This window comes from Vibrio sp. 10N.261.55.A7 (assembly GCF_002877365.1).
Lineage (GTDB): Bacteria > Pseudomonadota > Gammaproteobacteria > Enterobacterales > Vibrionaceae > Vibrio.
On record NZ_MCWZ01000293.1, the window covers coordinates 1 to 57,671 of the forward strand.

Genomic DNA, 57,671 nt, shown 5'->3' on the forward strand with positions numbered 1-57,671 from the left:
AAAGTCGCGATGAACCAATAAAAAGAGCCTAAGCTTCAAAGTTGCACTGATTAAGGATGACAGATGACAGATTGTCTGGCGCGTCCGGTAAAATTCCAGCGGCGATTCTCATGTGTCACCTGAGGCGGTGCGATTGGGTTGGTTCAAGATGGCGATATGATTCGATTAGATAGCCAGTCAGGCACCTTAGAAAACTTAAGCGATGCTAGCAAGCGTGAATTGTCTCATATAGACACTGAGATCTCACAGCAAACATGGGGGCGCGATATCTTTGAAGTTATGCGCGAAAACGTTTCTAGTGCTGAACACGGTGCTAGCTTCTTATTCTAGGTGCTCACCCTATAAGAAAATTTGAGCCTTTCACTCAGCTATTCGTCATGGGAGAGTACTTGATTGCAAATGCTTAAGTTAAACCGGTTTTACTCAGTTTTAATTTACTTTGCGCCAATATGTTACTTAGCGTCAATGTCTTACTTAGCGTCAATTTGCAAAATGTCAGCTTACACAGCTTCAATTTACTTATCTTCAACTTACTGAGCTTTAATTTAAAGAGTTCCATATCACATATCCTCATGTTGTGTAGTAACGCCATGGTGATAAAACGCGAATATCGACTGCTGTTAGCGAATTGCTTCCATGGCAAATCCCCTATAAAAGCACCACCTTATAAAACCAGTAAGCATGGCGCTTTTTCAAAGATGCGTAAAATACTGAACAGTAACTAGCTCCAAGTGTTTAATGCCGCTTCACGGTAATAAGGCACCAAAACAACATAGAGCCTGAATAGGAGCGCTGGGGTTAAGCAACAAACGAAAGCGACGACTAGGCTTTGGCTTGCGAGTAACCCAAAAGAGACCGCTGCTGCGGTACTGAGGATGATAAAGAATAACGCGGTACAAATTGAGAATGTTTGTCTGTCTGACAGCAAACCGCTAAGGAAATAGAATCGGAAAAATTTCATCATTTAAACGCTCCAACCACTGACTGAGTTCACCTTCATATTACCCCTAAAATTTGGATAAACGAACAAGACAGGCGGTACACTGCGAGAGCCACAGCAAAACGAAATATTTGATAATCACAAGCGAAAAACTGTGAGTCAATCCAGATTAACAAACAGCAAATAAGCGTACAGTTTATAATATTATTCAATAAGTTAATGGTCATACAATATATTAGACAGCATTGATAACACTGCCTTATTGCTGCCCAACGCATTCAAAGTAAAGCGCTAACTTATGCTTTCACCCGTAGAAATAGTGAACCCAAGATCAAACATCTTTTGTTCAGACGGTTTCCCCGCTAACGCGTCAATAAGCAGCTCTGCACTCTTTCTTCCAATCTCATATCTCGGAGAGTCCACACTGGTGAGTTTTGGCGTAATGGCTTGACCGATATCGAGTGCGTTATACCCCACTACGCTGAGCTGATTGGGTACATCGATTCCATGCGATTGCGCGTACATCATCGCCCCTATCGCAATATCATCGTTGGTACAAAATACACCATCTAAATTAGGCGTTTGAGTCAACGCTTGCGCAAGCAACTCTCCACCTAACGTGTAGTTAGAGTGCGCTTCCGTCAGAATGCAATTTGGCGTAAGACTGGCCTCTTTCATCGCTTGCTGATACCCATCCATACGCAGTTGAGTACGGCTATCCAGCCGAGCACCAAAATAGGCGATGTTGGTTTTCCCCGCATCGATCATCTGCTTAACCACAGTGTACGACGCTTTCTTATGATCCAACCCAACCACCATATCAATCGCGTTCTCAGGCAACTCCATGGTTTCGACCACAGGAACCCCCGCGGTTTTTATCATCTGCAAAGTACGTTTCGTATGCTGGGTTTCGGTGAATATCAATCCATCAACCTGATAAGAAAGCAGTGACGCGACCTTTCTCTCTTCTTCTTCAGGGCTATAACCAATATGAGCAATCAAGGTCTCGTACCCATTGGCTTTAGTGACAGCTTCTATTCCCTCAGCAAAGCTGGCAAATACTTGGTTAGACAAAGATGGCAGCAGTATACCGATCGCCTTACTGGAGGATTTAGACAACATAGCCGGTGCGCGGTTTTGGATATAACCCACCTCCTCAATCACTTTCGCGATCTTTTCACGGGTTTTCATCGCTACAGATTCTGGGTTTCTCATGTAGCGAGAAACGGTCATCTTTGTGATGCCGATTTTGTCAGCAATATCTTGAAGTGTTGGGCGGGAATTTTGATCTGTGCTCATAAGAAATGGTTTTTTAAAATGTTACTTGTAACATTATCATCAAATTATTCATCGGTCTATGACGAACCTTCAATGCTGCAAATGAATAAAAAGAAAGTATCCGCATTAAAATGAATGAGTTAGCGCTCTATTACTCATTTCAAGTGGCTTACCACTGGGCCTGACTAACTCCAAAACCCAATAAGCAAGTAGAGACTAAAAAAGAGCGACCTTAATCGCTCTTTTTCGCACAATGCTAATATTGGTGATATTCAAACATTGGCGATGACTAAGCTCTCACGAGTTATCCAATGGGCGAGACAAAGGTCTTCGGTTTCAATGCAACCAATGAACAACTTACTGATTGAAGAATGTTTTCCGCTGTATTGCCGATCAACACACCAGGAATGCCAGTTCGGGCAATGGTTCCCATAACTAAGACATCAATATCAAGATCGACCGCGCAGCGTGGAATCTCATCGTCCGCTCTGCCGTGCAGTTGATGGATAATGTTTTCGCCATCAATACCGGATTCTTGAACAAGCCACTTTAATGCACTGTTGTGTTTGACTCGCGCCTGCTCTCTGTTCTCATCCAGCTCATCACGCGGCATTTTTATCCAGCTTTGGTTGTCGAGATAGTGCTCAAGTTGATACTCCCAGCAAGACACAATATGCAATCGGCTATCACAACCATCAGCAATAGCACGAGCCGTTTGCAACAACTTAGTGGTTAACTGTTTCTGCTCTTCATCCGTCACATTGGCGTCAATCGCAACGGCTACCCTTCTTTTCGTCATTGGCTTATTCGTCGGGCGATTGAGCCAAACAGGAACAGGACATTGACGCAGCAAAGCCATATCAATCGCCTTGAAACCTTCACCGTGTTCTCCAATGGGTTCTGCATCTTTCATCACAAGATCAATCCCATGCTCTTGCACATGGCGAATAATTTTGACGGCGGGTTTATCACCACTCTTTAGGACAATTGGGAAGTCTTCGGAATAGTCGGGCAGTTGATGTTGTTCAATCGTCTCTAGCACATTCTGTTTTAGGGATTGTCTGAGGGACTGCTCATAAGTCTCGACATAATTCCCCATGTGATCGGGCAACGATGGACAAACAATTAAACCTCTCAGGCTTGCTTGATGATTGGCAGTTAAAAGAATGGATTGACCAAGAGAGTCTTGATCATCCGTTAAGCCTTGGCTTACGAACAGAACATCTTTGAATTGTTTCATACTGACCTCCAATATTCTTTTACTTCAACCCTTCGAGAGTCACCTGGTTGCATCCGCATCAATCTCGACTTGTTACGTGTATGTTGCTATAACCAGATTACAGGAACGCCTATAAATCTAACCTGATTTTGGTCAATTTCTGCTCCGTATCGCCTCGTTCTCGAACCGACTCGATTGAGCGATATGCGATATGCGATATTCGATATTCGATATTCGATATTCGATATTCGATATTCGATATTCGATATTCATAAGCTTTAAAACCAACAGCACTTCTAAACCAGCACAACTAAGATGAAGGAGCACCATGAGAGAATTTTCGATTAGCCGAATCAACACACCCTTAGGAATATTTCGTCTTAAAGGAAAGATTGAAGATGTCGCTTCTCAGGCAACACTCACCTTCACCCATGTCGACATCATGGGCACCGATGGCTGGGTTGCATTGGATACGCGAGCAAGCCAAACGTTAGAAGTCATCGAGAAAATAAGGCAGGACGTGATTAACCACCTATCATGACGTCACTCTCCCAAAACATGAAAACTTTCATAGCGAATAAAAGGCCTGCTAGCGCCAACTGGCGTTTATATTGGATCTTTTTTTAAATGCGCCAAACCGAGCTGATGTTTCTCTTTTAAGTACTTTTGAAGCACTAAAAAGGTTTCATCTCTCAGCCATCTATGGGCACTGTCTTTCTGATTTTTTGCGTGCCAAAGAAGATAGTAACTGTGGGCGGGCAGATTAAATGGTAAGGGCTTGATTTTGATTGGGTGATGATTCGCAAATTCTCCCGCAATATGCAAAGGTGCGGTTACCATTGCCTCCGTTTGGCAGGCCAACTCTATCGCTGAAGTAAAAGATGGCGTCTTTGCCAGCACAGATCGTTGTCTATTGTGGCTATCAAACTGCTCACCCACGTACTGTTTCATTTCACGGAGTCCATGCACCAGAATATGCCTTGCAGAAAAATACGCGTCTAAAGTGATGACACCTTGTGAGAGTGGGTGAGATTCCGAAACGATCACCACGTATTCGTCATCCATCAGTTTCTTGCCATAGATGTTTTCGGGAAAGTAATCTAACGTAGTGGCCACTAGCTCGGTCGTACTGTCAGCCAACGCCTGTATCGGCTGGTTTTGCCATAGCTGACCATTCAAAGAAGCGTTCGGGGCATGAGACAGTATGTCTTTACAGATTAAGGGAACAATGGACTCTGAAAGAAAGCCCGTGTACGCCAAGACAAATTCTCGAGAACAATTCTCAGGGAAGAAGGCCTCTTCGTCATAGAGATCATCTATCGTTTCAAGCAAGGTGGGAAGTTGTTCCAGCAACGCCTGCCCTTTGGCACTGACCACAAATTGCTTACCTTCGCGAATCAAAATAGGATCATTGAACGCCGTTCTAATTTGGCTCAGGGTACGGCTCATTGCCGATTGAGTAACATTCAATTGCTTCGCTGATTCAGTCAAACTGCCCGTTTTCAGTAGCGTGTAAAGAGGGCGAAGCAACTTATAATTGTTCATATCTCATCCTTGAGTCTTGGCTCACAGCTGTTTTAACATCCAAACATCACAACCGTTATGCTCTGTATCTTCAAACGGTTTTGGCAAATGTTCAAATCCAAGGTTTTCATACAATCTCACCGCGGAAACCATGTTGGACAAGGTATCGAGATAGCACTGAGTAAAGCCTTGTTCTTTTGCGAACGCCAGGCAATCGAGTGAGAGTCGCTTACCTAAACCAAGCCCTCGACTCTCTTCAAGCAAGAACAGCTTCTTGAGTTCGCACGTTTTACCATCATGGCCAAACGGGGCCAATCCACAGCCACCAACCACTTTACCATCCAATAGCGCAACCAAATATCGACTACGATTTTGCAGGGTGTAGAAGGTGCTCATACTGTCCACTTCGGCATCTGAAGGCCCAAACCCCTCACCCACAGCACCATATTCCATACCGACTGCCTTTATCACTCGGCTGAGATCTTCATTGTGTGCCTGCGATACTTCCACTATTTCAAGGTTCATCACCACTCTCCTAAAATTTAAATATCCTATTGCGGCCAAAAAGTTGCGGCCAAAAAGGCTTGCACCGCTTAATCGCGAGAAGTCATCCGTTCAAAGGAACGTGCCTTCATACATGCTTCAACCAAGCCAGCAATACAAGCCGCGCAAAGAGTAACAAGCAACGAGCACTTCAATCGACCAGCCTTGTTACTCACTTTACTTGCGAAAAACATACCTATTCATCAAGCACGTTCCACTATAAGGCGACAGTTGAATGATTAAAAATCACTTTAAATCACAGAATTCATGAAAATATATCATACATAAAATCTCCCCTCTGACCTCTTAAAACTCATCGATTCCCCTTTCTTTTTTTATCACCACTTTCATTGCCCAATGTTAATGGTCAACAAAAGCCAATGGTTCTCTTCAAATGAGAACCTCAGGCCACTCAATCAGACCATCAGTAAAGAACTGAAAAAAACCACGGCAAATCAAAGAAAAAATCGTGAATCAACTGGATCATATGCGTACATAGACTAATAATTAAGTTGCATATAAGAAGTGCTAATTTTATTGGGCCTTTACTCGCTGTAAAAAAACCAAGCCTATTTAAGCAAACAGGCCACCCCGGTATTACTGGATTCCCAATAAAAAGAGCACTTAAAGAAAATCATTCATGAAATGAATGCAAAACCACTGCTTCTGTCGGTGGTACTGACTATTTTTGATGATAAGGAAAGTTTGATGGCTAAGGATAATGGAATGTTGCCAGTGTACGGGCGTAAAGAGTTTAAACAAAGTGTCCCTAAATTGCGCATCCCAGAAGAACCAATGGCTCCAGAATCGGCATACAGGATGATTCAAGACTCTTTAAATCTTGATGGCAGTCCAGCGCTGAATCTCGCGACCTATGTCAACACCTGGATGGATGATTACGCTGAGCGACTCATCAACGAAAACCTCGATAAAAATTTCATTGATCATGAAGAATATCCCCAAAGCTCTTTGATTGAGAAGCGCCTCATCCGAATGATGGGCGATATGCTGGGTACCGAGTTTGATCCAGCCGATACCGACCCCGATACCAGCGAAGGCTTTTACGGCTCGGTCACTGTCGGATCTTCTGAAGCGATTATGTTAGCGCTGATCGCACACCGTAAGCATTGGCAAAATTGCAGCCGAAAAAACCCCAACCGTAATCCATTAGATCGACCGTTTTTGCTCATGAGTACCCACGTGCATGGTTGCTGGGACAAATACTGCCGCTATTACGATGTGGGGGCTTTATATGTCTCAATGAGTGACGATAAGTACACGTTGACGGGTGGCGATGTGACAGAGGTTCTTCATTGCAAAATTAAAGACAGCCCGTACCGAAATGAGATCATCAATCTTTGCGAGTACCCAGCGGATTACCTTCCAACTTTAGACGAGCGAACCGTAGGGGAACTGGTGATGACGGTAGGTTCCATTGCGGGAACCACCTTTACAGGGAATGGTGATGATACCGAAGGTATCGATAACGCAGTCGAAGCCTATTGCAAAGCCGTTCCTTACACAGATATCCCGATTCATGTTGACGGTGCCAGTGGTGGCTTCATGCTCCCTTTTACCAATCTACGCGCTGAAAATATGGGCCATAAAGCGGCCAAGTTTGACTTCAAACAGACTAAGCGGGTTCGTTCAATTAACGTCTCTAATCATAAGTTTGGAATGGTTTACCCAGGAATGGGAACGGTCGTATTTCGCGATAAAAATGTCGTCGACCCCGATCTGATTTACAACATTACCTATCTTGGTGGCAGCTTTGTCGACTATACCGTGAATTTCTCTCGCGGCTCTGGCGTCATTATCAGTCAGTACTACAACTTCCTCAGCTGGGGACGCCAAGGGTATCAAGCGGTATTGGATAACTGCATGGACAACACCGACCATCTTATCAACTGCATAACAGACAACCCAACACTCAACCAAATCTTCAGCCCAATCAGCGACAACATTCACTATCCCATTGTGGTGTTCAAACGCGTAGAACGCGAGGGAGGGTACGCTTGGAACATGCCCGACTTCGCCGACGAAATGCGTGAATATGGCTGGATTATCGCCTCTTATAAGCTGCCGACCACGGATCCAGAAAAGGCCGATGGTCCTTACGTATTCCGAATCGTAGTTCGACAGGTGATTACCTCGGAGCAAATTGAATCCATGGCCAATCACATGATTACGGTGGTTGAAGAGCTAGAAAAGCGCGATGAAACAACAGCACAGCCTTTACGTATTCAAAAGCGCAAACCCTATAGAGCATCAAGAATGTAAAGGAGTCAGTGAATGGGTATCAATATCGATCAATTAAACAGTCAAGGCAACATGTGCGAATTAGGTGAGACGATCAAGGATTGTCGCTACCCAATGGTCAAAATGTGTCTCACGGGTACCGATGCGCCCAAATCAGGAGAAGGGCTTCGAATTGCGGTCTATCAAGGAGAAGGGCTAGCCGGCGATCAGAAAGCCATCGACTATAACCTTAAATGCCTCAAAGAATGGGCCGAAAAAGCGGCCAGTTATCAGGCACAAATACTCGTGCTGCCAGAGCTGTTCCTCTGTGGCTACAATATCTTGCCCGATGACATTCCCCATGTCGTGCGCACTGAGGCAGAAGTACAAGAACTCGTTGGGCCCATTGCTCGAAAAAATGGACTCGCTATAGTCTGCCCTTATGCGGAAAAAGATCCGGTGACTGGTGAGCACTACGACACGATCCTAACGCTTGATAAGAGCGGCGAAATTCTTCGCAACTACCGTAAGTGCCACCTTTGGGGAGAAGGAGAGAAAACCAATTGGAAATACCCCTATGTCGATCACCCAGAAGAGGCATATCGCCCGTTTAAGGTCAATGGGATCAATGTCGGTCTTCTCAACTGTTATGAGGCAGAGTTCCCCGAGCTATATCGAATCTATGCACTTCAGGGCACCCAAGTGGTCATCGCTCCAACAGCTGCAGATGTTGGCACCGTCAACGCTGAGGGCGTCTTTTTTAGCTCTTGGACCTATCCCGATATTTCCAAAACGGCAATTCCCGGCAACGCCTACAGCAATAAGATGTTTGTCGTCTATTCCAACCACTCTATGCGTCAATTTCGCTCTGACGGCAGTCTCTCTGGCGTCTACTTAGGAAACAGTGCCATCGCTGATCCATATGGTGAATTGCTTGCGCACGCTAATAACATGCCGACCTTACTTATCGCAGATTGCGTGCCCAGCAATTACATGCCCACTCACCCTTATGGCGAGAGTGATTACATCAAAGATCGTCGCCCAGAGCTCTATGCAGCCCTAACCAGAATGGAAGCAAAACTGCCGGATGGGAGTACGTATCACTACCCTAAAAACCCGAATAAACGCTCATAATAATTCACTGCCAGATCAGTGAGATAACGACAGTCAATCGTTGGTACTAATGCTAGGAGAGAAAGATGTTGAATAACACATTATTGAAAAGCACGCTGTGTGCTTCCATTACTTTAAGTCTTTTCGCCGTACAGAACAGCTTTGCTGAGGAAGTGTCAGTGGGAAGCTACTATGGCAACTATGATGTCACACAAAAAAGTCCTGGCCAGCAGGCTCTGAGCTTGCGTGGCCCAATCATGGAAACTTGGACACTGCCTGCCGTTCCAGAGAAAAAGCTGCGTATAGGCATCAGTATCCCGCACGTTCAAGATTCTTATTGGCACGCTGTAAACTACGGGCTCACCAGTGAAGCAGAACGCCTCAATGTTGAGTTTGTGGTGAAAGAAGCAGGCGGCTATTCCTACCTTGATACCCAGCAGCAGCAACTGAACGAATTAGTTGAGCTTGGGGTTGATGGCATCATACTCGGCTCCATCAGCTACAGCGGAAATAATGAATTAGTTAAGCAGATCGATACTCAGGGCATTCCGATCATTGAAGTAATTAATGATATTGAAGCACAGAGTATCTCAGCAAAATCCATCGTGAGTTTCTATGACATGGGGTATTTGGCGGGGGAGTATGTCGCCAATGACGCTGAAAAGGCCGGAAAAAATAAGGTCAACGTTGTCTTTCTTCCTGGGCCAAAAAACTCTGGTTGGGCGGATGATTCCTTCACTGGTTTCCAATCGGCAACCGATTTCTTTCCCGGAGAGATGAGCGTCGTTGCCGTTGAGTGGGGGGACACTTCCGCAAAAGCCCAAGGCGATTTACTTGCTAGCGCGCTCAAGGCGCACCCAGATGTCGACTACGTGATTGGCAATGCCGTTGCTGCCGAGCTTGCTCCCGAGATTATCGCTCAATCAGGGCAGGATTCAAAAGTCATTGGAACCTATATTACTCCGGCACTGTACAAAGGCATTAACAACGGAACCATTGCCGCAGCGCCAGCCGATATGACTGTTGACCAAGCGCGAATCGCCATGGGGATGATGGTACGCCTGCTTAAAGACGAAAAACCAGGCACTGACTTCCCGTTCAGAGCCGGACCACTCATTCCGGTACTCAGCAAATCGAACATCACTGATTATTCTTACGAGAAGCTTTTTGGCCCGAAAGACTATTCAGTGCGCATGGACAATATGTAACGAAAAGAAGGCCCTTTGTTTGGGGGCCTTCTTTCATTCGCATAGAAAATCACAACGTTGCGTGTCGCGTCGCTTAATAATCTCAATGGCTTAAAGCGTCGCGATAACCGTTAGAAAAATGAAACTCTATGTGTGTTGCGAAGGACTTTTCATTTCAAGGAAATACGTATGTCAGTTAGAAAACTAATCATAAGCGGATTTGGATTATTGCTTGTCATAATCTCCGTTATTACGGTTAAGGGGTACTTATCCGTTGAGAATGCTTCTCTTGGGTTTGTTTCTTATCAAGAGCTTGCTGATGATGCCAATTATGCGTCCAATCTACGATCTCAGCTTCTAGAAGAGAGCTTGCTGGCGAACAAGTATATTATTTCTGGGAGCAAAGAAGCCTTGGCCGTGTATCAAGATGCGGCGAGTGTTCTTAAACAAAAACTGGACGAAACAAGTGGTGAGGTGAGCGATCCAGAACGAATCTCAATATTGACAGACGCAAGAGAGCTTCATGACAGATACATCGGCGCATTCTCTGAAATTGATGTACTTCAGAACACACGAGAATTAGAGGCAGCAACGCTCAATACACTGGGTAATGAGCTTCGCACTGCGTTAACTGGCCTTATTGATAACTCATTTAAAAGCAATAACATCTCAGCGATCTACTACGGTCAAAAAGCCCTTTCCCACGTTCAAGCCGGACGATTGGGTATCGTTAAATTCTTGAGCAATCGCGATAACGCCGCCGTAGAATCGACTCGCCAAGAATTTAAAGAGTTTGGAAAAGTCTTGCAGGTACTCGTGGGTTTGGTACGAGACCCTCAACAGCGGAAAGTTCTCGTTCAAGCTCGTAAGGCTGCGAGTCAATATGTGGCCATGACAGACCAACTCGTTAACACCGTTCTTCGCTGGGATGCGGCCATCAATGGCTCAGTGAGTGAACTAAGCCCACAACTGATGGCGAAAGCAGAAGCATTCAATAAATCCGTGCAAGATGAACAAGCAAGCCTTGGTCCTGCACTGGCTAAAGTGAATCAAGCCACCTCTTGGACCATTCTATCCGTGGGGACAATTGGCCTGATCATCGGGGTCATTGCCGCGGTGATCATCACAAGGGCAATCATTAAACCAATCAAGGCGGTCATTAAACAGTTGGCTGACATAGCAGAAGGCGAAGGAGATTTAACCACGCAATTGCCTGTACATGGCGAGGGTGAACTAGCAAAACTGGCCACTAACTTTAACTCTTTTGTCGGCAAGATTCGCAATACGGTTGAAGACTTAACGTCGGTCAATAAAGAGCTCGTGGGCTACTCAGAGAACATGGCGGCGATCAGCTTGCAAACGAGCCAAGGGGTCAACGGGCAACAGGAAAATACCGAACAGGTTGGTTTAGCCATTAATGAAATGAGCATCACGATTCAAGAAGTGGCTCAAAATGCGAATACCGCGTCAACGGCGACCATTCAGGCAGAGCAGCAGTCTAAGAGTAGTAAGGGAATCATTGGGCATACCATCAATCATATCAATACCTTGGCCGAGCAGATCAACAAATCAAGCCAAGCCGTACATAGCTTAGAAACAGAAACGGAAACCATCGTGTCTGTGCTTGATGTCATCAAAGGGATAGCGGAACAAACCAACCTTCTTGCTCTCAATGCCGCAATTGAGGCAGCACGAGCAGGTGAACAAGGGAGAGGTTTCGCGGTCGTCGCCGATGAGGTAAGGAGCTTAGCTTCTCGTACTCAAGAATCTGCGGGTGAAATCGATAGTATGATCGAAGGATTGCGTAAAGAAGTACGTAATACCGTTGAGATGATGAATATCGCTCAAGAGCATGCGACATCAGGCGTGGAACAAGCAGAAAAAGGCGGACAAGCGATTGAAGAAGTCGCGAGCTCCATATCCCAAATCACCGAGATGAATAATCTAATAGCATCTGCAACAGAGCAGCAAGGCGCAGCGGCGAATGAAATCAATACAAGTATTACCAGCATAAGTGGAATCGGCCAAGAAACCTCTCATGGCGCGAGTGAAACCGCCAGACTGTGTGAATCCACTCAGCAAAAAGCCGCCCACATCAATGAGATTTTAAAACAATTTAAGGTGGCTTAAACAACGCAACTTAAACATACAAGGCTACTTAACATACAAGGGAACTTAACATACAAGGGAACTTGAGCAAATAACGTAACTTAAGCAAACATCAGGCGACAAACACAAAAAAGCCGTGAAAGCAGTTAACCCACTCTTCACGGCTTTTCAATGCAAAGCGAACACTACTTCTGCAGTTGTTCTTTCGCCGCTTCCACTTTTGTGAAATCTAGACCCAGTTCTTCAACCGCTTCTTTAATCAAACCTGGATTTTGCATGACTTGTCCCATCAACGCTTGAAGCTTCTCTTGAGGCAAACCTAATTGGCTAATCGTCGCCATGGCTGCTAGAGGGTTTTGAGTCAGCACTTCAAAAATCTCGCTGATCTGTTGGTCGCTAATATTGTTCTCTTTTAACATCGCGATAATCGGGTTCATCACACTACCTTTAAACACTAAATGAAATGGATGCACAGTCTATCACTGGATTCAGAATGATTGAACTGGGAAGCGCAATCCACGGTATACCTCTTTGCATGAATACGTGGGGCTAGGCTTTTTGTTCTGCATCACTCTACTATCCGCTAGAGTTTGAATTCGATTTGCTGCGCCACTGAGGCTGACACTGGGCTTATACATTTCGCTCAAATGAACATCATTGAACACCTTCAAAAATAAGTTCTGTAACAAGATGCTAATGAGCGGCTACTTTGGTGGTCAGCATTTTCTGATTGAGGTTAAATATCGCCCTTACTCATCAGCAACGTAGGAAAAATCAAGTGAAATCAGTTTGGACGTGGAGTGGAAAATCACTCGGCTATATTGATGGAGAAGATCTCTGGACGAACAAAGGCAAACACATTGGTAAATTCTACGAAGGCGAGATTTACTGCTCAAAAGGCACTTACATTGGTGAAATCATGGACGGTGAACGATTGATCTATTGCCAAGAGAAAAAGCACCTGAAGAGTGCGCCATTTAGACCCTACAAAGATCAAGCCACAATCAAAGCCTGTAACGATTTCGCAGGCTACGCTATGTACACTGGGTATCAAGGCTTTCCAGATGTAGCTCAAAACTAAACATCAGAAATGGCGAAGTTTGCATCAATACCGCCTTCAAAATTAGGTGGTACGGTGGTCTCTGGCACAACTCATAAAAAAGGCGCGCACCAGTTAAGTGAACGCCCATTCTCTTTTTCTTCAATCAGACTAGATTACCAACGGTTACTCTTTTTGCCTGAAAAGCTACCCAACACTTCGTTGATCGCAGAATAAGCGATTTTTTCTTGGCTTTCGGTATCCAGCACGTAATCAAGATTCGCTTCTAAGAAACCATCTTTATATGTAAATGTGCGCCATTCGTCTTCAATCGCAGAAGTCACTGTGAATGCATTTCCAGTCTTTTTAGTTACCGTCGCAGAAGCTAAAACCTTACAGCGGAATGCTTCACCACTTCGCCCTTCATCGCACTCACTGATATCGTACGCATGGACTTCAATATCAAGACCAGCATTCGACATTTCCTGTGAAATAAGCTCAACCACTTCCGATTCATTTGGCCCATTGCTTCCGAACAACGTAAATCCTAGTGCAATGGCTAAAGCCGCGATGGCGACCACCAGCACAGGTTTACGCTTACGAGTCTCCAATGGCTGAACCTTCAGTTTCTGAGTCAGTTGTTCAACGTCGACATGACTGGCTTGTTTTTTTATTTCGTCACCGAAAGAGCGCATTTTTTCCTTATCTAGGTGAGCCATTGCGTTTTTAATCTCGATAGACTGATAACGACTTTTCAGCTCGCCAAACGAAGGCAAAGCCCCCACGCGAGGTTGATATTTGAAACCAATAAAAGCAACAATATTGAGCACTAGAGCTGGAGCTGTTAACCAGGCTAACCCTATGTAATCCAGCATATTTCTCTTAATCCCACTAAAGTAGCGGTAGCCAGACTGGTTTGTCAAAGCCGCGCAGTAACGTTCAAAGCTCCTGACGGCTGATTCAAGCCCCTTAAAGTCGAGTGCAACATCAACAAATGGCATCGCAATACAAGCCATCGTGCCAAATGCTAAGGCTATCCTCACGGTTTTCTTTGAACTTCCAATAAAAAACAGCATAGATGCTGGAGCCATTAGAGCGAAAATCAGCCAGCCAGAGTAGGCATTCGTTAAAGCAAAAGACACACCGTTATCTTCAACAATAGGCAACGTAAGCGCCCATGCAAAAAACAAAGGGAACAACGCATAAACGACGTTAACTCTAGTTATGAACCGCAAGCTATCTTGTTCAAGATCCAATCGATTTTCCATTACCGTTATCCAATATTTGTTGAGACATTAAGAACGAGAAAGCGAAAAGATTTTTTCTTGCGCTTCTTGCTTATTGTTTGGTGCGAAGCGAATTCTGGAATCTAGCTCCAACTTACCCTGTAGCCCGAACGCGCGCTTATCCCAAAGGTAAACACGATCGCTTTCTTTCGGTTGCTCTTCTGTGCTTGCTAACATGAACAAGATATCTTGCTGTTCAATCTCAGAAGGTAAATCAAACCCATCACTTCCCATTCGTACTTGATAACCAATCGAAGCAATATCCCTCATTGCTGCACGCAGATAGACATCATCATAATCATTGTCAAACTTGCTGAAGACGCGCATGTCTCGGTTGATTTTCATCTGAGGGACATCTTTGTTGTATTTCTTCGCTCGCTTGAATGGTGCTGATTCTAGGTTTACGGTTCGGTCTTGATTGAACATATTGTCGCCAAACTTTTCTAGGCGTCGGTTGAGAGAGCGCAATTCATATTCAAGCTCATTAAAACGTTTACCATGCTTATTTGCGCCTATGATTTTTTTATCTTTTAGGCTTTTTTCTGTCCTATATCGCTGATTTTCAACAAGCCCAAGTTTGACGTAGTTGTCGCGATTAGCATCTAAACCTTGTTTAGCAAGATCATGTATCTTTTGGCCATTTCCCTTGGAAAGAGACCCCATATTTGCTAGAGAATAGTGAAACTTGTGAACACAGATTTTTTCACCCGTAGATGCGGTGATCTGATGCCCTCTGAACGTCGGTTTGTCTTTACGATTTGGGGAACAAGTATCGCCTTCACGGTACTCTTCTTCATTGGAAAAGTGGATATGTGGCTTGTAGCCATCAACACTAACAGGCAGTTCATTATCGATAATATACTTCGCGATACTCTTGTTTGTTGTTTCTTTCACTTTTTCAATCGTCGCTAAAAGTTCTTCGTTTTGCTTGTTAAGGGCGATAATTTTATCGACATCTGGTTTTAAATAAGCATCAAACGCGTCTTTTTTGCTCGTTAATGCATCAATTTCTGCGAAAATCGGCTTGGCATCTACCAAGATTCGATCAACCGTTAAATCGGTGCGTTTTTTATCCACTTCTTGAAATTTTGTAATATCACCTTTGTAAGCCAACAACCTCATTCTGAGGCTATCAACGTCAATATCATCAATTTCATTCAGTTCAGTGATGTACTTATCGAGCTGAGCTAATGCGTCTGTTGATTGTGTGAATTCTACAGAAGACACCTCATTCATAATGTGACGAAATTTCATCGCTTTTTCACGACGAAACTCAGGATCTAAGTAAGTGCCTTTGACCGATTTAGAGTCAATCACTGTTGCTGTATAGTCAGAAAAATCTGGAGCATCTGTATGAGATGTGATCTCAATATCATAACCGCAACCAGAAAGGAGTAAAGAAAGTGCTACCGTGGGTAAAGAGTAATTTATTTTTTTCATAGCTAATTGTTTTCATTAAGAAAGACCCTGTCAAAAACAAGCCATTGAGAGCTGTATCCGCATAGTTTCTACCGAGATATATGCATAGATCTGGTTTGTGTGCTTGATTTTCTCAACGTGAACGTTGTTGTTTAAGAGTCAGAATTAATAGGGGTATCCCTATCTAGAAGAGAGCGGAATATAACGGCTTAGGTTTCAATCAAACAATCCGAAAAATTACTGCATTACCGTTTCTAGAAAATGATACGGCTATTTAGTAAACAAACAGTGCGGTTTCAGGCAGTAAATATACTTAAATGAACGTTGTTTTATTGTGTGATACAGGGTCTTCAATGTAGACTCCTTGCGTCTACCAATCACTGCACATCTAGCTGAGAATAAACCAGTCACCCATGAATACGTACCCGCATATCTTAAGTAAGCAAGTGACTAAGTTAGCAGAAAGCCCGCCAGACCAATTCTATGACACACTCACATTACTGGCACAAGATGTGTTAAGAGCGTACGACTTAGATAGGCTGAGTTTATTCCCCTACTCTTCCGTGCTACTTAGCCAAGGCGACTTTTTCTCAACGAGTTTAGATGGGTATCATGACTTCTCACACAGGAAGTATGAGGTTGATGATTACAAAAAATATACGCAGATTTTAGAGCATGTGGACAACTACCTTTACTTTACTCATTTCGACCTATTACAAAGTGACTACAAACCACTCGTAAAACTTCGAGAAGAAGGAATAAAATCTCACGGGATTATCCCACTTTGTGCTTCAGGACAAACCTGGGGAGCCATCACGGTTGGAAGCTTCAGCCGGTCGAATCTCAACTGGGAAAGCGCTTCTACTGTATCGGAGCTTAAGGCGATTGGAAGCCTGTGGCTATGTTTCTTGCAACAGTTTAGTGCAATGCAAGCGCATAACCAAAACGGTGGTACGTTCTTAATAAAAGAAAAAGAAAAGCTGCTGTCTTTATCCAAAAAACAACGCGAAGTTCTCACGCTTTTAGGCAAAGGGCTCACCGCTCAAGAGTGCGCAGAAAAAATGTTTATCAGTCGTCGAACGGTCGAATCCCACAAGTATCGAATATTGAAAACGCTCGGCGTTAAAACCCACACAGAGCTGGTCCAGCTCACCAATAGGCACGACATCAGCGCTCAACCACCTTCAAGTTAGACGTGCTATCACGAGTAAAACACGGAACACTTTTCTCTATATTGGTCTGTGTTTCCATGCCTCATTGTTCATTAATCTGTCATTAAGCTAAACAATACAGAGACAACATGATGAGAATTGAGCACCTCGCGATTTGGACTAAGCAACTGGAAGTATTGAAAGCGTTTTACATTCGCTATTTTGGCGCGACGGCGAATGACAAATACCACAACCCCAACAAACAGTTCTCATCGTATTTCCTCTCTTTCGATAGTGGCTGCAGACTCGAAATCATGGAAATGCCGAGCGTGCCTGAATCAAAAGACGACTTATATCAGCAGTCGACAGGACTCATCCATTTCGCCATGTCATTAGGGTCTAAAGAGGCCGTGGATGAACTGACGACAAGATTGATGAATGACGGCTATGAGAAAATTGATGGCCCAAGACGAACGGGCGATGGCTATTACGAAAGCTGTGTCTTTGACCCCGATGGCAACCGTATTGAGCTCACCATCTAGCCCTGATTACGCCATAGAAACCTAGATCGCCAATCTAGGTTTTTTGTCTTTTTACCCCGTTTTCGTAAGACACACTCCCAACGAAGATTTCAACCCCATATTTCCACCAAATATAAAAGTAGACAATAAGTTTCACTTTTGCTTATTTTACAGCTAAATTTGACACTTAATGTTGATTAAAGATAACCATGAATGAATACACTTATCTCAACATAGAGAAAAGGAGTACCACCATGAAAACAATCACTACCGTATTCGCCCTAACCCTCATTGCAGGATCAGCGCACTCATTCGAACTAATGAGCAACGACATTCGAGAAGGCCACCCTATGGCGAAGACCTTTGAATATTCAGGTTGGGGATGCGATGGCGACAATGTCTCACCACAACTTGAATGGGAAAACATGCCAGACGGAACCAAAAGCATTGCGATTACCGCCTATGATCCTGATGCCCCGACAGGCAGTGGTTTTTGGCATTGGATTGCATACAACATTCCCGTTTCAACGACTGAACTACGACGTGGCGTCGATCTTGGAAAAATTGGTGGAAAGAGTTTACGCATTGATTATGGTTCATATGGTTTCGGTGGCGCTTGCCCACCAGAAGGAGACGGTATGCACCGTTACCAATTTACCGTCTGGGCACTGCCTACCGATAAGTTGAACTTGGGCCCAGATACACCAGCAGCCGTTGCAGGCTTTACTCTTAACAAAATAGCGTTGGATAAAGCAACGTTAACCGCCACTTACACGAGATAATTAAACCAATAAGGGGGAGTGATGAATCATCCATACCAAGTGACTGTTTTTCGAGCAGAAACGCTTCAGAAACTTCGAAACGTAAGAGTCCACTCCCCATGCCTCATTCAAATAATGTCCGGCAGTAAAAGGCTCTACTGGAAAGACACCACCGTTGATCTCGCTCAGTCTCAGCTCTTAATAAGCGAAGCCTCTGCGTCTCTGAATTTTGAGAATCTGCCGCAGAAGGGGCTGTTTCAATCTCGAGTATTCAGTTTTCAATACACCCCTTGTCAATCAATGCTGGAGTTAAGCTTAAATAAAGAGAAAGAGTCAGATTCTCCCATTCTTGCCATGGATAATGCCCTGCTAAGTTCTCTGAACGCCTTGTTCTCATTTAATCAGTCAGAAATGAGCCAGCAAACGCAAACATTTTGGCTGATGGGCCTCTACCAACAGCTTGCCGAAAAAGGCTGGCTTCATAAAATGTTCCCAAACCGTCACGCGTCACTCACCCAGAAACTGAGCCAATACCTGTCACACTCGCCTGGGGATGATCACCCGCTTGAATCCATTGCCGACCGCTTTGCCATGAGTCGCGCCACCATGATGCGTAAGCTGAAACAAGAAGGAACACAGTACCGCGAACTACTGGCCGAAGTTCGGCTTAACCATGCATTAAGGCTAATGCAAAATGATCAATACAGTGTCGCGCTCTTGTCTCAACTGTGTGGGTATCAATCGGAAGATCGCTTTAGCCAGCGATTCAAGCGTAAGTTTGGCCTCACGCCGAAGTCCTACATGAGAACCATCAAGGGCTAAACGCTTCTTTCATGTTCTCCTCAATCGTCTTTGATACAAGTCGCCCAAAACGGCTGTGATCGCATCAAGATTTCTCAAAGTCGGTTAAGCCCATCCCCGCCAAATTGAAGTCAGCAATCTGAGACACTTTTTTTATACTCATGTGAATGATACTTGCTCTAGGTTAATAAACTGGAGCACAGGTAGTGCCTATCTCGACTGAATTTACTGTCAAAGCCATCTTGAAGCAGCATAAGAAAAAGGTGACGGTCACTTGGCTTATTGTCGCACTAGAAAACATGCTATTGGTGCTATTGCCACTGTTCATTGGCTTTGCGATTGATAGCCTAATCATTGGCCAGCTCAAAGAGCTTTTCATATTGGCGGGTTTGCTGACCATTTTGATTGCTGTCTCTGTTCTTCGTCGCTTTTACGATACTCGCGTGTATGGGGCCATTCGCGTTGAAATAGGCGATGCGGTCGATAAGCAGATGGTCAGTGACCCACACACTCAACAAGACATCTCAACGCGCAACGCTCGTCTGGACATGTCTCGTGAGTTGGTCGACTTCCTCGAAAACGATATTCCGCCTTTGATGACGGCGGCCATTCAACTGGTCTCATCCATCGCTATTCTTACGTACTTCCATCTTAATCTTGGCGTCAGTGCCCTCATTGCAGGCACGGTCATGCTCGTGATCTACGCCCAATTTCATGACTACTTCATTCGCTTGAACCACTCTTTAAACAATCGGATGGAGCACCAAGTCGACGCGCTATCACGCCAACCCTATCGGGGCATTCGCCGTCATTTGGAACGAATAAAAACTCGAGAGATCTTGATCTCTGACGCGGAAGCTATCGTCTATGGTTTGATATTTTTAGTGCTGTTCGGTTTTGTCATTATCAACCTTTGGTTGACGACGCTGATCAGCCAACCTACCGCGGGCGAGATCTTCTCTATCGTGACCTACTCTATCGAGTTTCTAGAAGCCGCGATCTTGCTGCCCATTACGCTACAAACCTTTTCTCGACTCACTGAGATAAGCCAAAGGCTGAACCAGAAACCAACCAACTCTGACGCAGAGAATCCATCTAGCGCTCACCCATCAAATCCAGTCAGCACTCGCAAACCATCACAGGAGACAATGTCATGAAAATAAAATCGAAACTGCCAATCCTGTTCAGCGTTTTGTTCATCGCATTCGCTCTGTGGCTGGTTGACTTGCTAGAGCCCGAGCCATCGCCTACGCAAACTGTCCTAACGCAGAAACAGCCAGTAACCGTGACCAAACCACTTCCTCAACCTCATCAACCGAGCTTAACGTTATTAGGCACAACCAAGGCGCGCTGGCCTGTCGAAATAAAGTCACCAACCAATGCAAAAATCGTCTGGATCGACGAGACGCTTGAGCCAGGCAGTTTGATTCATGAGGGGGATGTGCTCGCTAGAATCGACACCACACACCTGCAATCTGAAGTGGCTCAAACGCGCAGCGCACTGCAACTCGCCAAACTCAACCTTTTGCAGCAACAGCATGAGCAGACGGTCGCACTAAAAATGCTATCAAAAGAGAACAGCTCTAAGTTCGCCAGAAGAGAGCCGCAAATAGCGTCTGCGAAAGCGGATCTGCTGCAAGCAAAAGAGTCCCTTGCCAGCAGAAAGCAACACCTAAATGACGCCACCATCACGGCGCCATTCGATGCCATTATCCTCAGTCGAAGCGTGAGCCCTAGTCAGCAGCTTGATGTGGGAGACTCTCTCTTTACTTTGGCCAGCAGCGCCAGCTTAGATGTTGCCCTGCCTGTACCAGAACAGCAGTGGAGAACCATCACTTCCGCTCTTAACGCGCCCGATATTTCCATTACAGACAAACAAGGAAAAACATGGCCGGCAGACGTGCGCTACATCGCCCCACAAGCGGATACCTCAAGCCGTCAACGCCAAGTGATGCTGTCAGTTCAACATCCCTACTCAGAGTCACTTCGCCTGTTGCCGAATCAGCAAGTGGAAGTCAACATCTCACTCGATCAGCAAGATTTCGTTGTTCAAGTGCCATTAAGTGCCATTACCCGAGACGGGCAGATCTGGACTATCAATGACAGTGATCAGCTTCTCATCGAGCCCATCCGCGTGATTAGCGAAACGCCAGACCACGCCTTCATTACTTTTAACAATCAGCCTCAAAAACCAAGGTCGGTGGTGAGCTACCCGTTGTTATCCATGATATCCGGTGTTGAAGTGACGCCAGAATATGAATACCAAGTCAGCGAACACACTCATCAACCTAAAACCAACAGCAATAAAGCGGAAAGCACACTGACTCGCGTTAGTCACACAGAGGAGCCGCAATAATGGGCTGGCTAACGAAATGGTTCATCAACAACCCTGTCGCGGCCAACCTACTGATGGTGGCCATTATTGCTATTGGCGTGCTTTCTATGGGGCAGCTGCGTGTTGAATCTTTTCCTCAGATTGCGCCTTCTAGCTTAAAGATTCAGGTCGCCTACCCAGGTGGTAGCGCCAAACAAATCGATGAAAGCATCACACAGCGAATTGAAGAGGCCATTAGCGGCCTAGGTGGTATAAAGCAGATCACCAGTGAATCTACGGCGGGCTTTTCGACGGTAAGGGTGCGAAAGACACCCTCTGCTGATCTAGATACGCTCCTTGACGACGTAAGAAATCAGGTTAACGCCGTCAGCGGTTTCCCTGTCCATGCCGAAAGACCACAAATCACACGTGATGAATTCACTAACCTTGCCGCCTTCATCATTATTTCAGCCGAACGCTCTGACAGCGAATTGCAGCCAATCGCGAGACAAGTCGAGCTTGCGCTAAAGAAACACCCCAAGATATCGCAAGTCTCTAACTGGGGTAGCCGTTCTCCTTTACTCATTATCGAGCCTGATATCAGCAAGATACAAGACCTTGGCCTGAGTTTAGAGCACCTGTCAGAGAAAATTGAGCAACACTCTCTCGAGGCCAGAACCGGCGAGTTAAAAAGCGCCAAAGGACGCATGACCGTTCGCGGTGATGGCTACGCCGATGACATAACCAAACTGAAATCGCTAGAGGTATTATCGACAGAATCGGGCAGCATTCAATTGGGTGAAATCGCCAAACTGAGCCGAAGTTATGAAGAAACGGGCGCGATCGTACGCAACAATGGTGAAAACGCAATTGCTCTGCTCGTCAGTACACGACAAAGCGACAACCTGTTGCACGTGAGCCAAGCCATTCAAGAGACCTTAGCAGCTCAACGCTCTCTGCTGCCTAACGACATTTCACTGTCGACAATGGCTGACATGGCGCCTTACATTGAAGATCAGTTGTTTCGATTGGGCGACAACGCGTGGCAAGGCTTGCTTATCGTCTTAGTTTTACTCGGGCTTTTTCTGGAGTTGAAATTGGCGTTCTGGGTCGCGGTTGGCATTCCAATCGCTCTGTTCGGCACTCTTGGTGCAATGAATGTGATGAACTACAGCGTCAACGATATTACCTTGTTCGGCTTCATTCTTGTGCTCGGTATTCTCGTCGACGACGCCGTTGTGGTGGGCGAAGCCATTCACTCTGAACGCGCAAAACTCTCTCACTCTAAACAAGCGAACGCGCGCGAGGCGGCGTGGAAAGGGGTACATTCAGTCTCGGTTGCCACGGTGTTTGGTGTGCTTACCACCATAGCCGCGTTCTCACCCATGCTGTGGATCAACAATGATTTCGCCAAGCTATTGGCCGGATTCTCTGCCGTTGTCATCTTTGCTTTGATTTTTTCGCTGATTGAAAGCAAGTTCATTTTGCCATCGCATTTGGCAGAAATGAGACTGCAACAGAACAAAACAAACATAGTGTCGCGAGTTCAAGGGTATGCGCAACGCGCCTTAGAGCGTGCGAATATGCACCTTTACAAACCCGTACTCACACTCGCCTTGCGACATAAAGCGGCCTCTCTGCTTAGCTTTATCGCGTTCATTATTCTGGCGTATGGTATGTGGTCGACTGGCGCGATTCGTAGCGCGATTTTTCCTGAGATACCAGGGCGATACGTGACGGTAAAGCTGACCTTAGAGGACGGCGCACCGCTGTCACTGCAAGGGCGTGCGTTAGACAAGCTTGAGAAAACAGCCCTCACGCTCAATCAATCGTTGAAAGAAGATTATCAGCTCAGCGAAGCGCCGTTAATAAACCTGCTCGCATGGTCGGAAGGCTACGGCAATGTTGAAGTCACCGCAGAGCTAACGAGTGAAGCCCTTACCGCGCTGCCGAGCAATCAGCTGACCAAGCAATGGCGGGCACTGGTTGGCCAAATCGAGGGCAGTTACTCTCTTGAGTTCACCTCAGCCGAGTCACCTGCCGGTGGCACTTTTGTCACCATTTCAGCCACCAATCGCGCTCTCGCTAAGCAAGCGGCATCGGAACTGGCAACGGCTTTGAGCCAGCAATTAGGCGTGGCTGATATCTATGATGATGGCAAAGGAGGGCAAGAGCAGGTTCGCATTTCACTCAATGCTTACGGGCGTCAGTTGGGATTAACTCAAGATCAAATCGCGCGTCTTGCAGGCAATGCCTTTGGTCAAAAAGAGATACATCGTTTACTCGATCAGGGGCAAGAGACCAAAGTGATTGTGCGCTACCCGAGCAGCGAGCGAATGACGCAACAGCAGCTCTTTGACACACCTATCCTTCTCCCTGATGGGCAAACGGTGGCTCTAGGCGACATTGCTACGTTTCAGTTAGAGCGTGAGCCTGAAGTACTCTATCGTCGCAACAGAGAACAAGTGGTGAATGTGTATTGGAATCAAAACCGTTCGCTACAGTCACCCGAGAAAACCATGCAACACTTAGCCAGCGATATTGAGTCTATAGAGTCTCGCTATCCTGGAGTGAGTATTAAAGCCGGGGGCGAGTTTGAAGAATTAGGCGAGGTTCAACAAGGCTTCAAATCGGCCATGATACTCACGTTATTGCTGGTGTACATATTGTTGGCGATTCCACTGAAATCTTACTGGCAACCCCTGATCATTATGGCGGTGATTCCATTTGGGTTTGCAGGCGCTATATTTGGCCATTACCTGATGGATCTTCCCATCAGCATTCTTTCCATGTTTGGCATGATGGCCATGACAGGTATCGTCATCAATGATTCATTGGTGCTCATTACCCGCTTCAATTCAGAATACCGCGCGGGCGTACCATTAAACCAAGCCCTAATCACCGCAGGAACCAGTCGGATGAGGGCCATTTTCCTCACCACGGTCACCACAGTATGTGGCCTACTCCCATTACTGAGTGAAAGCGCAGAGCAAGCGCAGTACCTAAAGCCAGCCGCTGTTTCGCTCGTGTTCGGAGAGATCTTCGCCACGACAGTGACTTTAATACTCATCCCTGTTTTGCTCGGAATAACCAGTAAAAAAACAGTGAAAACGACACAAGGCACGCTAAATACGGTCATATCAGCGCCCGATAATATAGCGATTCACGCGGAGAGATTGCCATGATAAACAGCGTGCAAGTTGCATTTGATTGGGTCAATCGCCATAGTAGAAGACACCTACCTTTGTTGGCTTCTACCATGACCAATGCATCCAACGCGCCTTATGTGATCGTGCCTGAATTTTCTCTGCTTGAGACTTTGCCTGCACACCAGAGAAAGCGTTTTGAAACGGCCCTGCAGTTAATGCATGAGACTTTGGCCGATCAACTCTCATGGGAGCAAATCGCTCAAAAAAGTGCCATTTCTGCTAGCCATTTTCATCGCCAGTTTACCGAGCTTTTCAATGAAACACCGGGGCAGTACCTAAGCCGATTTCGCTTGCAATATGCCGTCAGTTTATTAATGAGCGACAACGGCACCAATATCACTGAGATTGCACATGCATCAGGGTATTCCTCATCTCAAGCCATGGCAAAAGCACTCAAACGTGAACTTGGGCTGACCGCCAAAGCCATTCGAAAGATGAGCACATCAGCGACGCCTCGGGAAACCAATGAGTTATTGAATAAACTCGCCCATCCTGCGGGTGAAAACTCTCTCGAAAACCAACTCGTTCAAGACTTACCTTGCGAGTTGATTTGGTACCCTGAGCGAGGCATGAAGAAAGTCGAATACGCCGATTTTGATTGGGATGTCATCTTCGACACTTTAGGAGAAAACTGCACGCACTTGATCAGCGCAACCCCTATCGCAGAGCTTGAAAAGCAATGGAAAGACATCTCGTACACCATTGGAGACTGGCAAGCCTCGACCGAAGAATATGACCACTATCTCGCTGAGGGATACTACTTATGTTGCACGGCTTATCTGGTTTCAGATATTGCCTACGGAGAAACAATTGAAAAGCTTTTCGAGTACGCCAAAGAACAAGGTCACTCTGTTGATCTTTCGGGCTGTTTAATTGAAATGGTGCTCGATGTAGAGCTTGATATAATGGGTGGCGTTACCTTTATTTTTCAAATTCCGATCAAATCCTAGCTTTTGCATTTCCTTCTACTCTGAACCTCTTTAAGTACAGCCACTTTGCCCTGCAGCTTTATTGATAGATTACTACGGCAAGTTGTTTTTCTTAATCTAGACTTATAAACAGCGCTAGAGACATCAGGGAATGATTATGAAACAGCTTGGACTCAAAAAAATACTCCTTTTATCCGTCATGATTTTAGTCGGGCTTTCCGTTTCTGGGGTCAGCGTCATGCTTTATCTGCAAGAAAAAGAAGCGCTAACTGAGAGTGTAATTAACGAGAGTAAAACCTACGCGGCTTCCAAAGCAGCCATTGTTGAAACCATCATCAACGAGAAAGTCGGCGGCATCAGCAAACTCGCGCAACAGTATAAAGACAAAGCATTCAAAGGCTCCCGAGAAGAGCTCATTGAGCAAACCTTCTTTCTGGCGAATGCCATGAACCTGAACAGCGCGGTGTTGGCCTTTGAAACAGGTGATGCATATTGGAACCAAACCGCGACGGCGTGGCCCGATCACAAATTTGATGGGGATGTTAAAACGAGCGGATGGTATCAGGATGGACGACGAGCCAACTCCGTGACGGTGACGGAACCGTATTCCGATGAAGACAACGTCTTTTGGTTAACCATCATCGAAAAAATTAAGGGCGGAACAATCTCGGTCGATATGAGACTGAATTTCCTCAACGCTCTGGTTAAACAAGAAAATAGCATGGCCGGATCCACCGCGATGATCTTGAACCAAGACACTACCTTTCTCGCCTCTTCTTTTAATGAAATAACCGCAGGGACAAAAGGCAGTGACGTCGCCTGGTTCAAACACATTGCCGAACAAGCCGTCAGCAGTGAAAGTGCGCTGGTGGACTATGTTTTGGATGGAAACGACAAGATTCTCTTTTCACACCGAATTAATGCCGGCGATAAAGATTGGTATTTTGCCATCAGCATCGATAAATCGACTGCTTTTGCCATGTTAGATGAGTCTCGAAACAACGCCATCATGGTTTCTTTTATCGCCGTTTTGATCAGCATGATCTTGAGTTACTTACTGATTCAAACCCTTTACAAACCCATTCTCGTTCTTAAAGAGACCATTCTTAACCTCTCCAGCGGCGATGCTGATCTCACCGCCCGTTTAACCGTCGACTCTCATGATGACCTAGGAGACATTGCAAAAGGGGTGAACCAGTTCATTGAAAACCTACAAAACATGATGCTCGAGATCCAAGGCGTCACCACCACACTTCAATCCAATGTTGGACGAATTCGCGAACAATCGGCGCGTAATCGTGACATTTTACAAAATCACGTAAGTGAAACCGAACAAGTGGTGACCGCAATAGAAGAGATGAATGCCACGGCAGAATCGATGGCAACCGACGCCGCAAACACCGCGGGCTTGACCCAAAAAGCCAACGACACCAGTACCGAGTCACGTCGAATTGTCGAGCAGTCACAACAGACCGTGTCGGGGCTAATAGAAGACGTCAACCTCTCGGCTGAAAACGTGCAGAAAATGAATGACGAGACCCAGAGCATTAATGCCATTTTGAGCGTAATTGGAGAAATTGCAGAGCAAACCAATCTACTGGCACTCAACGCAGCCATTGAGGCGGCACGTGCTGGTGACCAAGGTCGCGGCTTTGCAGTCGTCGCTGACGAGGTACGAAATCTAGCCAGTCGAACCAAAGACAGCACGGAAGAGATAGAAGGTGCACTCGAGAGTTTATTGAAAGGAACCGATGCCGTGGTGAGATCGATGGACAACACCAAAGCACGTTGTCAGGATACGGCCAATGGCGCGGGTGAAGTGGCCATCAGCTTAGAAACCATGAGTGATTTTGTGAATGATATAAATGACTTAAGTACGCAAATCGCCACCGCGGCAGAAGAGCAAAGCAGCGTGACTCAAGAGCTGAGCCGCAACATGACAGCCATCAGTGACATCGTCGGCGAACTCGATGTGAATGGTCAAAACTCACTGAAAGACACAGAAGACGTGTCTGAAATGAACGCGCAACTGATGAATATCGTGAATCGATTCAAGATCTGATCGCTCACTCGTAACCCTTCAATCGACTCGTTACGCCGACAGTACGGTGTAACGAGTTGGCAATTTTAATCCCGTGACGAAGTATCAAATTAAAGTCTTCGATACACAGTCATCGATATACAGTCAGCTCTCACTATGCCCTTGCTGTTCATTCGATTCCAATACATTGCATTTAAGCACATTACATTTATGCACATGTATTCGAGCACAATAAGACTTGAATCCCTATCCGCTATCTCGTTAAATACCATAAAACACCGCCTCATAAGGATCACACGTGTACCTGGTATTGTACTGTCACAACATCGGCAAGACTGATTTCTCATTTTTTGAAACTGAAGACTTTGATAAGGAAGAGGGTTACATCGTACGCGGCAAATGGCCCAACGAAGAGGCCTTCAGAAAATACCTAGCAACAGAGTTTAATAATATGTCTCAGCTTCATGTTATTGATTTGATATCAAAAGGGCATGAAGCTGAAACCTATTCTGCCGAAGATTTGCTTAAGCTTGCGGAAATAGATTAATAAACACTAGATCATAACCACTACTCTGACAGCAAGAAGGATGAGCACAACACCTGACAAGCGATCAATCATCACTGCTTTTGCTCGAATGTGGTCAATGATGCGAGAGTGTGTCAGTAGCAGCGCTATCAGCGTGTACCACAAACCATCGAGCAATACTGGGGTTGCCACAATAATGGCCTTTTGGCTGAGTTCATTCCCCACGGCCACAAATTGACTGAATAGAGCCACAAAGAACAGTGCGATTTTTGGATTGAGTATTGAGATAAGAAAACCGTCTCTTGCCGATTGAAGCAGTGTGGTTTTTTCTCCTCCCGCTAGCTTCGCGGCAACACCACCTTTTGAGCGTAGCGCTTTCACGCCAATGTAAGCGAGGTACGCGGCACCCGCTAGGCTGATGGCTTGAAACAGTAACAAGCTTTGTTGCAATACGACCGCCAGGCCAACCAAACTCACGATGGCATAAATGCCAATACCAAACGCATGGGCCCACGCCGTGACGATGCCGTTCGCTCGTCCTCCGGCCAGAGAGTGCTTTGCGACAACCGCCAAACTCGGCCCTGGCGACATCGCCCCGAGTAAGCAAACGGCAAATAGTGATAACCAAACTGTCAATGTCATAGAACCTCTCCTCTTTGTTGCTAATCTAGCAACAGGTTAGCTATGAATGGAAATCAAAGATAATCATAAAGGCTATGATCTGAATTCATAGCCGTATCAACTCAGTCTCGAATTGAATATTCAGACCAACTCATGACCGCACGAACTTCCTCTCTTAACCATTTGTGACCAGAGTCGTTATCGTATTTAGGGTGCCACATCAACCAGTATTGATGCTGCTCCATATCAAATGGCAAAGACTTGTAGGTTAGAGACCCATGCTTAGTCAAATTATCAGCGATATGCTCAGGCACGATCATCAAGTGTTCGCTCGAGACCAAACGGTTGATCGCCGCAGAAAAAAACGGCACTTTCAAACTAATGTGACGAGAAACGCCCAACGCTTTTAAAGCGAGATCGGTATTCGAGTCTTTGTCACCGCCACCTGTGACCTTAATATGCGAGAACTGAAGTAAGTTATCGACGGTGAGCGCGTCTTGCTTGGCGAGAGGATGGGCATCACTCATCAGGCATACCGAGTAATCTGACCCGATATTGACGCTAGAGACCCCTTCAGGCTTTTTCTGATACATAGACGAGGCTAAATGGATGCCGGTTTCATGCAGCTTTTCAAGCAAGTCTGGCTGCCACAGTCGATAAGCAATATCTAATTGCGGGGCGTGCTCCCCCAAATGAGAGGCAATGTCTGGCAGCACGTATTGAGCCACATAATCGCTGGACGCAAGCACCACTTCACCCTGCCATTCTTTGGCATTAAATGGCTTTTCATCCAAAAAACGATCAAACTCCGACAGCAAGGCATCCAACTTTTCCTTTAGTGCAACAGCTCGCGGCGTTGCGATCAGTTGATTACCTTGACGCACTAAAAGTGGATCGCCGCATAGCTCTCTCAACTGGGCAAGTTGACGGCTGACTGCTGATTGGCTGATATGCAGTCTGTCTGCCGCTCGACTGACATGACGCTCTTCGAGCAAAATATGCAATGAACGCAGCAGATTTAGATTCATGTTATTTAGCACACTCGACTCACTTAACTTCCCTATTAACTGATACTATGTTCGATTCGGTATCCTTTCTTGGTTGTATTCTACCGATTTCGACCAAGATGCCTACCTCAGTTAACCATCGAGACATTAGCTCAAAAAAGTATCAGAGCAAAACAGCATCAGCTTGCTTCTCACACCATTAATCGAGATCGCGCCATACCAAGGTTCGTTCGACACGTAACGCCTAAGATTTTTCTCTGTTTCGCATTGACCTTAACCTAGATTGAGGTTTTACACTACTTTACGTTCAGTCAATATCAACAGGCTGTCCAACACGATAAAATGACACCGAACAGCGCACGACAACCTTTAATTTCAAATATTTATATCGGTATAGGGCGTTCAAACAAGAATCACGAGACCACATATTTTGAAAAAAACACAACCCATACTGGGTAAGAACGGCACCCTATTTTTTCTGGTTATCATCAGCGCTTTTCCACCGCTAACGATAGACTTGTATCTTCCGGCTTTGCCGCAAATGGTCGACGTACTGAACACCAACCAATCGATGGTGAACTTAACGTTGAGCAGCTACTTTGTCACTTACGCCATTGGTTTGCTTTTCTGGGGGCCGCTCAGTGAGAAGTTTGGGCGTAAACCTATCTTAATGGTTGGCATTGCAGGCTATATCGTGGCAAGCATCTTCTGCGCGTTGGCTGGTAACATCGAACACCTTATTGGGGCACGCATACTTCAAGCGTTTGCAGGCAGCGCCATTACCGTTGTCGCAACGGCCATTGTTAAAGACCTGTTCGACGGCCGTGAGCGAGAAAAGATCATGGCGACCATCATGTCGTTGGTCATCATCGCCCCAATGGTTGCCCCTGTTATTGGCGCCTTCTTGCTGCAAGTTGCGTCATGGCGAATGATGTTTGTCGCCCTGGCGTTGTTCGGCGCGTTTGCTGCAATGCTCGCCTTTTGCTACAAGGAAACGCTAGAAGAGCGTTACCAAGGATCCATGCTTCGTTCATGGGGGCGACTTGGCGTCGTATTGAAGAACCCAAAGTTCATTGCGCTATTGGCGATTTTTTCAATTCCTCCAATGACGTTGATGGGCTTTCTAGCGGCAGGATCTTATATCTACATCAATGGATTTGGTCTTACAGAGCAGCAATTTAGTTACGCGTTTGCGTTCAATGCACTCTGCGCATCGTTTGGCCCAACCATCTATATGAAGTTGTCTCGTCGCGTTCCCGCGCAAACCATCATTTCTCTTTGTTTCGCACTGCTGGCCTTGGCAGGTGTGTTAACCATGACGATAGGTAACATTTCACCTTGGATTTTTGCGCTGATCGCCGCTCCTGCGACATTGATGGTGATCACCATGCGTGTTCCTGGAACGAACTTAATGCTCAATCAGCAGAGCCATGACACCGGTTCTGCCGTGGCACTGATTCAGTTTTGCGCCATGATTTGCGGTTCATTGGGCATGTTACTGGTCTCACTTCGACCAGACAGTTTGATCGAGAATCTAGGGGCGATTCAGCTTATTGTGGGCGTGACTGGCGGGCTACTGTGGTTGCTGGTGAAAAACCGAGCGTTCGTCATCGACAAGTTAGTCAAAGCCTGATTTTGCGATTCAAGGAGGCGAAAAGCCAACACTGACTCAAGTATTGTCAACGTACTGCCTAACTCAAGTTAGACTCTGCCTACTCGGTCGTTAGTGATTTAGTACATAAAAGCCGATCGCTGGTTCGACTAAAAGTAAGAGGCTGAGACTGATTGAAAGAAGCGGAGAAGAAACTGCTCAGGGACACAGAGTCCGCTGAGCAGTCAAAGGTTCGTTAGAATAGGTAGCTCACACCTGTCCCGACCAGGTAGTCATTTTGGTCATAAAAGTTGATGTTTGAATCGACGTTTCTGTACCCAGCCAAAATATTAAAACCGACATTTTCCCAGCCTAGAAAACCGATGTATTCATAGGCTAAGTTAAGATCATAGACAAAATCTTTTCGGGTTTGGCTAAACAGCGAATTCTCAGCGTCGTAATCTGATCGTCCGTAAGCGCCATTCAGTGAAAGGCTGCTTGTGTCATTAATCATCGCCATCGCCGTCATACTTAGCGTGTACTTATCGAATGCCATCGCCTTTCCATCTGCATCAAACCGATGGTATTCGATAGACGGCATGACAAACACGGATTCACTCAGTGGCACGCCAGTAGAAACACTGACCAAATAACCACTTCCATCTCTGTTTAGCGCTGCGTTTTTATTGCCTGATAACTCGTTCTCGACATCCTTATCGTAATAGGCAATATCGCTGTCTATTCCTAATCCTGCGATGTTCTCATACTGCACACGGTAAGCGTTGCCTGATACGTCTGTTTTCTCTCTCGCGGTATTCAGCAAGTAAGGGTCAGCCCACACTTCACCTTTTGCGACGGTAGGTAGGTACGAAAAAGAGAGAGACGAGTCGCTTCCCAACGCAAACGCGTAGCCAAGCTCCAACGCGAACACACCTTCTACAATGTCGTCTCGAGACATACCAAAGAAGACTTGTTGCTGGTCGAAGTTGTAACGTACTTGGCCAAAAGGCGCCGCCATAAAGGACGATTCCGATTTACCCGCACTATTTAGGTCACTGATTTTCTCGTCACTTTCCGTACTGAGATTACTTTTGCTGCTTCCATAACCGGCAAGAAAGGAAAGCTCTCCTCCCCACCCTTGATCACTGAAGCGGCCTTCTTCAGAATCGGCTGCCACTGAATTGCTCATGGCAATGGCAGCCAGTATTAGGTAGCTACTTTTCATTATTAAACGTCCATTTATATCGTGTTGGCGACTCTGTCGTGATTCCCCGAAACGGAGAATGAATCAAGGAACTAAAGCGTTGCCGCTACGTCGTGACATAGCTGTACAAGGCTTTAGTTCCCAATGTTTTATGCTCTGATGCTGTGATTAAGACGCGATGCTGCTTTTATCTCTGGTAACGCGTCTCTCTCACAACTCGTTTTTCTGATAACACGGTCATGCACCGACCAAAATGAATCTCCTACGCTTTGCAATAAACACGAGCTTCGCGTGGGCTGTATATGCCAAAGGTGACGAATTCCAGCAGACCGTTCACAAAGGTTTTTTGAACCTCTACTTTCGCTACTTGATCCGCGCCGTGGCATACCTCAGCAGCGTCCACCTCTTTCTTCTGAGCTAAACCATCAATAAAGAAGTGGTGTGATTCGGTGATGGCGGGTTCGCTCTCTTGAGGGGTCATAACAAACGTTTGTTGAGCACAACCAGTCACAGCAAGTGAAAGGGTGGCGAGAAGTAGTAGCTTTTTCATGTTATCTCCTAAACATTGATGTGATTGGGCAGAGCGAAATAACAGCGCTTCTGCCCGCTGGAGATAATTATGTCTTGGTGACTTTGTATTTACCGTAACGATTTGTCAGCAGGCTCATTACAAACGGGGAAGCTTATTTTGAATAGAGCACCGCCTAAGTGCTCACTGTCACTCACCTCAATACTGGCATTGTGTTGCTCGCAGATTTTGTCGACAATCGACAGCCCTAATCCGTGGCCGCTTTTGGCTTTGCTTCTAGCCTTGTCTGCGATGTAGAAAGGGTCAAACAGGTGACTTCTGTGCTCAATGGAAACGCCAGGCCCGTCATCATGCACACTGATACTCACGACGTCTTTTCCCGCTTTAGTTTCGATGAGTACTTTGCTTTCGGCGAATTTCAACGCATTACGCACCAGATTATCCAATGCCCGGCCAAGCAGTTTTTTATCGGCGTTCAGCAAAAACGTTTGCTGGCTATCGGCGCGGTGAACCCGTGAATCTATCTTAAGATCGCTCTCTTTTCCCCAACGCTTTATCGCCTGATTCAGGTAGTCATCGAGTTGAACGGTCTCCAATTCAAGATCCATTTTGCCACGCTCAAACCGAGCGAAATGAAGCAATTCGTCGACCATTTGTTCCATCTCTTCCGTATCTTCAATGATGCTGTCGACTTTCGTGTTCTGCTCAGAGTCGAGAGCCGAATCCTTGAGCATTTCAGCCTGCCACTGTATGCGAAAGACAGGCGTACGCAGTTCATGCGCTACGGCATTGGTCAGTGAACGATTGCTGTCGATAAGCTGAGAAATTCTCTCTGCCATGAGATTGAATGTCTGACCCATGCTGCCTATCGTTTTACCACCCGAGATGTCAGCGCGGGCAGAAAAGTCACCCTCAGAGAAGCGCAGTGTGGCTTGCTCTAAACGCTTTACTCGTCGAAAAATAATGAAAAGGTGGCCGAACCCATAGAGCAGAAAACCGAACAAAAAGAAGCCCCAAATCAAATTGCTTTCCAGCTCGATTTTTTGTCTTACAAACGATTGTTCGTCGGGCTCATAAAGGTAGGTTTTAGAACTGTCTGTAAGACGAAACCAAAGCAACCTTTCTTCATCGTGATAAACCATTTTGTCTGCATATTCAGCGAAATAGTTTGCCACGTTATCAGGTAGAGCGTCATTACTCGAAAACGCCGTGACCTTGCTTCGAGAAGTGGCCACAAATTTATCCATCGCCTCGTGAGCCGCCTCAAGCCCCTGATTGATCGCGATATTGTCGACAAGCTCTTGATAAGCCTGCGCCTCATAATCGTCTAGAACATAATCGTAATCAGTGTTTAATTGATAAACCGTTACTTCATAGAGAAACAGGCTAAGAATAAAACAGCTGATCAGGCCAACAATGGATTCGAGATAAATTCGTCGCATGGTTTACTTCTTCCAAGGCTCAGTGTGAGCGTTCATACCGTGATGTACACATAATTAGGTGCTTAGATTGAGAGGCAGAAGAGACCATCACCACGGCATCATGACTGCCAATTAGTCGAGACAAATTGATACCCCTTGCCCCTCAGTGTCTGGATCTTTTCTGCGGGCATTTTGTCATCACCGAGCAGTTTTCTCAGCCGTACAATTTTGTTATCCACCGTGCGGTCAAAGCCATCGTACTCAATGCCTCTCAGCGCTTGAGTCAGGTAATCTCGCGACAGCGCCATATCTGGGTTGCTTGCTAGAATCCACAGAAGGTCAAATTCACTGTCGGTTAGTGGTATGACGGTGCCACCCAGCTCGCACTTTTTGTACCGGAACTTCAACGTCAGGCGTTCAAAAGTAAGCTGGTCGCCATCATCAGCGACGTCAATCGGACATTCCTGCCGTCTTAACAAGCTGCGAACCCGAGCTAACAACACTCGAGGTTTTATAGGCTTGGTCACAAAATCATCGGCGCCAGTTTCTAACCCAGCGACATGATCAAAGTCATCATCACTCGCCGTTAGCATTAAGATTTTACCCTTGAAGTTGGATCGCGTCTGTCGGCAAATTGTAAGCCCATCGCTTACAGGCAGCATCAGATCAAGCAGCACAATATCGGGTTGCTGGGTAAGTATGTACTCCACCGCTTCGCTACCATCACTTAACGTCGCTACTGAAAAATCTTGTTGTACAAAATATTCCTTTAGCATGTGTTGAAGCTTGGGGTCGTCTTCAACAATCAGCATGTTTTGTTGTGTCATTCCAGCAGTAACCTTCGTTCATCCGTAAATATTCATATGTTATATACAAATAACTTTGTCATTATTACCCATACATTCACATACGCCTAGTTACTTATCTACGCATTTAAGCAAGGTACACTGCTGTTATTAAAGTCATTCCAACTCATGAGGCACAGCATGCCACTACTTAAAACTATGGTTGTCCTTGCGTTATCATTCACCACCATCGCTTGCGTCAACAGTCATCCCAATGCGTTCAAATCTGATTGTGGGTATTTTGAACTTCAAGGTGATAAACCCCTTTCCTTTATCGCGAAAACTCCGACAGTCGCCACATTGGACGGAGTGATCTGCTCTGGCTCTTTGGATGCTTTCGACGAATTGATCGCTGAGTTTCCTCGCATTCAAACACTGAATATTAATGTTATTGAAGGCAGCAGTGACGATGAGATAAACCTGCAATTATCCAGAAAAATACACGACAAAGGCATGAACACTCATCTCAATAAAGGCGCTTTGATCGCAAGTGGGGGCGTGGATCTCTTCCTGTCCGGAAACAAAAGAACTGCGAGTGATCCTGAGCCTAAAATTGGGGTGCACAGCTGGGGATCAAGCGATGGCATGGAAGGCAGCCTGTTACCTAAATCTCATCCATTGCATGAGGAATACCTGAGCTACTATCGCTATATCGATATCAATCCAGAATTTTATTGGTATACCCTCCAAGCGGCATCAGCAGAAGACATTCATTGGATGAACGCCTCTGAAATAGCAACCTACCATGTATTCAATTAAAGGGTGGATACTGGTGCAGTGCCTGGCTTGATTATCCATTCAAATCTGGCTTTTTGGTCGCCATGCTAGGCAGTAGAGAAACACGCCTTAGGATGCTTAATGTTGTGCAGCGCAAAGCCATCGTTTCTCGTCACAATCGACGCTACGATCCGCGCCACATTACACGCTACAAACATACGGGTCTGCAATACCGCAAGAATTGAATATTTTTCGCGGCACTGCAGATCTACACTCTCGGAACTCAACGATGTTCAGGGATTAACATGTCACAGACCACTCACACGCACACAGATCCGACTCAAATAGCGGCCACGCAAGCCGAGTCAACTCAAGAACTGGCTCATACGCCGATTGTTCCTCTATTCATTCAAACGGCTGTACCCATCTGTATTGGGTTGATGATGGCTGGGCTCTACAATGTGGTCGATGGTATTTTCATTGCACGCTGGGTTGGCTCTGAGGCGATAGGTGCCGTGTCTGCGGTTTTTCCATTGCAGATGCTCATTGCGGCTATTGGCGCGATGATTTCAAGCGGGACAGCGTCGATTCTTACTCGCTCGCTTGGTGAGGGAAAAACCCAAGTAGCAGGTATCATTGCAGGCAGTGCCATTGAACTGGCCTCAATCGTCAGCCTAGTTTTCTTCGTTGTAAGCTACTGGTATCTACCGTCTATTCTTGCGTTTCTATCGGTTCCGGCTCTCTTTTACGATTCGGCCTATGCCTACGCCGCACCGATTACCATGGCCGCTTTTGTGTCGATATTTTTGCCCGTTATAACCGATATATTTCGAGCAGAAGGCAAGGTACAGATCATGATGGCATTGATCCTCACCTCGTCGATCCTCAATATCATTCTAGATTTCTTATTCATCGTGGTCTTTGATTACGGTGTTAAAGGTGCGGCGGCGGCAACGGTATTGGCCCAGTTGACGGCTGTTGGAATTGGAGGGTGGATGTACTTACAAGGTAAGACGCTAATACGCATTCAATATCGATTCAGTGTTCAACATTGGCGCACCATTGCTTTGCTTGGCGTCCCTATCTTAATGGCACAGCTTAGTATGGGGATTCAAACCGGCTTGATTAATTATCAGTTCCACCAGCTTGCCAACGAGGGATGGATCAGTGCTTATGGCATCATTGGCCGCTTGTCTGGTTTTGTTATATTGCCACTGATTGCGATGCTCATAGCGTTTCAAACGATTTGTGGTTATAACTTAGGGGCGAATGCGTTAGAAAGGGTAAGCAAGAGTATTAAGGTTGCGCTGATGTTCATGACCCTGTACGCCAGCATCATGATGGCCATCATTGTGACGATACCAGAGACATTGATGGGCGTTTTTACCACCGACAGTGACATCATTGGTTATGGCAGGATGATCGTTTATGCCTCAATATGGGGGCTGCCTTTTGCTGGGTTCACTATGATAGCAACAGGGTACTTTCAAGCAAAAGGTCAGGCAGTCTCCGCAACGTTTTACAGCAGCTTGAGAGTGGTCCTAGTGATGTCGCCACTGTTACTGATAATGCCCCAATACTGGGGACTTGACGGGATATTCATTGCTATTGTTGTCGGCGATGTCACCGCGGCGGTCATCACCTTTGCACTGTGTTCGAAAACCTATAAAAGACTCACCCCCAACAGGGAGCCCAAACTCGTCGATGCCTAGCCCCAACGCCACCTCAAGTTGGAAAACATACCAAGACCGGATTCGTCCGGTGCTTGACTATGTCCACCAGAACCTAGATCAACCGCTCACCTTAGAAAAAGCAGCAGCAATCAGCCATTTCTCTAAATACCACTTTCAACGTATTTTTAGCGTGATGATCGGTGAAAGCCTAGTTCAATACACAAATAGGCTGAGGCTAGAACGAGCGGCAAATCTACTTCTTTTTACACAAAACAGTTCTGTCACCGATATCGCCATGACGCTTGGGTTTTCAAGTAGCACCAACTTTACTCGCGCCTTTAAAGAGCACTTTGGGGTGTCTCCCGTTCAAGTGAAAAAAGGAAAATCGATATCCGATCTCAGCCAAAACCCCACTCAACAATACAACATGGACAAAATGGCGCTTGGCCATGTGCACACCATGAAGAATCAGGAGCCACAACCTGACAGCATCATTCACCCCTCCCGAATTATTCATCAGCCCAACCAACCTCTATGTATATTACGCTCAGAAAGGGGATATCAATTATCCAGCATATTTCAATGTTGGGATGACCTGATGCAATGGAGCATTGAAAACAAAATCGACGATAAAGAGGGGGCCATATTTGCCTTATGCCATGACAATCCGATTTTTACCCCTACTGAGAAATGCCGCTATGATGCCGCCATCGTCATCCGAGAGGAGCTAATCAATCAAATACAAGAACCGTTTCAGCTTGGCGAATTGGAGGGCGGGAAGTACGCTGTTTTTCACTACAAAGGGTCACCCCAAGAGATACAGAAATTCCACTTGAGCCTATACGCAAAATGGCTACCATACAGTGGTTATGAACCCGACGGTTTCCCACTGCTTGAGCACTATTATCAACCCTTTAGTGAAGCCCAGTTGGATGAAAACCATCGGCCCATGGAGCTTGATATTGAGATTAGGCTTAAGGTAAAACCGCTGAATAAGGTGAAACCGTTGAAAAAGATGACGGGTTAAAAGCCAAAGTCATGCTCACCTCCTCTACTTAATGCGCGTTAATGCGTATTAATGGCGAACGCCAAAACTCAACACTAACGAAGCATGCACCGCTATTTCAGGTGATTCTCTCGTCACTGTTACTCGTTGATCGTGAATTGCTATTAGTGACTCGCTTTCAGTATCTAGTGAATAATGGTTAATTTATACAGTTTCAATGTGAAAGGGCCTTGTTGCTTGTTCGCCACCAAAAAACCGACCTGACGAATGTGTTCAGACTGAAGCTCAGGCGCATCGGTGATCAATCGCCCGCGAAAAGAGGCTTGAAAATCGAGCAACGAAAATGATAGCGTTTGGCGAACGTTAGGTTCAGTCTTGAAGTCATGCTTGTAGGACATACGATAGCCATCATTCAGTACTGCGGCTCTTAATTGATAGGTAGATCCATCACCTTCTATGTCTATCTCAACTCGGCCCAAGCCACTAGGCAAAGCATTAATAGGCCTGTTTATTGAGGTGAATCCGCCATTGTTTTCCAGTGATACAACGCCAGAGAAAACACCGTAATTGTCGACCAATGCCATTCTCCCAGCCGATAAACCGCCCATGACGCTGTCATTAGTTACAGACCAACGCGTCGCTTCATCCTCTTGGGTAAAATCAATCATAAGGCTGCTGTCTCTGTCTTCGAATTGTTGCGAGTGGAGTGCTTCTCGGGTATCTGCCATCGCGGCGTGCGTTGCTAACAACCCAATGAATAGACTCGCGACGCGTAATAGTGAAGAGCTTTTCATACGATTTACTCGGCGCTGGAATCAACAAGGCTCATCGATTCACACAGCGCATAAAACTCATTCATCGTGTCATCATGCTCGCATCTCACCTCTAAATTACCGTGAAACATCAGAGTGACATCAAGGTCTTTATAAGAGAGCCAACAAGTGTAACCATCGTAATCATTCCAAGCTCTGATGCCAGAAAGCTCTCTCACACCCTCGGTATTTGTACCCTGGGTCGATACCAGATCGAAGATGCGTAAAAAGTCTCTCGTTACCAACCTATGCTTTCTCATTTTAAATTCCTTTTGTGGCTAACTGTTAAGTCAATACGTGACTCACTCATCAAAAGATCACATTAATCTTCAAGCTTATGCAATCAGAAAAACAATGCGTAGGTGATTGATTTAAAACAAATTAAACAACCAACGCTAGATTGCCCTATTGAACGCGATCAAATTAACTCCTCTCTAAATCCAAAATCGAACTATTATTAACAACATTGTAAATTAAACCTGTGTGATGCATGTCTAGAGCCCTGTTTCTCGTTGTCTGGTCTTTGTTCTCTTTCGATGCCATTGCACAACCGCAATATCGAGTGATTACTGAGGATTTCCGCCCCTTCGCCTACCCCACAGAAAATGGAGAGGTCGATGGAATGTCATATGAAATCGTCGATTGGCTCTTAGATGACCTAGACATAGGTACTGAAGTCGAGGTTTTACCTTGGAGTCGTGGGATTGGCCTGACAAAAACCAAAGAAAACCATGTTCTTTTCTCGGTGGCTCGCACGAAAGAGAGAGAAGATTGGTTTAAGTGGGTTGGGCCTTTTTACTCTGATGAAGTCGCCCTCTATCAGCTCAATGACCCTAAATACCCTTATAAAAAAGACATTAAAAATGAGGGCTCTATACTCGTTGCAAAGGGATACCCTGAAGAAAAAATACTGAGGGACGAAGGGTACAAAAATATCATACTTGCCGACAATACGGCGATTGCCATACAGATGTTACTCAAACACAGAGGCGATTACTTTCCTATTGGTCAGGCAGCCCTACCCTGCTTGTTGGCAAAATACAATCTAGAAGAAGACAGCCTTCGCTCTACAGACATTACCTTGCTTACGTCTCACTTGTACATCGCCATGTCACCCACCACCAGCGATGAAGAAGTAGAAAGATGGCAGAAGGCACTAGATAAAATAAAGCAAACGAGTCGTTATCAAGATATTGTCGATAACCACTCACACCATTGTGGGAATGAGTAATTTCTTTGTACATAAACCACTTAAACCACTTAAACCAAAAGTGGCTTTGACATGAATGAGAATTCTCTTGCGTTATTGTCCTTTCACCCTTGCTGTTATGAAGTCCACCGCGGCTTTCACTTTAGGCGTCGCATAACTCAGCTTCTGATAAAGCATGTAGACACCAAGGTTTGGGTTCTCGGTGATGTTCAGTGGTTCGTCAAACACTAACTCAATCAAATCTCCTCGCTCTAAATAGGGCTTCAGTACCCAGCGCGGTAGCATCACAATACCCGCCCCTTCCATCGCTTTTCGGGCTAACCATTTGCCATTGTTCGTGGTTAACACACTGGGTGCCGATACGTTTTGCCACTCCCCACTGATTTCACTCAGCCACGGCGTCGGCCCAATCGGCGTTTTAAAATACAGGCCTTTATGATCTTTTAACTCAATGGTTGAATTCGGTACGCCCGCTTTATCCAAATAGGTTTGCGAAGCGGCAGGAATAAAATAGTTATCCATTAGGTGGATGGCGACAACACGCTCATCAGGGGCGTAACCGCCTCGAATGGCGATGTCCACATCATCACGATTGAGTTTAGAGAGTTCATCACTGAGCACGACATCCAACAGCACATCGGGGTAGCGTTCTGAGAATTCATCTAGAATGGGCGTTAGCACCTGATCGCCAAAACCCACCATAGAGCTTATTTTCAACACGCCCGTGGGGGTGGTCTGATAATCACGAACCGCTTGATCACTTTGTTCAAGGTGCGCCAAGATCGTATTCACTTGCTGCAGATACTGCTGCCCAACCTCTGTGAGAACCACACTTCGCGTTGTACGAGTCAATAACTGCGCGCCAAGGCTCTCTTCTAAATCAGCAATACGACGCGACACCGAAGAAGCCGGCACACCAAATCGCTTCGCCGCTACCGTGAAATTCCCCGCCTCAACCGTCGCGGCGAAATACTTTAACGCTCTCAGTTTGTCCATACGTCACCCATTGTTTGAGCCTGAATCCAGCACCTATGGTTATCCAATACCCTATAGTAACCGTGCAAAGAAAGATATTATTGTCATTAAGGCAACATAGATTCCTTTTTTACCCACTATATACCATCAAAATCATGAGTAATAATGGTTTCATCAGCCAAAACGAATAACCAGAATGAAAAGGAACACCCCATGAGCCAATACACCGAAATCTTGCTAACCCAACGTCCAAACAACCGCCCAGTCGGCCCTCACCTATTTGAGGTGCAAACAAAAGACATTCCATCAGCAGGGCCGGGCCAAATTCTCATCAAACAAACTCACATGTCATTAGACCCAGCCATGCTTGGTTGGATGAGCCCAGACACAGACAGCTATATTCCACCCGTAGACCTTGGCTCTGTGATGCGCTCAAGCGGATTTGGAGAAATCGTTGAATCAAACCACCCTGACTTTACTGTGGGTGACAAAGTCATGGGCATGATGGGTTGGACAGAGTACGCCGTGACAAACGGGCAAGGCATTAATAAGGTTCAACCGGATATCGACCCAGAAATGGCGCTGTCTATTTTTGCTCTACCAGGGCTCACAGCCACGCAAGGTTTGTTCAACGTTGGTCAACCGAAAGCGGGTGAAACGATCGTGGTCACTGGCGCAGCAGGATCCGTAGGCTCTATTGTCGGCCAGCTAGCCAAAGCCGATGGGTTGCGCGTTATTGGTGTGGTAGGAAGCGATGAAAAAGCCGATTGGATTGTGAATACACTGGGCTTTGATGGCGCAATCAACTATAAGTCTGACGATCTTGAGCAGCAGCTCATCGACCTCACACCGAATGGTATTGATCTGTTTTTCGAGAACACGGGCGGCCCAATTCAGCACGCTATTTTCAATCGCATGAATGCCTTTGGCCGTATCATGGTGTGTGGCATGATCGCCGATTACACGAGCGAGACGCCAGCGCTTGGGCCAAACTGGATCAACATCATCAAGAAACGTATAACGATTCAAGGCTTTACCATGCCAGATCACTTTGGCGAAGTGCCCGCGCTTTTGGCTAAATTAACGCCTTATGTCATGCAGGGTAAGGTTCAGTACCGAAGCCATGTACTGGATGGTTTAGAAAGTGCCATGACAGGGTTAAACCTACTCATGACGGGCGACAATAAAGGTAAGCTGATAGTGAAGCTGTAATCTGATTTAGCCTTATAAAAACGAAAAAGCGAGAACCCGAATGGTTCTCGCTTTTTTTATTCATTGCCGAGTGATGTGCTTACCCAGCGAACTCTTCAGAGTCAGGACGATTGTTAAACTGCACGCCATTTAAAAAATCACACAACAGCTGGTCTTCACACTCTTTGTAGTTTTTGTTGTTCGGCTTACGGAAGTACGCGCCAATTTCGTATTTGCTCAGGCTAATGCCAACAATCTCTAACATATCCAAGACATCTTCTGCTTTCATGTTAAGCGCAATACGCAGCTTCATAAAAATCATGTTGTTGGTTAACGCAACTTCAGGCTTAGGCTGTTCGCCCTCTTTTTTGCCTCGCTTGACGTTAATAAAGCCATTGAGGAATACCGCTAACTCTTTATCTTTCATTTTAACGCTAGATTTTTCGCTCTCTTCTTTTAGCCAATCCGCTACCTTATCGTGAGCGACAGTGACGTCTGCTTGCTCGAAAGCTTTGATAATTTGGGCGTTCTTAAGGTTTAACGCGTGCTGAATACGACGTAAAATTTCGTTGTTAGTCACTAGGGTGTCCTAAAAAGAGTTCTGAGAGTGAATAAACACCCATCAATCTTGCACGATCGACGAGGATCTTTATTCAATAGTGTAGTTGAAGGCGACTCTAACAGAGAACATCCATTTTCGGTAGGTTTAAAATACCCTAAAGCATCCACTTCCAAGCTCAAGCACACCGTTCATATACCATTGCATTGGCCAATAATTGTGCGTCCTAATCCACTCAATTTGCACCTTAACAAGAGAGACTTCTCACCCTAAGTAAAAATAAAACCGGCCTCGCCATTGACCTGTCTATTACTTTATAGTTTAAGGTCTCTACTCACTTAAATCGATACACGAGGCGTTCATGTCATACCGTATCTCTGAACTCGCAGACAAGGTGGGGCTGTCACGTACCGCTCTGCTCTATTATGAAAAGCTTGAACTCATTTCTGGACACAGGTTGAGCAATGGCTACCGAGTTTACGGCGATAAAGATGTACAACGAATACGCCTGCTTCAAAAGCTTCAAGCGGGAGGTTTAACACTCAAAGAGTGCAAAGCCTGTTTGGAAGCGAAAGTTGACCGAACATTGCTTCAGAACCGCCTTAAAACCCTCGACGAAGAGATTGCTCAAAAACAACAATCTCGGCAGTTATTAGCGGCGTTGGTTGGCGAGGGCGATAGCAAGTCTTGGCACGAAAGTATCGATAAGATTGCGCCAGATGCCCATCTGGATTGGTTAGTTAAGCAGGGCTTCAATCAAAAAGAGGCACTGCGATTAAAATGGTTATCAAAAGACATGAACGAACACGAACAATACATGGCGGACTTTATGACCGTCTTTGAAACACTTGAACGCTGGGGACCAGGCAGTGAAAGCGATACATTGAAAGCGTACGCTCACTTACCGTCTAAACCCACCTCGATTTTAGAGATCGGCTGCGGCAATGGGTTATCCACCACCCTCCTAGCCAACCAAGGTGATGCTTCCGTAACCGCCGTTGATAACGAAGAATCAGCACTTGCGCGACTGAATGAAACACTCACCCAAAATGGCTTGGCGAATAGAGTGTCGCCCGTTTGCGCCAGTATGACAGAGCTACCGTTCAATACAGAAAGCTTCGACCTCATTTGGGCGGAAGGCAGCGCTTACATCATGGGCGTGACCAACGCCTTAAAACAATGGCGCGATCTTCTTCAACAAGACGGTATGCTCATGATCAGTGATCTTGTTTGGCTAACCGACTCACCGAGTGACGAAACCACAAAATTCTGGGCAGGCGAATACCCTGACATTCAAACCGTTGCGACAAGGCTTGAGCAAATTCGCGCCGCAGGTTATGAGGTTATTGAGCACTTTTCTCTTAGCCAAGATGCATGGAGCAATTACTGGAAGCCATTGAAAGAACGCGTTGATTCACTGATGCCAGAAATGCCAAACGCAGCAGCGCTGAAAGACATCCGTAAAGAAGTGACTATCTACGAGCGTTACCTCAACGAGTTCGGTTACCAAATGTTCATTTTAAGAAAACTGGCCTAGTCTAGACACATGCACTTATTTGACCGGCTCAATGTCTATCTCTACCACTACAACCGCATCAAGGCGTGGTCGGGCAATTTATCTAAGATACAAGGGTGGTCTAGCGACCACTCTCAACAAGCACGCTTTGAGATCATTAAAAGTGCCACCAACTTTGATGGAAAGAGCGTTCTCGACTTAGGCTGCGGTTATGGGGAGCTGTTTGACTACCTTTCTCAAGATTATCAACTCGCGGCCTACACTGGCGTTGATCAGCAGCATCAGTTTCTCCGCGTCGCCAAAAAACGGCTCTCTGATACCCAACCTCCTTGCCAATTCGTTCGAGCCGACATCAGCCAATATTCCGCACCAAATAGCGACGTCGTCATTGCCAGTGGCTCACTCAATTACCAAAGCCGAGACCCCGAATATCTGACTAAGATGATCAATCGCATGTACGCAATGGCAAGCGACATCGTCATCTTTAATCTGTTGGATTCGAGTACTTTCCCCAAACAAAACCTGCTCACTGGCTACAACAAAAAAGGCACCCTCTTTTATTGCAAAACACTGTGCTCCCAAGTCGAGTTGATCGACGGGTATGCCAATGAAGACTTTACAATTGTGATGCGGAAGTAGTCCTCGTTCATCTCCATAACCTTTGAGATAATGAGTGTTCTATACTCAGGTTTAAGGGCGTCCTATCCAAATCTGAGACCAACGCACTGGAGCATTCATGAGTATTGATGGCTATTTTGAACAACAAGGCCGTGGCGACCCCATTGTTTTTATTCATGGCTCTTTTGCGAGCACGTCAACATGGAAGAGAATGGTGGAGGTCTTATCAAAAGACCATCACTGCATCTCAATTAAACTGCCAGGCCATTGCGGAATGCCGGATCCATTGGATTTTTCATCTCCCACCATCCACACCGAAATCAACATAATCAGAGACACAGTGACGGCTCTCACTGACAAACCTGTGCACCTTGTCGGTCACTCTGTAGGGGCGAGCATCGCTTTAGCCATAGCATTAAAAAGCGACCTTAAGTTATCAAAGATGACACTTTTTGAGCCCGTCTCTATCTGGGTATTGAGGCGAGCCAACAATCTGGCGATGACGCAAAGAGTGGATGATTTCTTGTCTCACTATCGGCAAGACGCTCGGGAGAACAAACCGTATGTGTGTGGTCAGGTGATTGATTTTTGGGCAGGCAACGGTGCTTTTGATACCTTGCCTTTGTCGATTCAAGATAGCATGCAACCGCTGGTCAAAAACAACCTTCGTCATTGGGACATGGATATCGCCATAACCAGTACACTCTCCGATTTAGAACAGTGTGAGGTTACCACTCACCTTGTTTATGGCGACCAATCGAACCCTGTGGCTGGCGCTGTTTGTGAACAACTCAATGAGTCTCTTCCCAACAGCACCAAGCATGTCATCAAAGGCGCAAACCATTTCTTAGTCACCAGTCACGTAGAAGAGTGCCTTCGCTATATTCTTGATTAAAGCTCTGTCGCGGATTAAACCTGCGCAGCTTCTGGCTTAAAAAAGACTTTTTCTACCACTTTTTCCATACCCAGAATCAAGAAGATAAGGCCAAAGAAGACAACCACACCATTGAAGTACCCGTCCATTGCGACCGATCCACCAAATAGCGCGCCAATGATTGCCATCGTCACGAATTTACCGCCAACCAACGAGATATAAGACGTAATGCCTCGGCCAATTTTGTGGATTTTTGCAGACCCTCGTTGTTGCCATTTGCCTGCGGCAAAACCTTCTAACCAAATAAAGAAACTCAAACACGCCTGTACCAACACACCCACAAGAACGGCAACTTCGACACTATCGACCGTGAACCAAGACCAGTAGTGATTGGCAGCAAATACAGAAGTAATACCGATAACTGATTTAGTCATAAATGGAACGTTCGATTTCATAGTGTCTCTCTTAATTTATCCCGTAGGATGAATAAATGGGTTAATGAAAATATGTGGCTGAAGTCTTTGTTTTGTCTCCTCAGCGAATGAATACAATTCTACGGATTCATGATTTATTAGGTTGCCATTTTACGCCACCTTAAGGAAAAACAATCTAGGAGGGCATTAGGTGCACATGGGTAATAATTCAAAATAGGGCACAGAATAAATGTGATAAAGTGAACGAAGAAGCGTTAGTTACCGTCGACTTTAAAACGGGCAAGGAGAGCAATGGATGAGTGCACACGAGTTTAAGATTCCCGTGATTCAAACCAATTATGCTAGGGTGCTCGTTCAGGTTTGCTCTGACTTCGGTTTGGATCTGCATAAATTGCTCGAAGAGTCGGGATTACCTGCCGATCTAATGCAATCTGAAAGCGAATTTGTTCCCTCTGAGTCCATCAAACGGCTGATATTTCTTAGCTCCACACAGCTTGGGGTCAGCAGCTTCGTAGACATTCTAAAGCTGGCGATTGGGCAGAGAATCTTGCCTGTCATACTGCACCAGTTTACTCGCTACCCAACCATTGGCGATGCCCTTGCTGACGTACAACAAATCTTCCGCAACGACACCCCGAGCAGCAACGTTTTCTTTGTACAAGAGCACGGTCATCATTGGTTTTGCGTTGATTCTCTTGGTGAAGAAAACCCGTATTACCAGTGGTCTGAGGCATTCGCCATCGTCTATATTACGCAGTTGATGACGGCATTACTCAATGAAGATTGGCAGCCTAGCTCCGTTAAAGTGAAAAGCCGTGACATCGACATTGTAAAACAGGTCATTCCCCGTCGCTGCCGACTGTTTGTCGAGAATGAATACACAGGCGTTCAGATTCCTTCTGAGCTCCTCAGTCTGCCAATTGCGCTCAGCGCTAAAGCACTCAGTGAAAAACCGGCACTTGTCGAATGGCATACCAGCTTTACCGACACGGTATTTGAGGTGCTAAAGCCTTACGTGCGGGAGCGAGATCTCACCATAGAATATGCGGCAGAACTGCTCAGCTTCTCGGTTCGCACTCTGCAAAGAAAGCTCACCAAAGAGCGAACCTCTTTTCGGAAGATTCGAGACAACTTGGTGTTCTCTGTCGCTTGTGAATTGATAGAAGAAGGGCACTCGCTCACCTACGTTGCGAATCAACTCGGGTATTCCGATCTGCCCCATTTTTCTCGAGCCTTTAAGCGTGTTTCCGGGCTAACGCCCAATGTTTATAAGCTGACAGTGGGGTGACTCCTTATCATAAACGAACGCTCAACTTCATGTGTTAATGTAAAGCACATCGTTGAAACAAAGACGCCATCAAGAAGGAAGCACAAGTGCTCCCATTCCATCTTGAATTCAACCTTATTGCATCAAGTGGTAAACACGTAACGACTGCGCCATTGCATCCGTGTCGTCGCCCAAAAATTCGATGGTCACAGGTTGGTTAGCAAGTAATGTCACACTTGAATCGCTGAAGCGCCCGTCGGTATCACACTCTAAGTGCACAAAGAACGCGGGCTTATCGGATACCAACGTAATCTGGTTTCCATCAATAGCAAGATCAACGTTCGCCTTTTCCATCGGCAGTGTTTTGAGCTCGTGAGTGCTGAACCAAGTATTGCACAGTGCCTCTTCGCCCACTTGCGCCTCAACGTGTAAAAAGCCTGACTTCAATGCTTGCGTATCCAGCCCATCGTCTAAATGCCAAACAACGGTATTGCTATCCGCCTCAACGGTTTTTTCAAGTGACCAACGCTGTTTGACCCCTCCTTGCCAATCTACCCATTGCAGCTCACCCGTCATATTGATTGGATCTTTGGCATCGTTCAGTAGATGCACACTTAACTGGCCAGTGTGCTCTGAAAACACCAAATGCTGTGGGGCAAAAAAGCGTTTCGCATGGTAATGCAACTGCTTCCAACGGCCACTGTATTCCAAGCTCGACCAAGAACTCACTGGCCAATTATCGTTTAACTGCCAATACAGCATGCCACGGCACACAGGCGATATGGCTCGCCAGTGATCACACGCTGTTTTTATCGCCATCGCCTGCTGCACTTGGCTCAGATACAACATCTGCTCAAACCCAGTTGGGAAGCGAAAATAGCGGGTAAACATTTCGGTAATAATGCTATTACCGCGCGGATTCTTTTGGTGTTGCTCAAACGTTGGTGACGTAACATTCCAATCTCGCTCTGGCACAAACTGTTTTGCTTCGGCAAAAGAAGGCCAGGATTGGAAACCAAACTCTGAGCAGAATCTTGGGTTAACGTCTAAATATGCGCTGAATGATTTGCCAGAATGCCACACATCCCAAAAATGCATGTCACCTTTGCTGTCGTCATGCCATGCATCACCAAAATCCAACTCGCCATTACAGGGTGAACTTGGCCAGAAACGTCGTGAGGTGTCCTGTTGGCCTATCACCTGCTCTATCATGCGATTGAGACGATCGTAGTTCACCGTGTATTTCACTTTGTTGTATTTCGATTCGTCATACCAGCCTATTGCGCCAATCACCTCATTGTCGCCACACCATAACGCAATCGATGGGTGCTCTTTTAACCGTGGGATTTGGAAGCGAAGCTCTTGCTCCACTTCTTTCAAGAATTCATCATCGGAAGGGTACAGCGAACAGGCGAACATCATGTCCTGCCAAACCAACAGCCCCAACTCATCACAGAGGTTATAGAAGGTCTCACTTTCATATTGCCCGCCTCCCCAGACACGAATCATATTCATGTTCGCATCGACCGCGCTTTGCAGCAGATTACGATAACGGCTTTCAGACTCTTGGCCTGGCATCGCGTCCACTGGAATCCAGTTTGCGCCTTTGGCATTAACAGGCACACCATTGACGACGAACTCCATCGCAGAGCCACGTTCGTCGGCTTGGTTATTTAGGTTAAGCTCTCGCAACCCTATCTTGCGGGTGAGTTGCTGCTCGCCACAACGCACAGTGATCGGGTAAAGATGAGACTCTCCATATCCGGCAGGCCACCAGCGCTGTGGCTGTGTAATGTGAAATTGGCAATGATAATGACCACTTGCGTCAGTCTGAACGGTGCGGCTTTGACCATCTAACTCAACCGTCACCGTTTGCGCTTGCCCTTCTGATTCCACCTCCACCAATACATCAACCATTACACTGCCATCGGTTTGCCATTGCTGATCCGTAGAGAAATCTTTCAGCCAAAACTGACTCACCACATCAAGCTGAATAGGGTCATAGATGCCAGAGACCATCAAACAAATCCCCCAGTCCCAACCCGAATGACACTGAGTTTTTCGGATCAAATTCATGTGTGGAATCTGGTTATTACCCATAGCGGATGGAATTGGAAACGGCAGGTTTTTGGCCCGTTTTATCCCTTCTAGGTCGACACGCGCGAAGGCTACCCGTATTGAGTTAGTCCCTTGTTTTAGAAACGGCTTAATATCGACACGTTGCTGAGCAAACATGTTGCTGCAAACAAGTGCTTTCTCATCATTAATGTAAAACGTGGCCAAGGTATCAACGCGCGTTAGCGTCATCCAGACTTGCTGAGCAGACATGACCGACGTATCCACTTCAAATTCACGTGAAATCTGCCATTCACACTCTTCTACCCAACGCACTTTGGATTCGTTGTCAGCCAGATAAGGATTGGGGATTAAATCCGCCTCCAACAGGGCGGTCACGTTGTCACCAGGTAAAGTCATGGGAATATGGATATCAGGGCGCTGCGGCGAGGTAAGCCGCCACGTTCCATCAAGTTCAAATTGAGACATAGGGTAGGGCCTTTCGTTATTATTAGAACAGATGACTCAATGTAATCCTGAGGTGTCCATACAAAAATAAGGGAAATGTCATTTACAGAAAAAATGCGGTCGACTTCACGCTAAATTCGCATCTCAAAAAGCATCGCTACCGCTGCTTTATGCGCTTCCTAAATTGGCACGTACTCTCTGATTGAAATGTGACACCAGGGCTTTTGCATCCAAACCACATTCAACATCAATATCTGTCTCAAATAAGTCGAAACTCAACGAACAAACCTATTCAGAGCAAACAAAGTTCGATAGTATTGAGAAAATTATTCAATATAAGTAATACAATATGACCAATAAATATCAACAAGCGGCCACAGAGCTGCTTAACCGCCGCGTGGCAGGCACCAAAGCACCACGTATCGAAGCGTCACACCGCCCAAATTCATTAGAAGACGCATTACAAGTGCAATCTTCAATGATCGACTTACGTAGCGACAAAGTGGGGGGCTGGAAGTGTCTGCTTCCTCTTGCTGACGATAAGTTTGTTGTTGCCCCTATTTTCGCAGACACAGTTCAACAAGGTGAAACCTGTGAGCTGTTTGCTGACAAGCAAGTGGTACGCATCGAACCTGAGATTGCGTTTGTTCTAAACCAAGACTTGCCTGCAAACACCGATGGTTACAGTGAAGCGCAAATTAACGAAGCGATTGGTTCGTGCCACATGGCATTAGAGCTGATGCAATCTCGTTTCGCTGATGACAGCGGCGCGGAGTTTTTTGAGAAACTTGCTGATGGCTTAGTGAACCAAGGCCTATACGTTGGCCCTGAAATTGATCGTGAAACGGCTTTCAACGCGTCCACTATCGACATCACAGTGACTCAGCAAGACCAAGTGCAGAAGTTCGCGGGCAAGCACCCAAACACGATGCCAGCAACGCCAATCTACTGGCTAATCAACACCATGGTTCGCCGCGGTGTGGACTTCAAAGCAGGTGAAGCGATCATCACGGGTTCTTACTGTGGCATCGTTGAAGTTGAGTTCAACAAAGCAACGACCATTCGTTACGAAGGGATTGGCGAATACCAAGTGACGTTTAACGAAAAGCGATAATCAATAAACGAACTGTGATAAAGGAACAGCGATAAACGACGGATAGGTTCTCACGCCGTCAGTTAACGTTGAATATGGACCAGCAGATACGTTCGTTATTTGCTGGTTTTTTACACCCATTTACTCCAAACAGCCCATTCCTCTAGCACATCCAAGTTGCCCTTGTTACTCACTCACAGTATGGTGTCAGCATTGATGACAAAAGGAATGTTACCATGCTAGCCGATAAGACAGGCACTAGCCCAAACACCGAAAGTTCGGATGCCCACTCTTCCGTTACGATCCCGTTCGATAACAGCTACTTCAAAGAACTGCCTGGGTTCTATCAGCCACAAGATGCCGAGCCTGCACCTGAGCCTTCGCTGATAAAATTTAACTATGCACTGGCGCAGTCATTGAATATTGAGGCCGAATCCGCAACGGATCAGCAATTGGCTGAGATATTTTCCGGCACGCTAAGTCTGGAAGGCTCGAACTCTCTTGCGCAAGCGTACGCAGGGCATCAGTTTGGCAGTTACAACCCACAACTTGGGGATGGTCGCGCGGTATTGCTTGGCGAGGTGATCAGTAAAAATGGCCATCGACGCGATATTCAATTAAAAGGTTCAGGGCGAACCCCTTTTTCTCGCTCTGGCGATGGCAAAGCGGCGATTGGCCCAGTATTGCGTGAGTATCTCGTGTCTGAAGCGATGCACGCTTTGAATGTTCCAACAACGCGAGGGCTGGCGGCAGTCACCACGGGTGAACAAATCTGGCGAAATCAGGCAGCCATTGGCGCGATCGTCACTCGAACAGCGGCCAGTCACATTCGAGTCGGAACCTTTCAGTTTTTTGCCGCTAACGAAGAACTAGATAAGGTACAGCAACTGGCCGACTACGTGATTGAGCGTCATTACCCTGCCGCAAAAGAGTCGGATAATCGCTACCTAACCTTGCTAAAACTCATCTGTGAAAACCAAGCGAAGCTCGTGTCCAAATGGCAGCTACTTGGCTTTATTCATGGCGTGATGAATACCGATAACACCACCATATCAGGTGAAACCATCGATTATGGCCCATGCGCGTTTATGGACAGCTACGATCCTGATACGGTATTCAGCTCTATTGATTCTCAAGGCCGTTACGCCTATCGCAATCAGCCACACATTGCTCAGTGGAATCTCGCGCGACTCGCTGAAACACTGCTTCCACTTATCGCTGAAAACGAAGAAGAGTCTGTCGAACTGGCCACGAATACATTGCATGAATTTATGGCGCACTATCAAGGCCTGTGGATGGCGGGAATGCGCGCTAAACTAGGCATAACCAATCAAGAAGATGGCGACAACGAACTGATCCAAGAGCTGTTTGCCCTACTAAACGAACAACATGTCGATTTCACGCTGTTTTTCCGATCGCTTTCCGCTGTCGTCTTAGGTAATGAGAACGACACTCACGCCCTCTTTAGCCAGCCAGAGGGATGGAATGCATGGAACGAAAAATGGCAACAGCGACTCGAAAGGGATCCAATGTCTGACTCAGAGCGAGCCACTCTGATGAACACGCATAACCCTGTCTATATCCCTAGAAACCATAAGGTTGAGGAGATGATCGCAGCGGCCGAGCAAAACAATTATGAGCCTTTTGAACGTATGCTAAAGGTATTAGAAAATCCGTTTGAGGTTCAGCCTGATTGCGAAGAATACGCACACCCTGCCCCCAACAATTTCGGGCCATATCGAACTTTCTGCGGCACTTAGCGGCTTTATTTCCAGTCAGCCAATGTGGCTCTCGCGAATCAATATGGCTCTCGCTAAACGGAGCCACTAACGCCAACCAATGCACTTCAACCAACCCATGTACGTCAGCTAACTGATACGATTCGATTAACACTCGCAGTAACGAGGTTAATCGAATCTATTTACTTGGCATCGACTAAGCTGCTGATTGCAGCAGCCCTTTAATCATTGGGTTGTCCACCACAAGCCACACGCTGACCACTATTAAGCACCCTGCGTAAAACCAATTCAACGATTTCTCGTAGGTTGGGTTGCTGGATACCTTAGAAATCAGCTCCCCGATGGCTACCCACGCAAAGTGCGTCAAGATATTTAACATCGCCAACCATGCAATAAGTACGACCACCCCATATTCGCCAAACGCTGCCAATGAAGGCTCAGAGAACAGAGTGAACATCAGAAATACCATTAGCCACCCTTTGCTGTTCAACAACTGGATGATAAGCCCGTCAACAAATCGCAGCTCTTTCGCTTCATTGTTCACTGTTGATTGGCTCGATTTTAGAAACTTAATCGCCAGGTAAATCAAGTACGCAGAACCGAGCAATTGCATCACGTTCATGACAGCAGGGTGTGACTGAACCAGCTCACCAAGGCCATAACCGATGATGATCGACTTGATCAAAAACACGCTGTCGACACCGGCTATCAAAGCTATCGAGCGTTTCACGCCTACTTTCGCACCCGACGCGGCAAACACAATGTTCGCTGGCCCTGGGCTGAATACCAAAGGAAACATCACCCCTAACCACGTCAAAAACAGACTCATACACTTCTCCTAAACACTGCAACTCTCCTTTACTAACGAGCAGCCACATTAATCAATCAAGATGAGTCGGTCTTGTACAAAATTGACGTGTTTCATGGGGAAACGAGAAAGTTTAAAAGTGGACATTCATAGGGTTATGAACGTCATAGCGACAGGTTTGAGCGCTATGGTTCATCAAGGGCAATATTTCGACGGAGAAACACCAAACGCTTTTTTAAAGTTGCGCGTAAAATGGCTTTGATCGTAAAAGCCACACGCTAATGAAGCATCAACACAACTTGCCCCTTCAGAGAGTAAAGCCTTCGCCTGATTGACCTTAACCAGAAATAAATACTGATGCGGAGTGACACCAAATGTTGACTTAAAACTTCGAATTAACTGAAATTTTGACAACCCCGCAATGTGCTCTAGGTCGCTCAATGATGGGTTACCTTCAAAATGATCGCGAAGGTAATCGCGCGCGAGATAACTGCTTTTTTTGCATGATGGTTGCAGCGCTTCTTCTTTGGCAGAACCGTAGCGCGTGAACAAGGTTTCCAGTGCAGAGAGATAGAAAGACTCTTTACTCAGCTCCAAGGCTGGCTGCTCTAATGATATGTGTAACTGCCGCAGAGCATCGAATAACGATTCATCATCAATCACTGACTGATCAATAATGGGATTAATCGGCGTGCTGTGGTGAGCAAACTGCTCGATAAGCTCATCAACATCAAAGTAGAACATACGATACTGCCAGCCTATCGAAGACCCTGAGAATCCAGTATGAACCTCTGCAGGATTAATCGCGACAATCTGTTTCTGAGGAATAATGAGATTACTGCCGCGATAAAATAGACCTTCGGCACCTTGTTCAATAATGCCTATCGACAGTTCATCATGCCAATGCTTAGAAAATTCGAAGCTTTCATAGCGTGCAGAAAGAAGCTCAACGCCAGAGAAGGTATCATTACGCCAGATTTTAGAATGTTCCATCCGCTCCCTCCTTGAGCTTATTCCCAAGCGTTGTTTATAACGCGTTTATGTCTAAAACTCAGCCTTTATTTTGCCGATAAAGCGTTCAATCTTATTTGGGCTCGCATCTTCACTTTTGTAAAACGAGAGCATTTTAAAGCGGCACTTCTTAGCACAAGCCCCCAACAAGGCGATTTTTAGCACCTTTTTCACGGGTTTTCGCAACACAAAAAAATCCACCCACCACGGAGAACCCAAAGTCGTCACCACCTTCACCTCTTTTAAATTGTCGAGACATGGCGTGATCGCGCCAAGATCTGAGGCGTGGTTGTAGGCGTGTGTGGGCGCCCAAACTCGGTCAAACCACCCCTTCAAAATAGCGGGAAAGCCAAACCACCAGGTGGGGAACACCAACACCAGTGACTCTGTGTCTTTTAGCTGTTGAATGTCGTCATGGAGCTGAGATGAATCAAACGTTGGCTGGTAATAACTGGAGCGCTCAGAAGCACTGAGAACCGGGTTGAATTGCTCTTCATAGAGGTTTTTTACCGTGACCTCATGCCCTTGGGTTTTAAGGTGTTCTATCGTTTGCTCAGCAAGATGGCTGCAAAGGCTATGTTCAAGGGGGTGGGCAAGTACAACTAGGCATTTCACTGGGGAGTCTTCCTATTCAAGATTGTGGGTTCATTCCTTAAACAGTGTGTCGCAATTTGTTGCTCTATAAGTGAGAAAAGACTCAGAAAGAGCGTTTTTATTAAAAGGAAGCGAGTGGCCTCTCATAATAAAAAGGCCCTAACATTCCATTGATAGCGAACATTAGAGCCTTAATAGGCAGTCGCAGAAACTAGTTTATCTGTGGCTTCAACTCTTTGGTTATTGACTTGTCAGCACTGCGTTTAAGTAACCAACCTATTGAGAACACCGTCACTGCACAGAGTAAGAAGACAACCCTACCCCATAATGGATTAGGAATGGCAACCATAGCCAGTAGGCCTGCGCTCATATACATCACCATTAGACCTAATTTGCTGCGTTGTTCCGTATCCACGGCATCATATTCATCTTTTGAAATAATAGGCGTTTCAACATCAGCAAAGAATTTATCCGTCTCTTCTCTGTGAGTATCTTTCTCTTCACGATAAAGCAGAGAAGTCGAGATAAAGAAGCCCGCTGTAATGAATAGGTGAGCCGCAATAGTGGCTGCAATTCTAAGTTCACCCGCTTCTCGGCGTGTGATTTCTTCAATACCAAACCAACCCGCAATCACATCGGCCGTAATCACGCTCGTCATTAACCACGATACGAACATACCGACCACGACCGTTGCCCACGGTGCCCAGCTTGGCGTGCGCTTAAACAGCATGCCAAAGAACAATGGCACTAACAGCGGTACTTGAATCATGGTTGATACCGACATCATCAGATCAAACAAGCTCATCTCTTTCAGCGAGCTGAAGAAGAGCGCGACACAAATAACCAATACACCACTAAACAAACTGATGAGTTTACCGATTTTCAATAATTGGCTATCGCTTGTCTCTTTCTTAGCAAACAGTGGCTGATAGATACTGCGAACAAAAATACCAGAGTTACGATTCAATGCTGAATCCATCGATGACATGGTGGCTGCAAACAAACCCGCCAACAACAAACCAACCGTTCCAACTGGCATGATGTTTTTCGCAAACACTAAGTACACCGCATCTGCCGCTTTGCCACCCAGCTGTGGGTACATCGCCGCGGCATCAGGGTAAAGAATGGCGGCAGCCCATGGTGGAATAAACCAAACAATACTGCCCACACCCATTAACGCAGCAGCAAGCAGTGCCGCTTTTCTTGCGTTGTTGGTATCTTTCGCATTCAGAAAACGATACGAGTCTTGCATGTTATTGATGCTTTGAAGCTGCTTAACCACAAAGAAAATAAACGCACACACCAATAGCAATGGGTAGTTCATGTCTGGTCCCATCACGAAACCGCTAGGAAACTCGTTGACGATAACCGTTGGACCACCAACTGCGACAAGGGCGACCACAGCACACGCGATAGAGACAACCGCAACGACCAGCGTCTGAAGGAAATCTGACGCCACGACTCCCCATGCTCCTGAAATAACAGACACGATAAGTACTGCTAGTCCTGTCGCGATAATGGTGGTGTTCAAATCAGAGTTGAACACCGCACTGGCAAACACACCCAGCGCATTCAGCCATACACCGGCATTAATGAAGCTGAAGATGATCAAAGCCCAAGAGAAGAACTGCTCATTTTGATGCCCAAAGCGTCGACGAACGCCTTCTGTTGGTGTATCCACTCTC

At 46.1% G+C, this 57,671-nt stretch carries 52 protein-coding genes and 1 pseudogene (1 of these 53 running past the window's edge); 29 read left to right on the forward strand and 24 right to left on the reverse strand.

All coding sequences use genetic code 11. From position 1 onward, the window contains the following. Positions 1-34: 34 nt before the first annotated feature. Positions 35-330: pseudogene (locus BCU12_RS23145) on the forward strand (dihydroxy-acid dehydratase); the annotation flags it as partial. Positions 331-721: 391 nt separating this feature from the next. Here BCU12_RS23145 and BCU12_RS15265 read toward each other — a convergent pair. The 3 genes from BCU12_RS15265 to BCU12_RS15275 all read right to left on the reverse strand — a co-directional run bounded on the left by BCU12_RS15265 (position 722) and on the right by BCU12_RS15275 (position 3,458). Next, positions 722-964, reverse strand: a complete 243-nt coding sequence (locus BCU12_RS15265) for a hypothetical protein (RefSeq protein WP_102405115.1) — start codon at positions 962-964, stop codon at positions 722-724. Positions 965-1,231: 267 nt separating this feature from the next. Next, positions 1,232-2,239, reverse strand: coding sequence for a substrate-binding domain-containing protein (locus BCU12_RS15270; RefSeq protein WP_102405116.1), 1,008 nt, complete (start codon positions 2,237-2,239; stop codon positions 1,232-1,234). Between the two features lie 283 nt (positions 2,240-2,522). Then, positions 2,523-3,458 (reverse strand): universal stress protein, encoded by a 936-nt coding sequence (locus BCU12_RS15275; protein ID WP_102405117.1) that lies wholly within the window; start codon positions 3,456-3,458, stop codon positions 2,523-2,525. 307 nt (positions 3,459-3,765) lie between these two features. On the opposite strand from BCU12_RS15275, the gene BCU12_RS15280 reads away from it, so the two are divergent. Next, a complete protein-coding gene (locus BCU12_RS15280) occupies positions 3,766-3,978 on the forward strand; it encodes a hypothetical protein (RefSeq protein WP_102405118.1) in 213 nt (70 codons plus the stop codon). A gap of 65 nt (positions 3,979-4,043) precedes the next feature. Here the strand turns inward: BCU12_RS15280 and BCU12_RS15285 are convergent, their stop codons facing one another. Beyond that, positions 4,044-4,982, reverse strand: a complete 939-nt coding sequence (locus tag BCU12_RS15285; protein ID WP_102405119.1) for a LysR family transcriptional regulator — start codon at positions 4,980-4,982, stop codon at positions 4,044-4,046. A gap of 21 nt (positions 4,983-5,003) precedes the next feature. Continuing rightward, entirely contained in the window at positions 5,004-5,486 is a 483-nt protein-coding gene (locus tag BCU12_RS15290; protein WP_102405120.1) for a GNAT family N-acetyltransferase, read from the reverse strand. Positions 5,487-6,212: 726 nt separating this feature from the next. On the opposite strand from BCU12_RS15290, the gene BCU12_RS15295 reads away from it, so the two are divergent. The 4 genes from BCU12_RS15295 (at position 6,213) to BCU12_RS15310 (ending at position 12,172) form a co-directional block, all read left to right on the forward strand. Beyond that, positions 6,213-7,784: a pyridoxal-dependent decarboxylase gene (locus BCU12_RS15295; protein ID WP_198599346.1), complete on the forward strand. Its 1,572-nt coding sequence runs from the start codon at positions 6,213-6,215 to the stop codon at positions 7,782-7,784. Between the two features lie 12 nt (positions 7,785-7,796). Further along, positions 7,797-8,876, forward strand: a complete 1,080-nt coding sequence (locus BCU12_RS15300; protein WP_198599347.1) for a nitrilase-related carbon-nitrogen hydrolase — start codon at positions 7,797-7,799, stop codon at positions 8,874-8,876. 65 nt (positions 8,877-8,941) lie between these two features. After that, a complete protein-coding gene (gene torT / locus BCU12_RS15305; protein ID WP_102405122.1) occupies positions 8,942-10,063 on the forward strand; it encodes a TMAO reductase system periplasmic protein TorT in 1,122 nt (373 codons plus the stop codon). Between the two features lie 168 nt (positions 10,064-10,231). Further along, positions 10,232-12,172: a methyl-accepting chemotaxis protein gene (locus tag BCU12_RS15310; RefSeq protein WP_102405123.1), complete on the forward strand. Its 1,941-nt coding sequence runs from the start codon at positions 10,232-10,234 to the stop codon at positions 12,170-12,172. A 164-nt stretch (positions 12,173-12,336) separates the two neighbouring features. On the opposite strand, the gene BCU12_RS15315 is transcribed toward BCU12_RS15310, so the two are convergent. Next, positions 12,337-12,588 carry a DUF2999 family protein gene (locus tag BCU12_RS15315; protein WP_102405124.1) on the reverse strand — a complete coding sequence of 84 codons (252 nt, stop codon included), beginning with the start codon at positions 12,586-12,588 and terminating at the stop codon, positions 12,337-12,339. A 341-nt stretch (positions 12,589-12,929) separates the two neighbouring features. Between BCU12_RS15315 and BCU12_RS15320 the strand changes: the two genes are divergently transcribed. Beyond that, on the forward strand, positions 12,930-13,232 hold the full coding sequence (locus BCU12_RS15320) for a 4-fold beta flower protein (protein ID WP_102405125.1): 303 nt from the start codon (positions 12,930-12,932) through the stop codon (positions 13,230-13,232). A 134-nt stretch (positions 13,233-13,366) separates the two neighbouring features. Here BCU12_RS15320 and BCU12_RS15325 read toward each other — a convergent pair whose 3' ends face one another. Together BCU12_RS15325 and BCU12_RS15330 are read right to left on the reverse strand one after the other, a co-directional pair. Continuing rightward, the gene (locus BCU12_RS15325; protein WP_102405126.1) at positions 13,367-14,458 is read right to left on the reverse strand and encodes a hypothetical protein; all 1,092 of its coding nucleotides are present in this window, start codon (positions 14,456-14,458) and stop codon (positions 13,367-13,369) included. A 27-nt stretch (positions 14,459-14,485) separates the two neighbouring features. Beyond that, positions 14,486-15,916, reverse strand: coding sequence for a hypothetical protein (locus BCU12_RS15330; RefSeq protein ID WP_102405127.1), 1,431 nt, complete (start codon positions 15,914-15,916; stop codon positions 14,486-14,488). Between the two features lie 392 nt (positions 15,917-16,308). Between BCU12_RS15330 and BCU12_RS15335 the strand changes: the two genes are divergently transcribed. From BCU12_RS15335 to BCU12_RS15380, 10 genes are all read left to right on the forward strand, one after another. Beyond that, on the forward strand, positions 16,309-17,088 hold the full coding sequence (locus BCU12_RS15335; protein ID WP_102405128.1) for a helix-turn-helix transcriptional regulator: 780 nt from the start codon (positions 16,309-16,311) through the stop codon (positions 17,086-17,088). 110 nt (positions 17,089-17,198) lie between these two features. After that, positions 17,199-17,588 carry a VOC family protein gene (locus tag BCU12_RS15340; protein ID WP_102405194.1) on the forward strand — a complete coding sequence of 130 codons (390 nt, stop codon included), beginning with the start codon at positions 17,199-17,201 and terminating at the stop codon, positions 17,586-17,588. A 233-nt stretch (positions 17,589-17,821) separates the two neighbouring features. Further along, a complete protein-coding gene (locus BCU12_RS15345) occupies positions 17,822-18,349 on the forward strand; it encodes a YbhB/YbcL family Raf kinase inhibitor-like protein (protein WP_102405129.1) in 528 nt (175 codons plus the stop codon). A 21-nt stretch (positions 18,350-18,370) separates the two neighbouring features. After that, the gene (locus BCU12_RS15350) at positions 18,371-19,150 is read left to right on the forward strand and encodes a response regulator transcription factor (protein WP_102405130.1); all 780 of its coding nucleotides are present in this window, start codon (positions 18,371-18,373) and stop codon (positions 19,148-19,150) included. A 185-nt stretch (positions 19,151-19,335) separates the two neighbouring features. Further along, entirely contained in the window at positions 19,336-20,286 is a 951-nt protein-coding gene (locus tag BCU12_RS15355; RefSeq protein WP_198599348.1) for an ABC transporter six-transmembrane domain-containing protein, read from the forward strand. Then, on the forward strand, positions 20,283-21,485 hold the full coding sequence (locus BCU12_RS15360) for an efflux RND transporter periplasmic adaptor subunit (RefSeq protein WP_102405131.1): 1,203 nt from the start codon (positions 20,283-20,285) through the stop codon (positions 21,483-21,485). The genes BCU12_RS15355 and BCU12_RS15360 overlap by 4 nt, the downstream gene beginning before the upstream one ends. After that, a complete protein-coding gene (locus BCU12_RS15365; protein WP_102405132.1) occupies positions 21,485-24,628 on the forward strand; it encodes an efflux RND transporter permease subunit in 3,144 nt (1,047 codons plus the stop codon). The genes BCU12_RS15360 and BCU12_RS15365 overlap by 1 nt, the downstream gene beginning before the upstream one ends. Next, positions 24,625-25,602 carry an AraC family transcriptional regulator gene (locus BCU12_RS15370; protein WP_241909846.1) on the forward strand — a complete coding sequence of 326 codons (978 nt, stop codon included), beginning with the start codon at positions 24,625-24,627 and terminating at the stop codon, positions 25,600-25,602. The genes BCU12_RS15365 and BCU12_RS15370 overlap by 4 nt, the downstream gene beginning before the upstream one ends. A 136-nt stretch (positions 25,603-25,738) precedes the next feature. Beyond that, entirely contained in the window at positions 25,739-27,643 is a 1,905-nt protein-coding gene (locus tag BCU12_RS15375; protein ID WP_102405133.1) for a methyl-accepting chemotaxis protein, read from the forward strand. A 277-nt stretch (positions 27,644-27,920) separates the two neighbouring features. Next, positions 27,921-28,169 (forward strand): hypothetical protein, encoded by a 249-nt coding sequence (locus tag BCU12_RS15380; RefSeq protein ID WP_102405134.1) that lies wholly within the window; start codon positions 27,921-27,923, stop codon positions 28,167-28,169. A gap of 6 nt (positions 28,170-28,175) precedes the next feature. On the opposite strand, the gene BCU12_RS15385 is transcribed toward BCU12_RS15380, so the two are convergent. Further along, on the reverse strand, positions 28,176-28,790 hold the full coding sequence (locus BCU12_RS15385; RefSeq protein WP_102405135.1) for a LysE family translocator: 615 nt from the start codon (positions 28,788-28,790) through the stop codon (positions 28,176-28,178). A 101-nt stretch (positions 28,791-28,891) separates the two neighbouring features. Beyond that, positions 28,892-29,809: a LysR family transcriptional regulator gene (locus tag BCU12_RS15390; RefSeq protein WP_102405136.1), complete on the reverse strand. Its 918-nt coding sequence runs from the start codon at positions 29,807-29,809 to the stop codon at positions 28,892-28,894. Positions 29,810-30,206: 397 nt separating this feature from the next. On the opposite strand from BCU12_RS15390, the gene BCU12_RS15395 reads away from it, so the two are divergent. Beyond that, the gene (locus tag BCU12_RS15395; protein ID WP_102405137.1) at positions 30,207-31,409 is read left to right on the forward strand and encodes a multidrug effflux MFS transporter; all 1,203 of its coding nucleotides are present in this window, start codon (positions 30,207-30,209) and stop codon (positions 31,407-31,409) included. A gap of 214 nt (positions 31,410-31,623) precedes the next feature. Here the strand turns inward: BCU12_RS15395 and BCU12_RS15400 are convergent, their stop codons facing one another. The 4 genes from BCU12_RS15400 to BCU12_RS15415 form a co-directional block, all read right to left on the reverse strand. After that, positions 31,624-32,592: a DUF2860 domain-containing protein gene (locus BCU12_RS15400; protein WP_102405138.1), complete on the reverse strand. Its 969-nt coding sequence runs from the start codon at positions 32,590-32,592 to the stop codon at positions 31,624-31,626. A gap of 241 nt (positions 32,593-32,833) precedes the next feature. Next, entirely contained in the window at positions 32,834-33,121 is a 288-nt protein-coding gene (locus BCU12_RS15405) for a Bor family protein (RefSeq protein WP_102405139.1), read from the reverse strand. Between the two features lie 89 nt (positions 33,122-33,210). Continuing rightward, positions 33,211-34,542: an ATP-binding protein gene (locus BCU12_RS15410; protein WP_102405140.1), complete on the reverse strand. Its 1,332-nt coding sequence runs from the start codon at positions 34,540-34,542 to the stop codon at positions 33,211-33,213. 98 nt (positions 34,543-34,640) lie between these two features. Further along, positions 34,641-35,348, reverse strand: a complete 708-nt coding sequence (locus tag BCU12_RS15415) for a response regulator transcription factor (protein ID WP_102405141.1) — start codon at positions 35,346-35,348, stop codon at positions 34,641-34,643. A gap of 159 nt (positions 35,349-35,507) precedes the next feature. Here BCU12_RS15415 and BCU12_RS15420 point away from each other — a divergent pair, with 159 nt between their 5' ends. The 3 genes from BCU12_RS15420 (at position 35,508) to BCU12_RS15430 (ending at position 38,783) form a co-directional block, all read left to right on the forward strand. Further along, positions 35,508-36,125, forward strand: coding sequence for an alpha/beta hydrolase (locus BCU12_RS15420; protein ID WP_102405142.1), 618 nt, complete (start codon positions 35,508-35,510; stop codon positions 36,123-36,125). Positions 36,126-36,388: 263 nt separating this feature from the next. Further along, positions 36,389-37,795, forward strand: coding sequence for an MATE family efflux transporter (locus BCU12_RS15425; RefSeq protein ID WP_102405143.1), 1,407 nt, complete (start codon positions 36,389-36,391; stop codon positions 37,793-37,795). Next, complete coding sequence (locus BCU12_RS15430; protein ID WP_198599349.1) at positions 37,788-38,783, forward strand: GyrI-like domain-containing protein; 996 nt, start codon at positions 37,788-37,790, stop codon at positions 38,781-38,783. Before BCU12_RS15425 ends, BCU12_RS15430 begins: the two co-directional genes overlap by 8 nt. Positions 38,784-38,947: 164 nt before the next feature. Here the strand turns inward: BCU12_RS15430 and BCU12_RS15435 are convergent, their stop codons facing one another. Both BCU12_RS15435 and BCU12_RS15440 read right to left on the reverse strand, forming a co-directional pair. Continuing rightward, on the reverse strand, positions 38,948-39,556 hold the full coding sequence (locus BCU12_RS15435) for a CIA30 family protein (protein ID WP_241909847.1): 609 nt from the start codon (positions 39,554-39,556) through the stop codon (positions 38,948-38,950). A gap of 5 nt (positions 39,557-39,561) precedes the next feature. Further along, on the reverse strand, positions 39,562-39,834 hold the full coding sequence (locus BCU12_RS15440; RefSeq protein WP_102405145.1) for a DUF3081 family protein: 273 nt from the start codon (positions 39,832-39,834) through the stop codon (positions 39,562-39,564). A gap of 230 nt (positions 39,835-40,064) precedes the next feature. On the opposite strand from BCU12_RS15440, the gene BCU12_RS15445 reads away from it, so the two are divergent. After that, the gene (locus BCU12_RS15445) at positions 40,065-40,805 is read left to right on the forward strand and encodes a transporter substrate-binding domain-containing protein (protein WP_102405146.1); all 741 of its coding nucleotides are present in this window, start codon (positions 40,065-40,067) and stop codon (positions 40,803-40,805) included. 72 nt (positions 40,806-40,877) lie between these two features. On the opposite strand, the gene BCU12_RS15450 is transcribed toward BCU12_RS15445, so the two are convergent. Beyond that, entirely contained in the window at positions 40,878-41,780 is a 903-nt protein-coding gene (locus tag BCU12_RS15450; RefSeq protein ID WP_102405147.1) for a LysR family transcriptional regulator, read from the reverse strand. A 192-nt stretch (positions 41,781-41,972) separates the two neighbouring features. On the opposite strand from BCU12_RS15450, the gene BCU12_RS15455 reads away from it, so the two are divergent. Next, positions 41,973-42,971: an NADP-dependent oxidoreductase gene (locus BCU12_RS15455; protein WP_102405148.1), complete on the forward strand. Its 999-nt coding sequence runs from the start codon at positions 41,973-41,975 to the stop codon at positions 42,969-42,971. A gap of 79 nt (positions 42,972-43,050) precedes the next feature. On the opposite strand, the gene BCU12_RS15460 is transcribed toward BCU12_RS15455, so the two are convergent. Next, positions 43,051-43,530 (reverse strand): DUF1456 family protein, encoded by a 480-nt coding sequence (locus BCU12_RS15460; RefSeq protein WP_102405149.1) that lies wholly within the window; start codon positions 43,528-43,530, stop codon positions 43,051-43,053. 340 nt (positions 43,531-43,870) lie between these two features. On the opposite strand from BCU12_RS15460, the gene BCU12_RS15465 reads away from it, so the two are divergent. From BCU12_RS15465 to BCU12_RS15475, 3 genes are all read left to right on the forward strand, one after another. Continuing rightward, positions 43,871-45,046, forward strand: a complete 1,176-nt coding sequence (locus BCU12_RS15465) for a methyltransferase domain-containing protein (protein ID WP_102405150.1) — start codon at positions 43,871-43,873, stop codon at positions 45,044-45,046. 9 nt (positions 45,047-45,055) lie between these two features. Next, on the forward strand, positions 45,056-45,664 hold the full coding sequence (locus BCU12_RS15470) for a class I SAM-dependent methyltransferase (RefSeq protein WP_102405151.1): 609 nt from the start codon (positions 45,056-45,058) through the stop codon (positions 45,662-45,664). Between the two features lie 97 nt (positions 45,665-45,761). Further along, the gene (locus tag BCU12_RS15475) at positions 45,762-46,538 is read left to right on the forward strand and encodes an alpha/beta hydrolase (protein WP_102405152.1); all 777 of its coding nucleotides are present in this window, start codon (positions 45,762-45,764) and stop codon (positions 46,536-46,538) included. Positions 46,539-46,552: 14 nt separating this feature from the next. On the opposite strand, the gene BCU12_RS15480 is transcribed toward BCU12_RS15475, so the two are convergent. Beyond that, complete coding sequence (locus tag BCU12_RS15480; RefSeq protein WP_102405153.1) at positions 46,553-46,972, reverse strand: hypothetical protein; 420 nt, start codon at positions 46,970-46,972, stop codon at positions 46,553-46,555. A gap of 274 nt (positions 46,973-47,246) precedes the next feature. On the opposite strand from BCU12_RS15480, the gene BCU12_RS15485 reads away from it, so the two are divergent. Next, positions 47,247-48,239 carry an AraC family transcriptional regulator gene (locus BCU12_RS15485; protein WP_102405154.1) on the forward strand — a complete coding sequence of 331 codons (993 nt, stop codon included), beginning with the start codon at positions 47,247-47,249 and terminating at the stop codon, positions 48,237-48,239. Between the two features lie 114 nt (positions 48,240-48,353). On the opposite strand, the gene BCU12_RS15490 is transcribed toward BCU12_RS15485, so the two are convergent. After that, positions 48,354-50,762 (reverse strand): glycoside hydrolase family 2 protein, encoded by a 2,409-nt coding sequence (locus tag BCU12_RS15490; protein WP_102405155.1) that lies wholly within the window; start codon positions 50,760-50,762, stop codon positions 48,354-48,356. Positions 50,763-51,090: 328 nt separating this feature from the next. Between BCU12_RS15490 and BCU12_RS15495 the strand changes: the two genes are divergently transcribed. Together BCU12_RS15495 and BCU12_RS15500 are read left to right on the forward strand one after the other, a co-directional pair. Next, a complete protein-coding gene (locus BCU12_RS15495) occupies positions 51,091-51,855 on the forward strand; it encodes a hydratase (protein ID WP_102405156.1) in 765 nt (254 codons plus the stop codon). A gap of 215 nt (positions 51,856-52,070) precedes the next feature. Next, a complete protein-coding gene (locus tag BCU12_RS15500; RefSeq protein ID WP_102405157.1) occupies positions 52,071-53,594 on the forward strand; it encodes a protein adenylyltransferase SelO in 1,524 nt (507 codons plus the stop codon). A gap of 175 nt (positions 53,595-53,769) precedes the next feature. Here the strand turns inward: BCU12_RS15500 and BCU12_RS15505 are convergent, their stop codons facing one another. The 4 genes from BCU12_RS15505 to BCU12_RS15520 all read right to left on the reverse strand — a co-directional run. Then, positions 53,770-54,402, reverse strand: a complete 633-nt coding sequence (locus BCU12_RS15505) for a LysE family translocator (protein ID WP_102405158.1) — start codon at positions 54,400-54,402, stop codon at positions 53,770-53,772. Positions 54,403-54,576: 174 nt separating this feature from the next. Beyond that, positions 54,577-55,374, reverse strand: coding sequence for an AraC family transcriptional regulator (locus BCU12_RS15510; RefSeq protein WP_102405159.1), 798 nt, complete (start codon positions 55,372-55,374; stop codon positions 54,577-54,579). A gap of 51 nt (positions 55,375-55,425) precedes the next feature. After that, positions 55,426-56,007 carry an NAD(P)H-dependent oxidoreductase gene (locus BCU12_RS15515; protein ID WP_102405160.1) on the reverse strand — a complete coding sequence of 194 codons (582 nt, stop codon included), beginning with the start codon at positions 56,005-56,007 and terminating at the stop codon, positions 55,426-55,428. Positions 56,008-56,197: 190 nt separating this feature from the next. Next, positions 56,198-57,671 carry the 3' portion of a transporter gene (locus BCU12_RS15520; protein ID WP_102405161.1) on the reverse strand. The gene runs 293 nt beyond the window's last position, so only the last 1,474 of its 1,767 coding nucleotides appear in the window; the start codon falls outside the window, past its right edge — the gene reads right to left on this strand; the stop codon is at positions 56,198-56,200.

What these genes read in the sequence shown, in the direction of transcription:
- BCU12_RS15265 (WP_102405115.1), bottom strand. Translation starts at nt 964, where the DNA reads ATGATGAAATTTTTCCGATTCTATTTCCTTAGCGGTTTGCTGTCAGAC.
- BCU12_RS15270 (WP_102405116.1), bottom strand. Translation starts at nt 2,239, where the DNA reads ATGAGCACAGATCAAAATTCCCGCCCAACACTTCAAGATATTGCTGAC.
- BCU12_RS15275 (WP_102405117.1), bottom strand. Translation starts at nt 3,458, where the DNA reads ATGAAACAATTCAAAGATGTTCTGTTCGTAAGCCAAGGCTTAACGGAT.
- BCU12_RS15280 (WP_102405118.1), top strand. Translation starts at nt 3,766, where the DNA reads ATGAGAGAATTTTCGATTAGCCGAATCAACACACCCTTAGGAATATTT.
- BCU12_RS15285 (WP_102405119.1), bottom strand. Translation starts at nt 4,982, where the DNA reads ATGAACAATTATAAGTTGCTTCGCCCTCTTTACACGCTACTGAAAACG.
- BCU12_RS15290 (WP_102405120.1), bottom strand. Translation starts at nt 5,486, where the DNA reads ATGAACCTTGAAATAGTGGAAGTATCGCAGGCACACAATGAAGATCTC.
- BCU12_RS15295 (WP_198599346.1), top strand. Translation starts at nt 6,213, where the DNA reads ATGGCTAAGGATAATGGAATGTTGCCAGTGTACGGGCGTAAAGAGTTT.
- BCU12_RS15300 (WP_198599347.1), top strand. Translation starts at nt 7,797, where the DNA reads ATGGGTATCAATATCGATCAATTAAACAGTCAAGGCAACATGTGCGAA.
- torT (WP_102405122.1), top strand. Translation starts at nt 8,942, where the DNA reads ATGTTGAATAACACATTATTGAAAAGCACGCTGTGTGCTTCCATTACT.
- BCU12_RS15310 (WP_102405123.1), top strand. Translation starts at nt 10,232, where the DNA reads ATGTCAGTTAGAAAACTAATCATAAGCGGATTTGGATTATTGCTTGTC.
- BCU12_RS15315 (WP_102405124.1), bottom strand. Translation starts at nt 12,588, where the DNA reads ATGAACCCGATTATCGCGATGTTAAAAGAGAACAATATTAGCGACCAA.
- BCU12_RS15325 (WP_102405126.1), bottom strand. Translation starts at nt 14,458, where the DNA reads ATGGAAAATCGATTGGATCTTGAACAAGATAGCTTGCGGTTCATAACT.
- BCU12_RS15330 (WP_102405127.1), bottom strand. Translation starts at nt 15,916, where the DNA reads ATGAAAAAAATAAATTACTCTTTACCCACGGTAGCACTTTCTTTACTC.
- BCU12_RS15335 (WP_102405128.1), top strand. Translation starts at nt 16,309, where the DNA reads ATGAATACGTACCCGCATATCTTAAGTAAGCAAGTGACTAAGTTAGCA.
- BCU12_RS15340 (WP_102405194.1), top strand. Translation starts at nt 17,199, where the DNA reads ATGAGAATTGAGCACCTCGCGATTTGGACTAAGCAACTGGAAGTATTG.
- BCU12_RS15345 (WP_102405129.1), top strand. Translation starts at nt 17,822, where the DNA reads ATGAAAACAATCACTACCGTATTCGCCCTAACCCTCATTGCAGGATCA.
- BCU12_RS15350 (WP_102405130.1), top strand. Translation starts at nt 18,371, where the DNA reads ATGAATCATCCATACCAAGTGACTGTTTTTCGAGCAGAAACGCTTCAG.
- BCU12_RS15360 (WP_102405131.1), top strand. Translation starts at nt 20,283, where the DNA reads ATGAAAATAAAATCGAAACTGCCAATCCTGTTCAGCGTTTTGTTCATC.
- BCU12_RS15365 (WP_102405132.1), top strand. Translation starts at nt 21,485, where the DNA reads ATGGGCTGGCTAACGAAATGGTTCATCAACAACCCTGTCGCGGCCAAC.
- BCU12_RS15370 (WP_241909846.1), top strand. Translation starts at nt 24,625, where the DNA reads ATGATAAACAGCGTGCAAGTTGCATTTGATTGGGTCAATCGCCATAGT.
- BCU12_RS15375 (WP_102405133.1), top strand. Translation starts at nt 25,739, where the DNA reads ATGAAACAGCTTGGACTCAAAAAAATACTCCTTTTATCCGTCATGATT.
- BCU12_RS15385 (WP_102405135.1), bottom strand. Translation starts at nt 28,790, where the DNA reads ATGACATTGACAGTTTGGTTATCACTATTTGCCGTTTGCTTACTCGGG.
- BCU12_RS15400 (WP_102405138.1), bottom strand. Translation starts at nt 32,592, where the DNA reads ATGAAAAGTAGCTACCTAATACTGGCTGCCATTGCCATGAGCAATTCA.
- BCU12_RS15405 (WP_102405139.1), bottom strand. Translation starts at nt 33,121, where the DNA reads ATGAAAAAGCTACTACTTCTCGCCACCCTTTCACTTGCTGTGACTGGT.
- BCU12_RS15410 (WP_102405140.1), bottom strand. Translation starts at nt 34,542, where the DNA reads ATGCGACGAATTTATCTCGAATCCATTGTTGGCCTGATCAGCTGTTTT.
- BCU12_RS15415 (WP_102405141.1), bottom strand. Translation starts at nt 35,348, where the DNA reads ATGACACAACAAAACATGCTGATTGTTGAAGACGACCCCAAGCTTCAA.
- BCU12_RS15420 (WP_102405142.1), top strand. Translation starts at nt 35,508, where the DNA reads ATGCCACTACTTAAAACTATGGTTGTCCTTGCGTTATCATTCACCACC.
- BCU12_RS15425 (WP_102405143.1), top strand. Translation starts at nt 36,389, where the DNA reads ATGTCACAGACCACTCACACGCACACAGATCCGACTCAAATAGCGGCC.
- BCU12_RS15430 (WP_198599349.1), top strand. Translation starts at nt 37,788, where the DNA reads ATGCCTAGCCCCAACGCCACCTCAAGTTGGAAAACATACCAAGACCGG.
- BCU12_RS15435 (WP_241909847.1), bottom strand. Translation starts at nt 39,556, where the DNA reads ATGAAAAGCTCTTCACTATTACGCGTCGCGAGTCTATTCATTGGGTTG.
- BCU12_RS15440 (WP_102405145.1), bottom strand. Translation starts at nt 39,834, where the DNA reads ATGAGAAAGCATAGGTTGGTAACGAGAGACTTTTTACGCATCTTCGAT.
- BCU12_RS15445 (WP_102405146.1), top strand. Translation starts at nt 40,065, where the DNA reads ATGTCTAGAGCCCTGTTTCTCGTTGTCTGGTCTTTGTTCTCTTTCGAT.
- BCU12_RS15450 (WP_102405147.1), bottom strand. Translation starts at nt 41,780, where the DNA reads ATGGACAAACTGAGAGCGTTAAAGTATTTCGCCGCGACGGTTGAGGCG.
- BCU12_RS15455 (WP_102405148.1), top strand. Translation starts at nt 41,973, where the DNA reads ATGAGCCAATACACCGAAATCTTGCTAACCCAACGTCCAAACAACCGC.
- BCU12_RS15465 (WP_102405150.1), top strand. Translation starts at nt 43,871, where the DNA reads ATGTCATACCGTATCTCTGAACTCGCAGACAAGGTGGGGCTGTCACGT.
- BCU12_RS15470 (WP_102405151.1), top strand. Translation starts at nt 45,056, where the DNA reads ATGCACTTATTTGACCGGCTCAATGTCTATCTCTACCACTACAACCGC.
- BCU12_RS15475 (WP_102405152.1), top strand. Translation starts at nt 45,762, where the DNA reads ATGAGTATTGATGGCTATTTTGAACAACAAGGCCGTGGCGACCCCATT.
- BCU12_RS15480 (WP_102405153.1), bottom strand. Translation starts at nt 46,972, where the DNA reads ATGAAATCGAACGTTCCATTTATGACTAAATCAGTTATCGGTATTACT.
- BCU12_RS15485 (WP_102405154.1), top strand. Translation starts at nt 47,247, where the DNA reads ATGAGTGCACACGAGTTTAAGATTCCCGTGATTCAAACCAATTATGCT.
- BCU12_RS15490 (WP_102405155.1), bottom strand. Translation starts at nt 50,762, where the DNA reads ATGTCTCAATTTGAACTTGATGGAACGTGGCGGCTTACCTCGCCGCAG.
- BCU12_RS15495 (WP_102405156.1), top strand. Translation starts at nt 51,091, where the DNA reads ATGACCAATAAATATCAACAAGCGGCCACAGAGCTGCTTAACCGCCGC.
- BCU12_RS15500 (WP_102405157.1), top strand. Translation starts at nt 52,071, where the DNA reads ATGCTAGCCGATAAGACAGGCACTAGCCCAAACACCGAAAGTTCGGAT.
- BCU12_RS15505 (WP_102405158.1), bottom strand. Translation starts at nt 54,402, where the DNA reads ATGAGTCTGTTTTTGACGTGGTTAGGGGTGATGTTTCCTTTGGTATTC.
- BCU12_RS15510 (WP_102405159.1), bottom strand. Translation starts at nt 55,374, where the DNA reads ATGGAACATTCTAAAATCTGGCGTAATGATACCTTCTCTGGCGTTGAG.